Origin of the sequence: Corallococcus terminator (genome assembly GCF_049194865.1) — a bacterium.
Taxonomy (GTDB): Bacteria; Myxococcota; Myxococcia; order Myxococcales; family Myxococcaceae; genus Myxococcus; species Myxococcus terminator_A.
Genome location: NZ_JBLZWL010000001.1, coordinates 114232 through 171902 on the forward strand (window position 1 = coordinate 114232; position 57671 = coordinate 171902).

Annotated in this window: 34 protein-coding genes (2 of these 34 only partly in view); 11 read left to right on the forward strand and 23 right to left on the reverse strand. The window is 69.3% G+C overall.

Features of this window, described 5'->3' with window-relative positions:
- Positions 1–1060 carry the 3' portion of a serine/threonine protein kinase gene (locus ACN469_RS00480; protein WP_498763043.1) on the forward strand. 578 nt of this gene lie to the left of the window's left edge, so 1060 of the gene's 1638 nt are visible here — the last part of the coding sequence; its start codon lies beyond the left edge, outside the window; it ends in the stop codon at positions 1058–1060.
- Between the two features lie 24 nt (positions 1061–1084).
- Here the strand turns inward: ACN469_RS00480 and ACN469_RS00485 are convergent, their stop codons facing one another.
- The 7 genes from ACN469_RS00485 to ACN469_RS00515 form a co-directional block, all read right to left on the reverse strand.
- Complete coding sequence (locus tag ACN469_RS00485; protein ID WP_498763044.1) at positions 1085–2668, reverse strand: carboxylesterase/lipase family protein; 1584 nt, start codon at positions 2666–2668, stop codon at positions 1085–1087.
- A 326-nt stretch (positions 2669–2994) separates the two neighbouring features.
- A complete protein-coding gene (locus tag ACN469_RS00490; RefSeq protein WP_498763045.1) occupies positions 2995–3531 on the reverse strand; it encodes an imm11 family protein in 537 nt (178 codons plus the stop codon).
- A gap of 58 nt (positions 3532–3589) precedes the next feature.
- Positions 3590–4924 carry an AHH domain-containing protein gene (locus tag ACN469_RS00495; RefSeq protein ID WP_498763046.1) on the reverse strand — a complete coding sequence of 445 codons (1335 nt, stop codon included), beginning with the start codon at positions 4922–4924 and terminating at the stop codon, positions 3590–3592.
- Between the two features lie 104 nt (positions 4925–5028).
- Positions 5029–6459 carry a M20 family metallopeptidase gene (locus tag ACN469_RS00500; RefSeq protein ID WP_498763592.1) on the reverse strand — a complete coding sequence of 477 codons (1431 nt, stop codon included), beginning with the start codon at positions 6457–6459 and terminating at the stop codon, positions 5029–5031.
- A 198-nt stretch (positions 6460–6657) separates the two neighbouring features.
- Entirely contained in the window at positions 6658–7893 is a 1236-nt protein-coding gene (locus ACN469_RS00505) for a discoidin domain-containing protein (protein WP_498763047.1), read from the reverse strand.
- 309 nt (positions 7894–8202) lie between these two features.
- Complete coding sequence (gene treZ / locus ACN469_RS00510) at positions 8203–10068, reverse strand: malto-oligosyltrehalose trehalohydrolase (protein WP_498763048.1); 1866 nt, start codon at positions 10066–10068, stop codon at positions 8203–8205.
- A 129-nt stretch (positions 10069–10197) separates the two neighbouring features.
- Complete coding sequence (locus ACN469_RS00515; protein WP_498763049.1) at positions 10198–10689, reverse strand: hypothetical protein; 492 nt, start codon at positions 10687–10689, stop codon at positions 10198–10200.
- A gap of 215 nt (positions 10690–10904) precedes the next feature.
- Here ACN469_RS00515 and ACN469_RS00520 point away from each other — a divergent pair, with 215 nt between their 5' ends.
- Both ACN469_RS00520 and ACN469_RS00525 read left to right on the forward strand, forming a co-directional pair.
- Positions 10905–12050, forward strand: coding sequence for an AAA family ATPase (locus ACN469_RS00520; RefSeq protein ID WP_498763050.1), 1146 nt, complete (start codon positions 10905–10907; stop codon positions 12048–12050).
- 153 nt (positions 12051–12203) lie between these two features.
- A complete protein-coding gene (locus ACN469_RS00525) occupies positions 12204–12587 on the forward strand; it encodes a DUF5335 family protein (protein ID WP_498763051.1) in 384 nt (127 codons plus the stop codon).
- A gap of 135 nt (positions 12588–12722) precedes the next feature.
- Here the strand turns inward: ACN469_RS00525 and ACN469_RS00530 are convergent, their stop codons facing one another.
- Positions 12723–13547, reverse strand: a complete 825-nt coding sequence (locus ACN469_RS00530; RefSeq protein ID WP_498763052.1) for a matrixin family metalloprotease — start codon at positions 13545–13547, stop codon at positions 12723–12725.
- 491 nt (positions 13548–14038) lie between these two features.
- Here ACN469_RS00530 and cls point away from each other — a divergent pair, with 491 nt between their 5' ends.
- On the forward strand, positions 14039–15493 hold the full coding sequence (gene cls / locus ACN469_RS00535; RefSeq protein WP_498763594.1) for a cardiolipin synthase: 1455 nt from the start codon (positions 14039–14041) through the stop codon (positions 15491–15493).
- A gap of 13 nt (positions 15494–15506) precedes the next feature.
- Here the strand turns inward: cls and ACN469_RS00540 are convergent, their stop codons facing one another.
- From ACN469_RS00540 to ACN469_RS00550, 3 genes are all read right to left on the reverse strand, one after another.
- On the reverse strand, positions 15507–16901 hold the full coding sequence (locus ACN469_RS00540; protein WP_498763053.1) for an MBL fold metallo-hydrolase: 1395 nt from the start codon (positions 16899–16901) through the stop codon (positions 15507–15509).
- Between the two features lie 461 nt (positions 16902–17362).
- Positions 17363–22339 carry a DNA topoisomerase 3 gene (locus tag ACN469_RS00545; RefSeq protein ID WP_498763054.1) on the reverse strand — a complete coding sequence of 1659 codons (4977 nt, stop codon included), beginning with the start codon at positions 22337–22339 and terminating at the stop codon, positions 17363–17365.
- Positions 22340–23443: 1104 nt separating this feature from the next.
- Complete coding sequence (locus ACN469_RS00550) at positions 23444–24928, reverse strand: hypothetical protein (RefSeq protein WP_498763055.1); 1485 nt, start codon at positions 24926–24928, stop codon at positions 23444–23446.
- Between the two features lie 205 nt (positions 24929–25133).
- Here ACN469_RS00550 and ACN469_RS00555 point away from each other — a divergent pair, with 205 nt between their 5' ends.
- Positions 25134–25661 (forward strand): SHOCT domain-containing protein, encoded by a 528-nt coding sequence (locus ACN469_RS00555; protein ID WP_498763057.1) that lies wholly within the window; start codon positions 25134–25136, stop codon positions 25659–25661.
- Positions 25662–25739: 78 nt separating this feature from the next.
- On the opposite strand, the gene ACN469_RS00560 is transcribed toward ACN469_RS00555, so the two are convergent.
- The 3 genes from ACN469_RS00560 to ACN469_RS00570 form a co-directional block, all read right to left on the reverse strand.
- Positions 25740–26927: an NAD-dependent epimerase/dehydratase family protein gene (locus tag ACN469_RS00560; protein ID WP_498763059.1), complete on the reverse strand. Its 1188-nt coding sequence runs from the start codon at positions 26925–26927 to the stop codon at positions 25740–25742.
- A gap of 93 nt (positions 26928–27020) precedes the next feature.
- Entirely contained in the window at positions 27021–28316 is a 1296-nt protein-coding gene (locus ACN469_RS00565; RefSeq protein ID WP_498763060.1) for an NTP/NDP exchange transporter, read from the reverse strand.
- A 101-nt stretch (positions 28317–28417) separates the two neighbouring features.
- A complete protein-coding gene (locus tag ACN469_RS00570; RefSeq protein ID WP_498763062.1) occupies positions 28418–29716 on the reverse strand; it encodes a pyridoxal phosphate-dependent aminotransferase in 1299 nt (432 codons plus the stop codon).
- Between the two features lie 374 nt (positions 29717–30090).
- Here ACN469_RS00570 and ACN469_RS00575 point away from each other — a divergent pair, with 374 nt between their 5' ends.
- Together ACN469_RS00575 and ACN469_RS00580 are read left to right on the forward strand one after the other, a co-directional pair.
- Complete coding sequence (locus tag ACN469_RS00575; protein ID WP_498763064.1) at positions 30091–31098, forward strand: DUF1028 domain-containing protein; 1008 nt, start codon at positions 30091–30093, stop codon at positions 31096–31098.
- Between the two features lie 152 nt (positions 31099–31250).
- The gene (locus tag ACN469_RS00580) at positions 31251–32063 is read left to right on the forward strand and encodes an AMIN-like domain-containing (lipo)protein (protein WP_498763066.1); all 813 of its coding nucleotides are present in this window, start codon (positions 31251–31253) and stop codon (positions 32061–32063) included.
- 108 nt (positions 32064–32171) lie between these two features.
- On the opposite strand, the gene ACN469_RS00585 is transcribed toward ACN469_RS00580, so the two are convergent.
- The 8 genes from ACN469_RS00585 to ACN469_RS00620 form a co-directional block, all read right to left on the reverse strand.
- A complete protein-coding gene (locus tag ACN469_RS00585) occupies positions 32172–34136 on the reverse strand; it encodes a 4-alpha-glucanotransferase (RefSeq protein WP_498763067.1) in 1965 nt (654 codons plus the stop codon).
- Between the two features lie 126 nt (positions 34137–34262).
- Positions 34263–37451: an efflux RND transporter permease subunit gene (locus tag ACN469_RS00590; protein ID WP_498763069.1), complete on the reverse strand. Its 3189-nt coding sequence runs from the start codon at positions 37449–37451 to the stop codon at positions 34263–34265.
- Positions 37452–37490: 39 nt separating this feature from the next.
- Positions 37491–38732, reverse strand: a complete 1242-nt coding sequence (locus tag ACN469_RS00595; protein WP_498763071.1) for an efflux RND transporter periplasmic adaptor subunit — start codon at positions 38730–38732, stop codon at positions 37491–37493.
- Positions 38733–38929: 197 nt separating this feature from the next.
- Positions 38930–39916, reverse strand: a complete 987-nt coding sequence (locus ACN469_RS00600) for an ADYC domain-containing protein (protein WP_498763073.1) — start codon at positions 39914–39916, stop codon at positions 38930–38932.
- Positions 39917–40110: 194 nt separating this feature from the next.
- Positions 40111–43923, reverse strand: coding sequence for an nSTAND1 domain-containing NTPase (locus ACN469_RS00605; protein ID WP_498763074.1), 3813 nt, complete (start codon positions 43921–43923; stop codon positions 40111–40113).
- A gap of 117 nt (positions 43924–44040) precedes the next feature.
- A complete protein-coding gene (locus ACN469_RS00610; protein WP_498763075.1) occupies positions 44041–44511 on the reverse strand; it encodes a response regulator in 471 nt (156 codons plus the stop codon).
- A 163-nt stretch (positions 44512–44674) separates the two neighbouring features.
- The gene (locus tag ACN469_RS00615) at positions 44675–46453 is read right to left on the reverse strand and encodes an Ig-like domain-containing protein (protein WP_498763077.1); all 1779 of its coding nucleotides are present in this window, start codon (positions 46451–46453) and stop codon (positions 44675–44677) included.
- A gap of 309 nt (positions 46454–46762) precedes the next feature.
- Positions 46763–48439, reverse strand: a complete 1677-nt coding sequence (locus ACN469_RS00620; protein ID WP_498763078.1) for a carboxypeptidase-like regulatory domain-containing protein — start codon at positions 48437–48439, stop codon at positions 46763–46765.
- Positions 48440–48709: 270 nt separating this feature from the next.
- Between ACN469_RS00620 and ACN469_RS00625 the strand changes: the two genes are divergently transcribed.
- Positions 48710–49153 (forward strand): HIT family protein, encoded by a 444-nt coding sequence (locus tag ACN469_RS00625; protein WP_498763596.1) that lies wholly within the window; start codon positions 48710–48712, stop codon positions 49151–49153.
- Between the two features lie 60 nt (positions 49154–49213).
- Positions 49214–53668: an AAA domain-containing protein gene (locus ACN469_RS00630; RefSeq protein ID WP_498763080.1), complete on the forward strand. Its 4455-nt coding sequence runs from the start codon at positions 49214–49216 to the stop codon at positions 53666–53668.
- Between the two features lie 3 nt (positions 53669–53671).
- On the opposite strand, the gene ACN469_RS00635 is transcribed toward ACN469_RS00630, so the two are convergent.
- Positions 53672–54253, reverse strand: a complete 582-nt coding sequence (locus ACN469_RS00635; protein WP_498763082.1) for a Uma2 family endonuclease — start codon at positions 54251–54253, stop codon at positions 53672–53674.
- A 181-nt stretch (positions 54254–54434) separates the two neighbouring features.
- On the opposite strand from ACN469_RS00635, the gene ACN469_RS00640 reads away from it, so the two are divergent.
- Positions 54435–57284, forward strand: coding sequence for a TonB-dependent receptor domain-containing protein (locus ACN469_RS00640; protein ID WP_498763084.1), 2850 nt, complete (start codon positions 54435–54437; stop codon positions 57282–57284).
- A gap of 3 nt (positions 57285–57287) precedes the next feature.
- A protein-coding gene (locus tag ACN469_RS00645; RefSeq protein WP_498763086.1) for a GNAT family N-acetyltransferase crosses the window boundary here: on the forward strand, positions 57288–57671 show its 5' portion. It continues 66 nt past the right edge of the window; the window shows 384 of its 450 coding nt (coding positions 1–384); the start codon lies at positions 57288–57290; its stop codon lies beyond the right edge, outside the window.

The following is a 57671-nucleotide window of genomic DNA, read 5'->3' on the forward strand; positions in this document are numbered from 1 at the left end:
GAGCGGCCTGGCCATCGACGCGCGCAGCGACTTGTTCGCGCTGGGCGTCGTCATGTGGGAGATGCTGACGGGCAAGCGGCTCTTCAAGGGCGACTCCGACTTGATGACGCTGCGGCTGGTGAAGGACTGCCAGGTGCCGCGCCCCTCGCAGCTCAACCCCAAGCTGCCGCCGGGGCTGGACGAGGTGGTGCTCAAGGCGCTGGCGCCCACGCCGGACGAGCGCTACCCGGACTGCGGCGCCTTCCGGCTCGCGCTGGAGGACTACACGCTCAACCTGCGGCTGCCCTCGAGCAGCGCGCACCTGTCGGCGTACCTGCGGGAGCTGTACGCGGACCGCATCTCCACGGAGACGGACCCGGCGAAGCTGGACCAGCTCGCCGAGGACGCGGACCTGGACTCGCGCTCCAACTCGTCGCTCAGCGGCGTGGGGGGCCCGGCCGGGCGCACGTCCGCGTCGCGGCAGAACCCTCGCAACATCACCCCGGGGACGCGCTCGCGGCAGCAGGCGGTGGCTCCCGTCGGGGCCGTGGTGCAGGACCGCACGCGCGGCACCTCGCCCATGGACCGCGCGCCCTCGGAGGAGGTGCGCCGCATTCCGTGGATGCCCGTCGTCGTGGCGAGCGTGGGACTGCTGCTGGCGGGCGCGGCCGTCATCTTCCTGCGCGGGCCCGCGGGCGCGACGACGCTGCCCGTGACGACGACGACGCAGCCGGTCCACGTGGAGCGCGAGCAACCCCCGCCTCCACCCAAGCCCACGCCGGAGCCGGTGAAGATGACGGAGGTGCTCGTCACCACCGAGCCCGCTGGCGCGACGGTGAGCATCGCCGGCGAGGCGCGTGGCCAGACGCCCACGACGCTGTCGCTGGAGCAGGGCGCGCCCATCGTGGCGGTGACGCTGACGCTCGCTGGCTACGAGCCGGTGACGCGCGAGGTCTCCGCCGCCGACAACGAGCTGCACCTGGAGCTGCGGCGCCAGGGCAAGTCCCCTGGCACCACCAGCACCAAGCGCCCCGGGGGTCCCCAGCAGGGTGGGAACCTGGGCATCAAGACGGGCCGCTGAGGCGGCCCGGCTCCGCGGGCCTCTCTACGGAGTGGCCTGCGGTCTCGGCTTGCCCTTCGCGGCCGACGCCGACGTCGACGAGGACGAGGACGCCTTCGGCAGCGCGGGCGGAGGCGGCTTGGCGAAGGAGTCGATGAGCGGCATGACCAGCTGGGCCAGGTCCAGGATGGGCCCGTCGAAGTTGTCCACCATCTGGACGGTGGGCCCCAACCTCAACAGCTTGTCGCTCTCCGCGGTGTGCTCGCTCCAGGCGACGCCGCCCACGGGCCCTGGCGTGCCGGTGCGCAGGAATTGGACGAGGGACTCCACCAGGTGGCTGGTGAACTTCCGGTCCTCGTCATTGAAGAGGTCTCCCGTCGGCGGGACGTGGTCGGCCGTCTCCAGGAAGTAGGGGATGTCTCCGCCGTGGGGCACGCCCAGGGGCTGCCGGGGCGCGAGCAGCTTCGCGCGGTACTCGAAGTAGTAGCGCCAGGCGTGGGCGCCATGGTGGGCGTGGAAGGAGCCCAGGTGGCGCGGCGTCACGGAGAAGACGAAGTCGCGGCACATCCGCCGGCCAATCTCCCGGTCGTCACTCACGTCGGGGTAGAGCTTGCGAATCATGTCACCGAGGGAGCCCAGCTTCTCGATGATGGTGGCCGGGTCGATGCCGAACGAGGACACCACGCTGGAGTCGTCGCTGGTGCTGCCGAGGATGAGCGGCAGCTTGAGCTGCGAGCCCTTCTCGAAGCTCTCGCGAATCGTCTGGGGGAGCACCGAGTCCCCGTAGATGGGGCTGGGCGCATTGACGCTGTCCGAGGGGAGCGCCCAGAACTTCTCCGGGTCCAGCTTGCGCAGCTTCTCCATGGTGGCCTGCTGCCAGGGGATGCCCTGATGGTGGGCGAAGGCGACGCCCGCCAGCTTCGCGTCCGCGACGGACTTCTCCTGGATGACGTACGAGCTCATGGCCACGCCGCGGCGGAAGGGGTTCTTCTCGCGGATGAGCGGGGAGGCGAAGAACGCCAGCACGCTCTTGGCGCCAGCGGACTGGCCCATGATGGTGATGTTGCTGGGGTCTCCTCCGAACTGGGCGATGTTGTTCCTCACCCACTCCAGCGCGAGCATCTGGTCCAGGATGCCGAAGTTGGCCGGGCCGCCCGGGTTCTCCTTCTCCAGCTCCGGGTGCGTGAAGAAGCCCAGGTGTCCCAGGCGGTAGTTGAAGGTGACGAGCACCACGTCACGGGCGGCGATTTGCGTGCCGTCGTAGGGGGGCACGCGGCCCGAGCCGATGACGAAGGCGCCGCCGTGAATCCAGAACAGCACGGGCAGCTTCGCGCCCGGGTCCGTCTTGGGCGTCCAGACGTTGAGGTAGAGGCAGTCCTCGGCCATCTTGCCGGGGTCTCCACCGCCGCCCGCGATGCAGGCTTCGCGCGACTGGAGTGCGGAGGGACCGAACTCGAGCGCCTCACGAGGGGCGGTCCACGCGGGGATGCGCTGGGGCTCGCGCCAGCGGAGGTCGCCCACGGGAGGCTTCGCGTAGGGGATGCCCTTGAAGACGGAGACCTTCCCTTCCACCTTGCCGAGCAGCTGGCCTTCCTTGGTGGTGACCGGGGGTGTCTTGATGACATTCATTGTCTGGCTCCGTTGGGGTGAATGGGGACGTGTCCACGTGCGTGGGCACACGGTCGGAGCCGGGAGAAGGACTACCTGTCGAGGAGCTACGCGAGCGAATCGCCTGACCACCGTCCGGGTGGGGTGCGTGACATAGAATTTCGGCGCAATGCCTCGCAACCTCCGTGTCGAAGGGTTCATGACAAGCGCGGGCTATGAAACAGAGGACGTGTGACACACCTCCCCGGGGGCCATGGCGACTGTCGACCGGAGCGCGGAGAGGATGCCCCGTGGGGTCCGTGGGTCGTTCGTAGGTGACACTTCCCGTGGGGCACGGACCCGCGCGCTCAGACTTCCTCGAACTTCGCCCCTGTGACCTTGGCGCGCTCCAGGGCCACCTTGAGGTCCTCGGAGACGATGAGGGCGACGGACCAACCCCAGGTGCGGAAGACCTTCGCGCCGCCGACCTTCGTGCGGTCGATTCGCATCCCGTAGACGCTTCGGTACATACCGAGCTTGTCCGGCCGCTCATCCTCGGGCTGCCAATACAGTGCCTCTTCCGAGGCCTCGTCATCGATGCACCGGATCAGCCTGGGGGCCACGAGTATTTGATACCCATCCGGGCAGCCTTTGATGTCGACGGGTATCAATTGCACATCATCGCCAGCCAACTCCGCGAAGAGGGTGGCCACCCGGATGTTGACAACGGGCGTCATGCCAGCGCCTGCCGTGCTGTAATCCAACCGCTTTCCGGGCTCGTCGATGGTGAGCGTCAGGCTGCCCTCTATGTGAGCTGGCCGCCCCGACGTGAACTCCCGGATGTCCTCCACCTCGTTGCCCGCTGCGTCCAGCGGCTCTCCTAAAGACCACTTCCCGCGCCGCATGTCAGGCCTGAGTCTGAAGTATCGAGATGGATTCGGCATGATGGACTTCCTAGATTTCTCACGGGTCCTGAGTCAAAATTCCGTGGACTCTAGTTCCTGGGGTCTGCGCTTCTTTGGCGAGGCGGCGCAACACACTCCTGAGTGCCTCCCGGCACTCTACCACCTTCCGGCACGGCCCCAGCGCCTCCAGCAGTCGGTCATGGACATACTCATGATACTGCTGCGGATGCGGCCCCTTGTGCCCCACGACTTCGACGATGTTCTCGCGGTCTTTCAGGTCCATCCCAGCCCTTTTGAAGATCTTTCGGAACTCCGGCGTCCAGGGCCCGCCGCGCGCGGCGGAGACATCGTTCTTGTTCGTGGCGATGTGATGATTCTCACTGCGCCCTTTCCGGCTCGCCATGGCCACGGCGTTCGGGGCGAGCGCGATGGTGAACCCCTCCGCCGTCAAGGCGACCGCACTCACGCTGCCCACGGCCGCGTACTGGAAGCCGGCTTGGGACTCCACCGCCAGGGCCGCCTGGGCGGAGCCCGGCAGTCCCACTGACTTCGACGCCAGCCCCGCCGTGTTCCCGATGGCTACCGTGGCCAGCATGACGAAGACGCGCGCCGCGTTCTCCCCGAGCACCTCTCCGTAAGCCTCACCCGCCGCCTGGAGCTGCTCGAAGCTCGTCGCCCGGTCCACCTGGCGCACCAGCGTCAGCCACCCGTCCAGCATGCTCCACACCGTGTCCACGCCCAGGTAGGCGATGAGGCAGGCCGTCAGCGTGGCCGCCACGCCTTTACTCACGGGCTCCGGCAGTGACCACAAGAGCAGGTACATCGTCGCGGAGGCGGCGATGCCAGCCACGACGGCCTGGGGGTCCGTCATCCCCTCCAGAGCTTCGGCGGTCTCCTCCCACACCGAGTCCATGGCGATGGCCAGGGCCCAGGTGTACTTGCCATCGCTGGCCAGCAGCGGTCCCTCGTCCAGCAGACGCAAGCAGTCCCCGGGTCGGTCCTTCCGCTTGCACCACTGTCCGTAGGCGCGTGTCAGCGCCTCGTCCGCGTAGTCCTCCAGCAACCGAGGACCGTCCACATCCCCACCACGCTGGGGGATGAGTCGCGAGGAGCCACGCTCATACCCATACACCCCACTCCGGGACGGAATGCCGAAGCGCTCCCGGGCTACCTGCATGGGATTGCGAGAAGGAGGAACATCTCGCCCCAGCTCAGCGATGGCCTCCTTGAATTCGTCATCTTCGAGTTCGGCGGCGCTCACTTCCGCGTCAGGCTCCTCGTGAGGAGTGACGAGGAAGGAGTCCTCCCCGGTCTCCAGTCGCACGACTCGACTTGTCGCGCAGCCGGTGACGGCCATCAACAGGAGCAGCGACACCACCCAGCGAAGCGTCATGGTAGGCCCCGGCAAGAGGCCCGCGGTGAGGCGGGCAACCCCAGGCAATACCAGACGACGCTGACAGGCGGCCCAAGGCATACCCCGGGCCACCTGGGTTCACGTCAGCGCTTGAAGTGGTCCGCGATGACGTTGGCCACGCAGCACGTCAGCTTCTTGCCGGTGGGGACATGCAGGAACTCGTTGGGGCCGTGCGCGTTGCTGCCCGGGCCCAAGAGGCCGGTGATGAGGAATTGAGCCTCCGGGAAGCGCTCGCCCAGCATGCCCATGAAGGGGATGGTGCCGCCCTCACCCATGGCCATGGCCGGCCGGCCGAAGTACGTGCCGGACGCGGACTCCACCGCGCGCGACAGCCAGCCCGCCAGCGGCGGCGCATCCCAGCCGATGCTCGCCTTGTCACCCTCGAAGCTCACCTTCGCGCCGTACGGCGGGTCCTTCTCCAGCGCTTCCTTCAGCGCCTTCTGCGCCGCCTTCGGCTCCAGCCTCGGAGGGATGCGCATGGACAGCTTCACCGTGGTGAAGGGCCGCAGTACGTTGCCCGCGCTCTGGAGCGGCGGCAGACCATCCACGCCCGTCACGGACAGCGCCGGCCGCCATGTGCGGTTGAGCACCAGCTCCGCGCCGTCGTCCGACATCGGCTGCATCCCAGACACCCACGGGAACTTGCCGAAGACCTCCTCGCCCAGCACCTTCGCCGCCGAGCGCGCCTGCTCTTGCCGCTCCTTCGGAATCTCCACATGCAGGCCCTGCACCGTCACGCGGCCCGTGCCCTCGTCCTCCACCCGCGACAATACCTGGCGCAGCACACGGAACGACGACGCCACGATTCCGCTCGCGTCACCGGAGTGCACACCCTCCGTGAGCACGTCCACGCGCAGGTTGCCGGCCACCATGCCGCGCAGCGATGTCGTCATCCAGAGCTGGTCGTAGTTCGCGCAGCCCGAGTCCAGGCACACCACCAGCGACGGCTTGCCGATGCGCGGCGCCAGCGCCTCGATGTACGCCGGCAAGTCGTAGCTGCCGCTCTCCTCACACGCCTCGATGAGCACCACGCAGCGCGCGTGCGGCACGCCCTGCTCGCGCAGCAGGCGCAGCGCCGTCAACGACGCGAAGGCGGAGTAACCATCATCCGCGCCACCCCGGCCGTAGAGCTTGTCGCCCTCGCGCACGGGGGTCCACGGCGTCAGGCCCTCGCGCCAGCCCGTCATCTCCGGCTGCTTGTCCAGGTGGCCGTACATCAGCACGGTGTCGTCGCCGCGCGTGCCGGGCACTTCCATGTAGATGACCGGAGTGCGGTCCTTCCCCTGCTCGTCCTTGAGGCGGATGACCTCCAGCGTGAGGCCCGGCAGGTGCGGCGCCTGCGCGCGGCACCACTCCGCGATGAGCTGCACCGCGGCTTCCATGTGCCCGGCCTTCACCCAGTCCGGGTCGAACGCAGGCGACTTGTTGGGGATGCGGATGTAGCGCTCGAGCGCCGGGAGGATTTCCTTCTCCCAGATGCGGTCGGAGGACTCGGTGGCGGTCTGGACATTCATGGCCGCGATGCTGAGCACGGGACGCCGCCTCTGTCGACACCGACAAACCACGGGTGAAGCCAGTGGAGCCCCGCCCCACCGGCCTCCCCTCCTCCCGGCCTGATGGCCTCCATCGGTGGACCTGTCATGGCCCGCCCGCTTCCAGGGGGCACGAGGAACCACCGTGCCCCCTGGAAGCACCGCGTCAGCGCCCGTGCGTCACGGCTGGATTTCGCGGACCGTCAACCACTTGAAGTCCACGTCCGTGGCGTTGTCCCAGCGGAACGTCGCGATGGGACCACCCCATGTAATCGGCATGGCCCCGGTGGCGCCGCCGCAGTGCTGCGCGTCACCGCCCCAGGTGCCCGAGTCGACCATGTCGTAGACCTTCTTCCACGTCACCTTGTCGGCGTTCTCGTTGACGTACATCTCCAGCCGCACGGCCTCCTTGCCGCTGACGGTGGTGTTGCGCATCACCGCCTTGAAGCCCACCCAGCGGCCCTTCAGCGCGGACGTGGCCGCCTTGTAGGACGCCTGCTCGTAGGACACGTGCCACGTCTCCTTCTGCCAGCGGACGCGGCCGTCATAGTGCAGGCCCGCCTTGTAGCTGCTGCCCTCGCAGCCGGAGTGGTCGTCGTTGTGTTTGCCGCCGCGCGCGTACCAGTCGAAGTTGTCCTTCACGTCAGACGTGGCGTTGAGCTTCACGAAGCCCGTCATCTCCACGTTTCGCCAGTCATTGGCCGCCTGCATGTAGCCCCGGCTCGCCAGCACGTCCCGGTCATACGTGGGAATCTTCCGGTCGTCGTAACCCGTGGAGGTGTAGACGAGCAGCCGCACCGCGCTGTTCTTCATCTTCCACGAGCCATCCGAGTTGCGGGTGATGGTCTTCTGCGGATTGAAGCGCGCATCCGACGTCGCGTTGTCCGCCAGCGACCACGCCTCCCCCCCGCTCTTGGACGGGTAGAGCATCGTCACGCCGAACTTGTCCTTGCCCGTGGGCGATGGCGTGCCCACGTCGGTGGTGATGGCCGCAAGCTCGGAGATGCTCGCCCAGGTGTTCATCGTGCTGCCATTGACGGTGATGCGCACGTAGCGCGCGTTCACCGGGGAGAAGGACACGCGCTCGAAGGTCGTGCTCTTCCCAGACGATTTGCCCGAGGACATCTGCGTCCACGCGCTGCCATCCGTGGAGGTGGAGACGACGAAACTGCTGGAGCGCTCATTGCCTCGGAACCAGGCGATGTCCACCGCGCTCACGGACTTCACCGCGCCCAGGTCACCGCGCAGCCACTGTCCCACGCCGTCGCTGGACCAGCGCGTGTTGACGTCTCCATCGATGGCATTGGCGGGCACGTTGCCGTCGTTCCCGCTGGCGGTGACGGCGACGAAGCCGCCCGCGGCCAGCACGGGCGTGGAGAGCGCGAAGGCCGTCACCGCGAGCGCGCGACACGACATGCGCCAGCGAGCTCCCAGCCGGGATGAGGTCCTGTGGTGTGGATTCAAGTTGCTACCTCGAGTGAGGCCACCGAGGGCCACGACCCACCGGACGGACAGCACCGCCCCGGCACGCCGCGTTCCCCCCGCGGCGCGTTGGCTTTCCTCCGTCGACACGCGCCAGGGAGCCCGAAGTCTCCTCACGACACGCCGCCCACGGTGTTGATGACTCAACGTTCGGACTGCGGCGCCAATACCCGAGGGGGTGATAGGTAATTCCCAACACCCACCCCCTCGGGCGAGCCCGCGCTCGTCCGGACGCCAGGGCCCCTACCGCTGACTCGGGAAACGCAACACGACGGCGGACGGGCCTTCCAGGCGCACGACTCCGTCCCGGAGTGGCGACGTCCGGGTGTCGCCACCGAAGCGCGGCGACTCGCTCCACAGTACGACCTCGGCTTCAGGAGGGACGCGGTGCTCCACCGTCCCGCGCAGGCCGAGCAGCACCTGGAGCACCTGCCCGCCTCCTCGCCGCTCCAGCACCAGCGCCTCCGGCACCACGGCCCGCGCGTCGTATGCGCCACGCCGTGCGTCCTTCATCGCGGGCTCCGTCGCGCGCAGGCGGAGCAGCTCGCGGTAGAGCGCGCGGATGCCCGAGTGCCCCGGCTTCTGGGCCTCGCTCCAGTCCAGCCGGGAGCGCGCGAAGGTGTCCTCCGCTTGCGGGTCCGGCACCTGCTCGCCCGCGAAGCGCGTGAAGCCCGCGAACTCCTTGCGTCGGCCCTCGGTGACGAGCCGTCCCAGCTCCTCGTTGTGGTCCGTGAAGTAGAGGAACGGCGTGCTCGCGTTCCACTCCTGGCCCATGAAGAGCAGCGGGGTGTACGGCGACAACAGCAGTAGCGCGCTCATCGCGCGGAAGGCGGCGGGGGACACGTCATGTCCCAGTCGCTCGCCCAGCGCGCGGTTGCCCACCTGGTCATGGTTCTGGAGGCAGTACACGAAGGCCGAGGGCTCCACGCCCTCCGCGCGCGTGCCCCGCGCATGCCCCTGGTTCTTCGACACCTGGCCCTCGTAGAACCAGCCCTGGCGCAGCGTGCGCGCCAGGTCCTCCGCGCTGCCCGTGTAGTCCTGGAAGTAGCTCTCGCTGTCGCCCGCGAAGGCGCGCCGCATCTGGTGGTGGAAGTCATCCGCCCAGACCCCGTCCAGCCCGTGGCCACCCTCGGACGCGGGCGACATGAGGCGACGCTCGTTGCGCTCGTCCTCGGCGATGACGATGACCCGGCGTCCCGGCGCGCTGGCCCGGGCGCGCTCGGCGATTTCGGTGAGCAGGTGCGGATGCGTCTCGTCGACGATGGCGTGCGCCGCGTCCAGGCGCAGGCCGTCCAGGTGGTAGTCGCGAATCCACATCTCCACGTTGGAGAGCACCATCTCCCGCACGGGCCGGCTGTCCTTGCCGTCGTAGTTCACCGCGTCGCCCCACGGCGTGTGGTGGCGTCCGGTGAAGTAGTGCGGCGAGTACGCGCGCAGGTAGTTCCCGTCCGGCCCGAAGTGGTTGTAGACGGCGTCCAGCAACACGCCCAAGCCCTGCGCGTGCGCGGCGTCCACCAGCCGGCGCAGTCCCACCGGCCCGCCGTACACCTGCGCGGGCGCGAAGAGGTCCACGCCGTCGTAACCCCAGTTGCGAGTGCCCGGGAAGCTGGCCACCGGCAGCAACTCCAACGCGGTGATGCCCAGCTCCTTCAGCGAGGGTAGCTTCGAGATGAGCGCCTCGAAGGTCCCCTCGGGCGTGGCGGTGCCCACGTGCACCTCGTAGAGGACAAGCGCCTGGGGCTCCACGCCCTTCCAGCCCGCGTCCGTCCACGCGAAGTCCGGCACCACCACTTCCGACGGGCCGTGCACCCCCTGCGGCTGCGCGCGAGACCACGGGTCCGGAAAGGGCCCCTCGCCATCCACGCGCAGCTTGTAGCGCACGCCCGCGCCCTGTCCCTCCAGCACCGCGCTGAAGTAGCCATCGCGCTCCGCCGTCATCGGCAGCACGCGCCCCGGCTCACCGCGCGCGTCGTGCAACACCACCTCGACACGCTGGTGGCCCGGAGCCCAGACCCGCCACCGCACCCTCGGGCCCGCTTCCACCCACGCACCCAGCGAGGGGACCTGCGCCTGCTTCGCGTCGACCTTCTTCTCCGCCAGAGCACCCATTGAGTGTTCTGTAATGCGCCCGCGCGTCGCACGGGAGCACTTGCGCGCGGACGAAGCCCACTCTCCCATCAGAGATGTTCACGGGTGGGCGTTCACACGGAGCAGGCCCCCCTCGGGTCGGCCGCTCGCTCAGGTGGGCTCACGATGGAGCAGGAACGGGAACGTGAGGCGGCGCAGCACCGGCAGCTCCAGGTGGGTCATCGCCAGCAGGGTCCGCCCCTCCAACCAGCGCAGCTCGTCCACCCAGGGACGCCACTGTCTCCCCACCTCCGGCGTGTACTCCACCTGGAGCGAGGTGCGCCCGTCCACCCGTGACGTCCCCTCGCGAACCACCAACGGCACGGACCGCCACACGCCGCCCACGCGGCTCACGAGGTTCGCCCCCTCGCGTCCTCCTGGGGCGATGTCCTTGCCCCACCAGCCTCGCATCCCCAGCACGCCCAGCAGTCGCTGCGCGAAGCCCTGGAACCAGGCGGGCCCCAACAGCTCCGCCCGGTAGCGTCCCGGCAGCGCTTCCCGGGTGGGCGTGGGAAGGCGGGTGAACAGCAAGCGCCACTCGCTCAGCGTGCGGTGCTCCGGCGCGAGCGCGAGGGGGGGTGCGACTGGTGTCGAGAGGCTCATGCCCGGACGCTAAGCAGCGTGTCCTGGCGCGCGCAGCCAGCCGCGCCCGCTCGCCCCTCCTCTGAGGGGGCTCTTCGTGACCCGCCTCTCCGGCTGGCTTCAGGGGCGAGAAAGGCACCAGGTCGTCGGCCTGCTTGTGGACGCCCCGGGGCGCCAGGATGATGCGGCCCCGGCCCGGAAGCCTTCCGGTCCGCCCTCCCCTGGAGCTGCCTGGAATGACTGTCGCCCGCCATGGCCTGGAGTCACGGCCTGTCCCTCGCGATGAGGATGTCCGCGAGCGTGTCGCGGCCATCGAGGTCCTCTCCCCTCGCGAAATCGACGCGCGGCTCACGGACCTGGGCTACCGCGGGCAAGAAGAGGCGCGTCGCGCGGCCTCCGTGCTGGCCTACCGCCACCTGCGCCGCATCCGCCGCCTGCACCTGGAGGGCCTCGCGCCCGAGCCCGGCATGCGCGAGAACTGCATGTTCCTGGGGCCCACCGGCTCCGGCAAGACGTTCCTCGTGGAGCTCCTGTTCCGCGAAATCCTCGCCGTGCCCACGGTGCTGGCGGACGCCACCCAGTTCTCCGAGACGGGCTACGTGGGCGACGACGTCAACACGCTCCTGTCGCGCCTGTATGAAGTCGCGGGCAAGGACGCGGAATGGGCCGCGTGCGGCGTCATCTGCATGGACGAGTTCGACAAGCTCGCCACCAGCCGCTCCGACAGCCGCTTCGCGGGGCAACAGACCACCAAGGACGTCAGCGGCTTCGGCGTGCAGCGCAGCCTCCTGCATCTGCTGTCCGCCGCCAGCGCGGACTTCCCTCCGGACTTCGGCTTCACCAGCCGGCTCCAGCCGGACACGATGGAGCTGTCCTGCCTCACGTTCATCGCCTGCGGCGCCTTCAGCGGCCTGCGCTCCACGGCGGAGGGTATGACGCGCACGGAGCGCCTGGGCTTCGGCCGCGAGCCCCAGCACACGCGCGAGGAGTCCATCGCCGTGGCCGTCACCCAGGAGCAGCTGGAGCAGACGACGGCCTTCGCGCGCTACGGCTTCATCCCGGAGCTCATCGGCCGCTTCAACCGGCTGGTCTCCTTCACGCCGCTGGACGCGGCCACGCTGGGCGACATCCTCCAGAACCACGTGCTGCGCTCCTACGAGCGCGAGTTCGAGCAGGAGGGCCTGCGCCTCCAGGTGGAGCCCGCCGTGCGCGAGCACATCGTGACGCGCGCGCTCAAGCGCGAGACGGGCGCGCGCGGCCTGCGCACCACCTTGGGGCCCCTGCTGGAGCAGACCGCCTACGAGCACTTCGGCCGGCAGGGCTCGGCTTCCACCGTGCGGCTGGTGCTGGAAGGCGACGCGGTGCGCACCCTCGCGGAGTAGCGCGGCCCCAGGCCACCGGGCCGCCGGGAGCCCGTCGGCGGCTCGGGCGGCGAGCAGGGAGGCAGGCCCGTCCCTCATCTGGCCCGCATGCGTCTTACGGTTCTACCGAGCACGTGAGAACGCGGGAACGCCAACACCAGAGGGCCACACATCATGGCGCACACGGACCACACGCGAGAGATTCCCCGGGAGGGCTGGGCGGACTATCTGGCCCTGCTCTCCAGCATGGAGAAGGAGCACCCGGTTCGCATCGAGGTGGAGGGCCTGGACCTGGGAGCGCAGTCGGCCGTCAAGGGCGGAGCGCTCCTGGAGATCAGCCTCGAGGAGAAGGGCAGCGACAAGGGCGTCGTCGAAATCATCATCGGCAACCCGGACGGCAACGACACCCACCGCATCCTGAAGCCTGAACACATCTACGCGGACGAGAGCGAGAGCGGCGAACTGGAGTGCCTCGACATCGAGAGCAGCGAGGACAACACCAAGACGCTCATCTACTTCGGCGAGGCAGCCACCGCCGGCGCGCGCACCATGGACTGAGGCCTGTCCTCGGACGCACAGAAAGACCGGAAGGCACCCCCCTCCGCGGGAGAAGGAACCTTCCGGCCTGGGGCCTTGGCCCCCTTCGCCACTCACGTGACGAGGGGAGCCTTGGCCGGGTGAGTCGAACTCAAATCACGGGTACAGAGCGCGAGCGCCCGTCTTGTCCAGGCTGGTCAGGACGAGGTCGCCCGTCTGGCCGCCGTTGCACTGGGGGTAGTGCATGACGGAGGAGCGGTCATACGCCGTCAGCGCGCGCCACTGCGCGTCCTCGTAGCAGCCCGTGCTGGACAGGCGGGTGTGCTCGTGGCGGAAGCCGAGCACGTGGCCCAGCTCGTGGCGCAGGATGCCCGCCAGCGTCCAGGGCGCGATGCTGCCGAACGCCGTGTTGTCGACGAGGACGTTGCGGCCCGAGCGAGCCGAGCCCGGGAAGAACGCGCGCGCCAGGTACTGGCCACCGGAGTTCACCGGACGCACGTCGAACAGCACGCCCGCCTGCGACGCCGTGCAGCTCGCGTCGTACGTGGTGCTGTGGGTGAAGTTGACGCTCGCGGTGGCCTCCCAGGCCGCCGTCGCGCTGTTCATCGCCGTGACGACCTTCGCCTTGTTCGTCGTGCCGAAGGTGCTGCTGACGCAGTAGGTCAGCGCGCCCTTCTGCGTGGCGCTCCACTTGCGGTCACCCGCGGCGGTGCCACCGCTGTTGTACACGGCCAGACCCTCGTGGGCCTTGCCCTCGTCCGTGACGACGTTGTTGTCGAAGTAGGCGCGCAGCTCCTCCTCGCTGTCCACGGCCTGGTCCATGTCGAAGATCCACTTGCCTTCGGGATCCTGCACGGCACTCGCGCGGAACTCCTCCCACGTCATCTTCGGCGCCTGCGTCTCGGAGGCCTCGGGGCCACCACACGCCGTACCCAGGAGAGCGACACCAGCCAGCAACGCCATGGAGCGGAACTTGAGCATTCGAATTTCCTTGGACCAGCTACAGCGGGGGATGCGCCCTCCACCTGGTTCCTCCACCAGCCGCGGCACGGCGCGCCCTGCCCATGAGCAACTGTCGGGCCAAGGACGGCCCACAGTGGCAAAAACCGCGATAAAGGATTAACCTGGAGTATCCGCACTCCAGGTTCCAAGGCCGATTTGTAAATGGACCTGACAGACGGTTCCGCAACCTGCTGGAGAGATTGGAGTTTCTTCTCACAGGGAGGACTGTTCGAGAACCGGACAGTGCTGTCCGCGAATCAGTCAACCGCCCCCGGGGTCGCAGGAAACCTGGACAGGGCCCCTGGCGCTCGCATTGGGAGCGGAAAGGGTCAACCACCATGCACCCGCCGTCAGGATGCGTCAAGCGAGCCCGACGCGGCGCGGCCTGACGGAGGTGGGCCGCACCGCGCTGCGCCGTGACGGGCGCCCGTGTATAGCCGGAGCGGTCCGTGTCCCCTCTCCCGTTCGACATGTCCGCGGTGCTCACCTGGCTGGAGGCGGCGTGGCCGCATGTCGCGGCGGTGCTGACGGTGCTGGTGAGCGTGCTGACCAGCACGCACGTGGTGCTGCGCAAGCGGGACGTGCGCGCGGCGGTGGGCTGGGTGGGGTTGGTGTGGCTGGTGCCGGTGCTGGGCGCGGTGCTCTATCTGTTGTTGGGCATCAACCGCATCCGCCGGAGGGCGCGCGCGCTGACGCCCCGCCGGGAGCACGGGCTGTTCCCGCCCATCCGCGGCGTGGAGGCGGTGGTGGCGGAGGGCGTGTCGCGGGTGAAGCCGGAGGTCGCCCACCTGGCGCCGCTGGCGCGCCTGGGAGACGCGGTGCTGCACCGGCCGCTCCTGCCCGGCAATCGAATCACGGTGCTGGAGTCCCGGACGGACGCGTACCCGGCCATGCTGGAGGCGATTGAGGGCGCGCGCACGTCCATCTCGCTGTGCAGCTACATCTTCGACAACGATGTGGCGGGCCGGCACTTCGCGGGCGCGCTGGGCGCGGCGGTGCGGCGCGGGGTGCAGACGCGGGTGCTGGTGGACGCGGTGGGCGCGCGCTACACGTGGCCGACGATTCTAGGCCGCCTCAAGCGCGAGGGCGTGGAGGCCGCGCGCTTCCTGCCCTCGCTGATGCCCTACCGGCTGCCCTTCATGAACCTGCGCAACCACCGCAAGGTGCTGGTGGTGGATGGGCGCGTGGGCTTCACGGGTGGGATGAACATCCGGAAGCACTTCTGGCCGGGAGAGCTCGCCGCGCGCGACCTGCACTTCCGCCTGGAGGGCCCGGTGGTGGCGCAGCTCCAGGAGACCTTCGCCGAGGACTGGGTCTTCACCACGCGGGAGAAGCTGACCGGGGACGCGTGGTTTCCGGAGCACTCGCCGGTGGGCGCGGTGCTGGCGCGGGGGATTCCGGACGGGCCGGACGAGGACTTCGAGAAGCTGCGCACGGTGCTCCTGGGGGCGCTGTCCACGGCGCGGGCGTCGGTGCGCATCGTCACGCCGTACTTCCTGCCGGACGCGGCGCTCATCACCGCGCTCAACGTAGCGGCGCTGCGCGGGGTGCGCGTGGACGTGGTGTTGCCTCGCAAGGGCAACCTGCCCGTGGTGCAGTGGGCCAGCACCGCGCAGCTCTGGCAGGTGCTGGCGGCGGGGTGCCGGGTGTTCCTCACAGAGCCCCCCTTCGACCACACCAAGTTGATGGTGGTGGACGGAGAGTGGGGCCTCATCGGCTCGGCGAACTGGGACCCGCGCTCGCTGCGGCTCAACTTCGAGCTGAACGTGGAGTGCTACGACGCGGAGCTGGCGGGGCGGCTGGAGGCGGTGGTGGAGGAGCGGCTGTCTCGCTCGCGTCCTCTCACCCGGGAGCAGGTGGATGCCCGGCCCCTGCCCATCCGGTTGAGGGATGGGCTGGCCCGGCTCCTGTCTCCGTACCTCTAGCGGACGCGGCGGTTCACAGGAGCGCGCGGCGCACCTTCCAGAAGGTCTCCTTGGCGGTACGGAACGCCGTGGAGTCCGACGGCAGCAGCGTGCGCAAGAGCTCCGCCGACTGCGTCTGGAGCGGCCTCACGCAGTGCGCCTCCACCTGGCCGCGCAGGAAGCCCACCGGGTCCCTGCGGCGGTACTCGGAGAAGTACGTCTTCAGCTCGTTGCGCGTGCGGGCCTTGCCGTTGTCCGCGTACTTGGCCACGTAGGGGCTGAAGTCCGGGTACAGCCGTCCCTCGCCGAAGTCGCCGTGCAGCGTCGTCTTCATGAAGTTGCCGATGAGCAGGTCATCGAAGACGCGGTAGCGCACGGCCGTCATCAGCGAGTTGCGCGGGGCCTCGAAGGTGATGCCCCGGCGGAAGCGGCGGGTGTGGAACTCGATGACGTGGTCCTGGCCACCCACGCGGAAGCGGAGGAAGTCGAGCACGGAGCCCAGGTGCTCAATCCCGCCGAAGTACTCGCGCAGCGTCCGGGCCTCGTCGGCCTCCAGCATCTCGCTCCAGTCGTCGCCGAACTCCTTCGGGTCCACCGGCAGGAGCGAGCGCTCCGGGGGGCGGATGAGCTGCTTGTCGTCCTTGGAGAAGTCGCAGCGGACGAAGGCGGGCAGGAGCGTGCACGTCTCGGACTCGAAGCCCCGGCTGTAGTCCTCGAGCGCCGTCGTGTATTCAGAGGCCCACATGGAGTCGGCGCGCTGGTACTTGTGCATGGAGCTGAAGGGCACGAAGTAGCGCGCGCCGTAGAACTCCGCCTGCCGGGCGATGGTGCGCCCCACTGGCGTCTTCGCCGCGGCGTAGGGGACGATGCGCTGCCCGTCCTCGGTGAAGTAGTTGATCATGTCCGCGTCGCCGTAACCGGACAGGGCCAGCAGGTACGACTCGTCATACCGGCGCACCATGCTTCGCACGAAGCGGCCCCAGCCCCGGTCCCCCGCGTCGTTGAGGTTGACGACGAGCCGCCCGTCCACGTCGACCAGGAGCACCGCGTCCTGGTTCATGTCGGGGATGCACAGGACGCGGATGCGCGGGGACAGCTGCGTCCACACGCGGTCCACCAACACGTGCACATTGAAGCCCTGCTCACGCAGGTCATCGCGGATGCGCCCGCCGAAGTGGTTGGGCACCAGAATCGTCTGCTCGCGCAGCTTCTCCAGTGACTCCGCGCTCAGGTGGTCCGGGTGGCCATGGGACAGCCACACGTACTGGCAGCGCTGGATGGTTTCGCGCATCTCCTCGGGAATCTCATGGGACAGCGTCCAGCTCCCGAAGTATGCGGCGCCATGAGTCCAGGGGTCGGTGACCAGCACCGGTCCGTTGTCGTGGCAGATGAGTGTGGCGTTTCCGATCGTCTCGAATCCGAGTTCCATCTTCCGCTCCCCCCTCGTGCTGCTGCTGCGGTTGCTCGCCATCGTGGTAGCTGGGCCGAAAGGTGAAGCAGGGGCCCGGGGCGACACAGTGCCCTCGCGGGCAGGGAAAAAGACTTCGCGTCCGGCAGGTTGCTCCGAGGAGGAAGCGAGAGAAGAGGTCTTCCACGAGCGCGCCGTCACCGGCGCCCACGTGAGGCAAGGACGCGGACTCGGGGACGCCGAGGCACGACCTGACAGGGCGAGCTGAAGCCGCCGGAGCGCTCCGCTTTACCCATCCAGGGTGAGAAAACGTGGGGCTGCTCGGCCGCCCTCGCGCGTGGGGAGACGGGCGAGTGAGCCCGTGGCCCGTCCTCCCTTGCGTCGGGTGAGGACAGGCCTGGGCGCCCAGGGTGCCAGAGGCCCGCGTCCGCGCAGCCTCCGTGCCTGCCCTCCACGAGCGTCTCGCTCGGGGGGCCAGGCGCTCAGCGCTTGCGAGCGACGAGCGAGAGAATCTGCGAGCCGTAGCGCTCGGTGAGGGCCGGCCCGACACCGTGGATGGCCATCAGCGCCGCGCCGTTCTCCGGTCGCGCGGCGGCGATGGCGCCCAGGACCCGGTCCGTGAGGATGCGGAACGCGGGCACCTTGCGCTTGCGCGCCTCCTCGAGCCGCCAGGCCTTCAGCGAATCCACCAGCCCCGGAGGCGCCTCCACCTGCTCCGCCCCTCGACGCCCACGGCTCCGCGTCCCTCGGGCCTCCGTCTCCGCGGGCGCGGCGTCCTCCAGCTCCACGCGGCGCCCCCGAGTCGCGCCCCAGGGGGCCTGGGTCCCCGACGCGGGAGCACGACTCTCGGCTGAGGCGCTCCACGCTCCGGAGTCGGCCCGCTCCGTGGCGCCTCCTCGGGATGCGTTCCAGGACGACCGTTGGTCGAAATCCCCGGAGGAAGACGACGCGCGCCATTGTCGCGCACCGCTCTCTTCACCCGCGCCCTTGCTCGCGCCGCGCCCCTTGGCGCTTGTCCGAGGCGAGCGCCTGGCCGCCTTTCCGCTCGCCGCCTGGGTCTTCCCGCGCTTGCGCTTGGTGGCCTTCTCCAGCGCGAGCGGCAGGACGACGTGCCGGGGGTCCACCGCGCGGGTGCGCCGTCCCTCGTCTGTCAGCGACACGCGCTGGAAGGAGATGACCTGTCCGTCCTTGTCGAACGAGTCGACCTCCAGCCGCGTCAGCCCGGCGCGCACCAGTCCTCCGACGAGCCGCTCGAAGTCGCGACGCGGGAGCGCGTCCCCGAACAGCTCCCGGTGGAGTCGACCCGTGGCCTGTCCATCACGCTCCTGGAGCGACTCCAGGATGCGCTCCAGCCAGTGGCGCTCCGCCGCCGAGGGCTCCGCGAAGCGCAGCGTGGCGCACGACTCCGGGGAGCACACGTCACACAGACCGCACGCCTCACCAGAGTCCTGGGTGTCACCGAAGTGCCCCACCAGTTGCTTCATGCGGCAGCCATGGGCCTCCGCATAGCGGCCCATCTGCTCCAGGTGCAGCAGCTTGCGGTCGCGCTGCGCCGTGTACGCGGCGGACCAGTTGGGGCGCCCGCGTCGCACCGTCTCGTCGGGCGTCATCACCACGCCGCCGTGAATCCACAACTGCTCCAGTGCCTTGTCGAAGACCTCCGGGTCTCCGCGCACGCGGCCCTGGAGCGCCTGCTTCGCCTCCGGCTCCGGCGCCGTGGACTGGAACAGCCGCTCCAGCACATAGGCCTCGGGATAGTCGCGCTTGTGGAAGAACTCGTGCGTGCGCCGGTCGATGTACGAGTGCAGCAGCACCGCGCGGGACGGCTTGCCATCACGGCCCGCGCGTCCCAGCTCCTGGTAGTAGCCCTCGATGCTCGCGGGCAGCGCGGCGTGGATGACGGTGCGGACATCCGGCTTGTCGATGCCCATGCCGAACGCCGTGGTGGCGACGATGACCTCCAGCGAGCCTCGGAGGAACTCGGCCTGGACCCTGTCGCGGTTCTCCGGTGGGAGCCCCGCGTGGTACGCGGCCGAGGGGAAGTCGCCCGCCAGCATCTCCGCGAGCTGCTCGGCGTGCTTGCGCGTGGCGGCGTAGACGATGGCGGGACGGTTCTCCTCGTCCTGGAGCAGCCCGTGGATGGCGTCGCCACGAGCACCGGGGTTCAGCTCGCGCACCTCGATGGCGATGTTGGTGCGGCGGAAGCCATGGATGAAGGTGCGCGCGCGGCCACCCGCGCCCAGGAGGCCGAGCTGCTGGACGATGTCGCGCTGCACGTCGGGCGTGGCGGTGGCGGTGAGGGCCACCACGGGCGCGGGGCGGAGCAGTGGAAGCCGCGAGCCGAGCAGGCGGTAGTCGGGGCGGAAGTCATGGCCCCACTGGGAGATGCAGTGCGCCTCGTCGATGGCGATGAGCGTGGGCGGACGTCGCGCCAGGAACTCCACGAAGCCCGGCACGCCGAGCCGCTCTGGAGCGATGAACAGGAAGTCGAGCTTCTCCTCCAGGTAGTCGAAGCACACCTGCCGCGAGGTGGCCCTGTCTCGGCCGGAGTGGATGCGGTCCGCCGCGAAGCCGAGCGACTGGAGCCGCAACACCTGGTCCTCCATCAGCGCGATGAGCGGGCTGACGACGATGGTCGTCCCCGCGCGGGCCAGTCCTGGGAGCTGATAGCAGAGCGACTTGCCCGCGCCCGTGGGCATGACGAGGAGCAGGTCCTCGCCCGCGGTGGCCGCGCGACAGACGGCCTCCTGATAGGGGCGGAACTCGGAGAAGCCGAAGGCTTCCTTCAGGAGCGGGCGGAGTCGGTCCGGCGCAGTGGGCGCGCGATGCACCCGGTCGGGCCGCTGGCTCGGTGGTGGCGCGAGCCCTCCGCGCGAAGACGATGTCCCCCGTGACGCACTCGCCCCCAGCGTCCCCGTGCGGCGGGGAGTCATCGCCACGCTCGCGTCCGAAAAGGACTCGTTCTGTGCGCGGCGGGAACTCGGTGCCGCGCTCGAATCCGAGAGTGACGGAGACTCCGTGCGACGCGCACCACCGCTCGCACTTGAGTCCGCGAACGACAAAGACTCCGTGCGACGCGCACCACCGCCCGTACTCGTGTCCGAGAACGACAAAGACTCCGTGCGCCGCGCACCACCGCCCGCACTCGAATCCGAGAAGGCAGCACTCCGCGCACCGCGCGGGCTCATCCCACTGAATGAGTCCGACGCTACGGGCCCATCCACGCGCTGGGCACCACGCCCCCCGCTCACATCCACACCAGCGGCCTCACCCATTCGACGCGAGCCGCCCGTGCCTCCCTCGGCGTATCCGCCACTCCCGACCCCCGACCGCTCACCAAACGCCATGGCCCCCTGCCCGCCTCCCTCGCCCCCGCGCACGTCCATTCCCCGCCCTGCTCCCGCACCAAAACCACCGCGCGCGGACGAGGCCCCGTAGGGCACGGCCTGAGCCGGCCCCGTGGGACCATGGCCCACCACCTCGGTGACGTACTTCTCGATGCCCTGGATGAACTCGTCGAGCCGACCTTCCCCGCGCTCGATGCGCTGAAGCCAGGCTTCCCACTGGCCCGTCATCGCCGGAGTCTTCACGTCCGGGTGCACCACCTGGATGAGGTGCAGCCCCTTCTCCGTGGCCTCCAATACCTTCCCCGTGCGGACGAGGTACTCGCGGTCCAGCAGCACCTCGATGATGGATGCACGCGTGGCGGGCGTCCCCAGCCCCGTCTCACGCATCGCATCCGCCAGCTCCTTCTCGTCCAGCGCCCTGCCCGCCGTCTCCATCGCCGTCAGCAGCGACGCATCCGTGAAGCGCGGTGGCGGGCGCGTGCGCTTCTTCACCGCCTTCACATCCTCCACCTTCTGCGGTTGCCCTCGCTCCAGCCCCGACGGCAACGCCTGCGGCTCGTCGTCCGGCTCCGCGTCCTCGTCGCCCTTGCGTGACTCGGCCTTCGGCTTCGGCGCCTTCTTGCCGCCACCAATGTCGAGCACCTTCCAGCCCACCCGCTCCACCTGCGTGCCCGTACTCTGGAAGCGGTCCACCACGGGCACCGCGCTCTCGCGCCCCGGAGACATCACCGCCGTCACCACCGTGGTCACCCGCCACACGTGGTCCTCGTGCCAGGCCTGGAGCAACCGCCGGCACACCAGGTCATAGATGCGCTGCTCGTCCGGAGAGAGCCGCAACCCCTGAGGAGACGTCGGGGTCGGGATGATGGCGTGGTGGTCCGTGACCTTCCCGTCATCCACATAGCGCCGGCCCAGGGGCCGCGCGCCCGTCCCTGGCGCCAGGTCCTCCTCGTACGGCCCGCGCACGGTGCTCACCACCTCCGGCAGCGTGTCCGCCACCGTCTGCGACAGGTGCCGGCTCGCGGTGCGCGGATAGCTCAGGAGCTTGTGCTTCTCATAGAGCGCCTGCGCCACCTCCAGCGTGCGCTGCGCGCTGAAGCCATACAGCCGGTTCGCGTGGCGCTGCAGCTCCGTCAAATCGTAGAGCAGCGGAGGAGCCATCTTCTTCTCCTCCGCGTCCAGCGACTCGATGGTGGCGCGCCCGCGCTTCACACGGTCGACGACGGCCTGCGCATCCACCCCATCCGCGTCCAGCCTCCGCGACTCGCGCACGCCCTCCATGCCCGGCGGCACCACGGGCTTGCCATCCGGCCCGGAGCGGAACCACGTCCCGTCATACCGGGCCCCCGCCGCCACGCCCTTCCCCTGCGGCGCGAAGGTGGCCACCACCTCCAGATAGTCGCGGGGAACGAAGGCACGGATGGCCAGCTCGCGCTCCACCACCATGGCCAGCGTGGGCGTCTGCACCCGCCCCACGCTCAACATCTCCCCCTGCCCCCCGTGCGCCAGCGTGTACAGGCGCGACAGGTTCATCCCCACCAGCCAGTCCGCGCGGCTGCGGCCCATCGCCGCCGAGGCGAGCGAGTCGTACTCCCGCCCCTCCTTGAGCTGCCGGAACCCGTCCCGGATGGCGCGCTCCGTCAGCGACGACACCCACAGCCGCCGCACCGGCTTGCGACACCCCGCCGCCTCATAGATGTAGCGGAAGATGAGCTCGCCCTCGCGGCCCGCGTCCGTGGCGCACACCACCCCGCCCACGTCCGGCGAGGTCAGCACCCGGCGCACCACGTCGAACTGCGAGCGCGTCTGCTCGGAGACCACCAGCGGCCAGCCCCCCGGCAGCATCGGCAGGAGCGAGCGACTCCACTTCTTCCAGTCCGGTCGAATCTCGTGCGGCTGCGCCAGCCCCACCAGATGGCCAATCGCCCACGTCACCACATAGCCGTTGCCGCGCAGGAAGCCGTCACCCCGCTCCTGCGCACCCAGCACCCGGGCGATGTCGCGCGCCACCGACGGCTTCTCCGCCAACACCGCCAGCAGGGACGCACGCCCCGAAGCCCGGCTTGCGCCCTCCATACCGCCTCGCCTGTCCTCGCCGGGCGATTCGCCCATCGCTTCCCACCTCATGAAACCAGTCCCCTCCCACCCACCCGCCACCACCCGGGAAGCCAGCCCCGAGCCCACGTCTCAACCCACTTCCCTACCGCGTCAGGCTGACATGGCCAGCCCCTCGCTGTCCCTACCCGTCACGCCCGTCCGCCGCCCGTCCAGCCGAGGAAAACCACCGCCCTCCACCCACCGCCGTCCCCCGCGCGCCCGACGACCTCCCGAGTCACCACACCGAGGGTGGAATCCAGCACGTTCAGCCCGCCGCCAGGTCGCTCCGCAAGCTGGCGCTTTCGCGCAAGCGTTTGGCGCTGACGCGGAAAACTCATTCTACCGACTGAGCCACTATGCCCTGGTCGACACGCGCCACGGCGCGGGTCTCACGGGGGGATGCAGTCAACGATGGTGCGAAGGGAGAGACGAATGTCGCACGTCGCGCAGCAGTCGGGCCAGCGGGTTCCGGGGGGAAACACCAGGCCAGACGGTGTGAAGCGTGGAGGTAGGGGACGGGGAGTCACGGCCCGGAAGGCGGGGACTCGCAGCAGCAGAGGGGAGCGCCTGAGCGCGCTGGAAGCACCAGAGGGGGACATCGCGGTACCAGAGCTGGCCGCCTTCGCGGGGGCGAAGCGCGGACAGCTCGCGGTGCTGACGAAGTCGAGAGCACTGGGACTGCTCCGGGGGGAGATGGAACTTGTAACGCGGGTGGCGTCCATGCGCCCGCAGACGTTTGGCTGGGCGCAGACCCTGGCGCGATTGCGAGCAGTCTCGCGTCCCGCGGAGTACTGGCCCTAAGCCGGATTCAAGAGGGGTGCGGGTGCTTGGGGCACCGCGGCATCCCAAAAAAGCAGAGCAGTCGGCATGCGCACCGGGGGGCGCGCATGTTCGTGAAATCCAAGCTTCGCGGGAGGGGTCCAAGGCCCTCCTGACACATGCAGGGCGGGTAGGAAGATGGCGCCGCGGGGGCGGTGCCATCCGTGGTGGGGGACCCGGGGGTGACGCTCTTCAGAGGGGGAGAGCGAACCTGAGCAAGGGTCATTCCGGGGGGTGCTCCGAGTTCATCGGGGCATCCCCCGTTGCTTTTTGACGGGCGACACTTCCACTTCAGCCGAGTCACTCCACGCGCAGCGTCGCGGTGCCGGTGAGGGTGCGGTTCAGGGTGAGCCACAGCGCGTCGCCCGCGTCGTCCACGGAGGCGAAGTAGTCCGCGTCGGCGGCGAGGACCTGCTCGTCCAGCAGCACGCGCGACGGCGGCGTGGACACGGTGTAGCCGCGCAGCACCACGACGGGGTGCTCCAGGGCGCCACGGCTGGAGTCGAAGCGCAGCTGCGCGCGGTCGCCGTTCACGCGCGCTTCCCACGTCGCATACACGGGGTTGTAGCCAGGCACGGCGAAGGGCACGGAGTCCGAGCGACCGACGCCGCCGGGCCCTTGCGTGGCCACGGTACCCTCGGTGGCGGTCAGGCGCACGGCCTGCCAGGACTCCACCTCCGAGGCGCGCTTCAGCACCGGGTCCTCCGAGTGCGTCCCCAGCACCATGAAGACGGAGTAGCTCTGGTGGGGGTGGCCGGAGAGCATGCCGTCATCGCCGTAGCGCGCGTACTGGCGCCAGCCGAGCGCGCCGTAGTTGCTGCCCCAGGCCATGCGATGGGAGCGAGTCGTCGTGGGGAGCTGGTACTGGTTGAGCTGGTAGGTCCAGTTCCAGTCCTCGGGCATGGGGCCATTCGCGGCGCGCTGTCCCCAGCCCTGTTGGTAGAACCAGTAGCCGCCGGCGGGTTTCTGGAGCCAGGGCTCGGTCTGCACCACGCCCATCTCCGCGTCGGGCGCGGTGGTCCACATGCGGGTGTACGGGACGACGTTGGGCTCGCGGTAGTCCCAGCCGCTGGCCATCGTCACCGGGGAGGACAGCGTCACGAAGCGGTGACGGTCTCCCCAGCCGAGGCCCGCGATTTCGGCGTTCGCGTTGCCGTCGAACAGCAGGTCGCCGTAGGGCGAGCGCACGTCCGCCTCCAGCGCGTTCGGCGGCACGCTCGAGACATCATGGGTGATGGCGTAGAGCGGATGGTCCCGGCCCGTGGCGAAGAGGTAGTGCACCGTCACCTGGACGATGTGGCCACCCAGTGGCAGGGGCCAGCGGAACTCGTGCAGCGCGTGGTGGCGGCCCTCGAAGAGCGTGCGGCCAGTGCCGGCGACGCCCTCCGTCCAGTTGCCCCAGGTGGCCCCGGCGCGCAGGTGGCACGTCACCATGCCCCAGCCGGGAACACCGTCACTGGCGCCGTCACAGGTGCGCGCGGCGCCGTTCGTCTCGTAGACGTAGCGGCGGAGGTAGCCACCGTGCCAGCCGGCGGGGTCCGCGGCGTCGTTGCGCACGAGGAAGGCCGAGCGGGGTGTGCAGTCGCCGTCGTGCCATGTGTAGCGGTCCGTGTGGAAGCCCTCCAGGTCCACGTTCCGCTCCAGGCTCAGCGGAGCGCAGGAGCGCGCCTGCCCGGAGCCCGCATCCGGAAGGACCTCCTTGCCGCCGCAAGCGCCGAGCGACACGGCAAGCAGCACGGCCGCACCGCGCCGCCCGGGCGAGAGCAGGGCCAGCTGAGGCATCATCGTGAGTCCTTTCGAGTGTGCTCCCGCGCGACAAGCCATGCCCCGCGGGTTCATCCCCGGCGGATGCGCCGTGGACCATCATCGCATGGGGTCCGCCCCGTGGGTTTCAGCTCGGGCACGGCTCGCTTAGAGTCGTGGAACACATCCCTCGTGGACGGACGGCGCACCCCAGCAGGCAAGGCTCATTCTTCAAGGTGAAGTGGTCATGATGGAGCTAGACAACACCCGTTTCGTCTTGATGGGGGGCTGGGCGGTCTTCGCCGTGGCGGGCTGCTGGTTCTTCGGGCACTGGCTTTACTCCTTCTGGAAGCACCAGCAGGTCCGCCAGCACGGGATACCCGCCGAGGCCACATTGCTGCGCCTCGAGCGGACCGCGATGCGCATCAACAAGGCGACGGTCTACAACCACCTGCTCCAGGTGAGAGTGCCAGGTCGCGCGCCCTATGAAGTGTGGTTGCGAAGCCGGGCGCACGACTGGAACGTGCGGATGATGGCGCCGGGACTGGAGCTCAAGGTCAAGGTCGCTCCGGAAGACCCGAAGCGCGTCGTGGTCATGGGCCCCCTCGTTCCGCAGGACCTGGGCAACCTCACCGCCCTCCTGGCGGGGCGTCCCGTCAGCACCGCGCCGGACCCGGTGAAGTCCCTCGCGGACCTCCAGCGGATGCTCGGCGAGGGGCTCATCACCATGGATGACTTCGAGCGGAAGAAGGCCGAAATCCTCGGCCGGCTCTGAGCGCCTGGAGCACCCGGGCCGAACAGGCCCGGACGCCCTCCGGCCGGCGCGTCACCGTCATCCGCGCCTGAGCCCACCTCAGCCCGCGTTGGCGTTGCCCTTGTCGTGCTCCTGGTGCCACGCGGCGAGCACTTCCTTCTCCCGCTCCGGCTTGATGCCCGACTTCAGCTTCGCCTGCCGCTCGGCCGGCTCCGCGTTGAACCAGGTCACCGTGTCGCGGACCGTCTCCTCCAGCGGGCGGAAGGTGAGCCCCGCCGCCAGGGCCTTGTCGATGTTCACCCGCAACAGGCCCGCGTCCTCTCCCGTGGGCGACACCCAGACCGGCATGTCACCGAAGGCCTCCACCTTGTGCTTCTCCAGGAAGGAGGGGTGCGCCCAGATGAAGCGCGCGTCGCTGTTCAGCGCCTTCTTGCTGCGCTCCAGGAAGTCGCGCATCAACAGCGGCTTCTCGGGCCCGGTCGCCGTGTACTGCCCCGCCAGCTTCTTCTCCACGCCCAGGATGATGAACGCGGCCAGATCTCGCGCGTCGATGAACTGGGTGGTGTCATGCCCCGTGCCGGGCGCGAGCACCTCGCCGCCCCGGGCCACGCGCACCGGCCAGTACGTGAAGCGGTCCGTCGGGTCATCCGGGCCGACGATGAGCCCCGGGCGCACGTTGAACACGCGGCCCGGCATCGCCGTCTCCGCGGCCTTCTCGCACAGCGCCTTCAGCGCGCCGTAGTGCTTGTCCACATCCTCCGTCGTCACGTCCGCCACCGTGGCGACAGGCGCCGTCTCCGTGAGGCCCGGCTTCGACGCGTCCTTGTAGACGGAGATGGTGGACACGAAGGTGTAGTGCCCCACGTTGGGCGCGAGCAGCTCCGCCGAGGCCTTCACGATGCGCGGCACGTAACCCGACGTGTCCACCACCGCGTCCCACTTGCGGCCCTCCAGCGCCTTGAGCCCCTCCGCCTTCGTCGGGTCCCGGTCCCCCTGGAGCTTCTCCACGTTCGGGAAGAGGCCCGGATTCGTCTTGCCCCGGTTGAACAGCGTCACCGTGTGGCCCCGCGCCTGCGCGGACTCCACCAGCGCCGGCCCCAGGAACTTCGTGCCGCCGAGGATGAGGATGCTCAAGGGCTTGTCCGCCTTCGTGGCTCCAGCCCCCTGGCCCTGGGGACTCGGCGTCTCGGACGCGCCACCCGACGCCCCCGAGGTGGCACAGCCCATGGCCCAGAGGGAGCCCACCGTCACCGCGCCTTGAATCAGGTCTCTGCGAGACAGCTTCATGTCGTGTCGTCTCCTGCTGCGACGTTCGTTTCAACCCTCGCGCCCCACCCGCGGCGACGAGGAAGCACTGCGAGGAAGACTCCGGACTCCACTTCAGCGAGCCGCGGCATTATCGGAGGCCACGGGCACCAACGCACCCTCGGACTCCCGGGACAGCCGCCGCTGCTCCCGCCCCAGGTACAGCGACACCCCGAGCCACAGCCCCGCCAGCGGCACCGCCGCCAATGACAGCCCCGTCATGCCCAGGCCCAGCGCCGTGAGGCCGCCCTGCAACCACGCGCTCACCGTGTCGCTGCCCCGGTACACCACCGTGTCGATGAAGCTCTTGGACTTGTAGCGCGCCTCCCGGTCCACCGTGGTGAAGAGGATTTCGCGCGAGGGGCGCTCCAGCGCGTAGTGGCTGGCACCTCGCAGCGCCTTGAAGGCCACCAGCACCCCGAGCACCGGCACCGCCGCCAGCCCCAAAAAGCCCAGCCCCGTCAGCACCGGCGCCACCGCCAGCGCCGCGCCCAACCCCAGCTTCGAGATGACGCGCCCCGTGACGAGCGTCTGGAGCGCCAGCGTCAGGAGCTGCACGTAGAAGTCGATATCGCCGAACAGCGCGGTGCGCGAGGCCGCGTCCTTGCCCACCTCCGCCACCATCTTCACCTCCTGGAAGTACAGGAAGGTGGACGTGGCCGCGTAGAGCAACACCTGGAGCCCGAGCGCGAGCAGGATGGGCGACGCCACCAGGAGCCGCAGCCCCGCCAGCACCCCGCCACCCACGGGCCCCTCCGCCGACGCGGGCTGGTGCTGGACGTCCCGAGCCCAGCGGCTCAGCCAGCGCACGCACTGCGCGCTCACCTCCAGCAGCACCGCGGACAGCAGGATGAGGTTCACCGGCCCCACCGGCTCCGCCAGGCGCCCCACCAGGAACGGCCCCACCAGCATGCCCGTGGTGCCACCCGCGGCGATGAAGCCGAACAGCCGCTTGCCCTGCTCGCCGGCGAAGACGTCCGTCATGAAGCTCCAGAAGATGGAGACCACGAACAGGTTGTAGACGCTCAGCCAGATGTAGAAGACCCGCGCCACCGGCTCCTTCGCCACCTCGAACTTCAGCAGCACGAAGAAGGCCAGGAGGCTGACCAGGAAGAAGCGGTAGACGCGCGGCAGCACCACCCGCCGGGGCCAGCGCGCCACCAGCGCGGAGAAGGCCGGCACCGCCAGCAACATGACGATGAACGTCGCGGTGAAGAGCCACGGCAGGCCCTTCACGCTGCCCGCCGTCCCCATCTCGTTGCGGATGGGACGCAGGATGGCGTAGCCGCACATCAGCGTGAAGAAATAGACGAAGGACCCGAGGACCGCGCGAACTTCCTCGTCACGTACATCCACGAATCGCTTGAGCATTGGCACGAAGTACCCGGCTGAACTCCAGCCCTTTCCGTGTATTCCCGAACCCCGCGCCCGTCGAGTACGTCGACGCCGCGCGGGGCCCGGCACCAGCGGCGCTACTTCGCGGCGAGCACCTCGCGCAGGGTGGCCTCGACTCGAGGCAGGGCCTGCTGGATTTCCTCCACCGACGTCGCGCCCACGGACAGGCGGAACCAGCCCGTGTCCTCGCTCAGGCCGAACGCCTGGAAGGGCACCACCGCGAGGCTGGCCTTCTCCAGGAGCAGCTTGCGGATGTCGTCATTCGTCTTCAGGCCGCCCTTGCCCACGAGGTCGAACTGGACGGACAGGTAGATGGCGCCCTGGGGTGCGATGTGCCGCACCGGCAGCCCCGCCTCGCGCATGCGCGTCAGGCCCGTGTGCAGCGCCTCCAGGCGCGCGTCCACGCGCTGGCGCATCTCCGTCAGGAAGGACTCGGTGGCGGGCACGTCTTCCAGGTAGCGCGCCACCGCGACCTGCTCCGCCTTGGGCGCCCACGCGCCGACGTGGCCGAGCACGTCCCGCATGCGAGCGATGATGGCCGGCGGGCCCACGCCCCAGCCCACGCGCACGCCCGTCGCGGCGAACGCCTTGGAGATGCCGTCCACGAACACGGTGTACGGCGCCACTTCCGGCACCAGCTCCACCGGCGTCACGTGCTTCACCGCGCCGAAGCTCAGCACCCAGTAAATCTGGTCGTACATCAGGATGAGCGGCTTGCGGCCCTGCTTCTCGCGCTCGCGGTTCTCCGCGACGACTCGCTCGCAGATGGCGCCCAGCACGTCGGACGAAATCATGGTGCCCGTGGGGTTGAGCGGGCTGCACAGGCACAGCAGGCGCGCGGTGCCCAGGTGCGGCGTGAGCTGCTCCACCGTGGGCATGAAGCCGTGCGACGGGTCCGTCGTCACGACGACGCCCTTGGCGTTCATCATGTGGACGTAGTGGTTGTTGTTCCACGACGGCACCGGGTAGACGACCGTCTCCCCGTCATCGAGCACGGCGCGGTACGTGCCGTAGATGATGGGCCGGGCGCCGCCCGCGATGACGATGCCCTCCAGCGGGTACTTCAGGCCCAGGGCGCGCTCGTAGAAGCGCTGCACCGCCTGGCGTAGGTCCAGCACGCCATCGGAGGGCGGATAGTTCGTCTCGCCCGCCTGGAGCGCGGTGGCGATGCCCTGGCGCAGGCCTTCGGGGATGGGGAACTCGCGCGGGCTGAAGTCGCCCACGGTGAGGTTGCACACCTTGCGCCCCTTGGCGACGAGCTCACGGACCTCCGCGGCGATGCGGAGAATCTCGCTGCCTACGAGGCCCCGCGCCATCGTGCCAATGGAGGCGTCGTCCCGCGAGGGACGTGGGAGGGAGGTGAGGTCGAGAGCCATGGGGAATCTGTCTCCGGTTCGTGCGCGTGAGGGGGAGGACGCGGGCTGCGGCCGGGCGCGGACCATACCCGCCACCCGGGCCCTTGTGGGGCGCGTCTGAAACTTCTGGGGGAGTGCCACGGCTACAATTTTCCCGGAAGCGGGATGCGTGGGGCAGCCGGGCCGGCCGGCCCTCCTCGGGCCGTCGGTCCTCCCCCTGAATCCGGTGCTTGACGGCGCGCAAGGGCCTCCGAGGCTTTCCGATATGTCTCGGAGGGGCGTGGCGTTCATGGAGCCAGCAACACACACACTCCATTCCCAGACATGCGAGGCCGCCCTTCGTGTCGAGCGACGCTTGCTCGGCCCCGGCGGAGCCTTGTGTCCCGAGGTACGTCATGAAGCCGTTCAAGCGTGGCCTGCTGCTCGCCGCGTCCGTGTTGCTGGGCTCCACCCAGGCGTCCGCGGCGGACCGTCCCTTCAATCCGAGCCTCTTCGGCACGCGCGCCGTCGTGGCCTGTGACGCGGCGGAGCAGTCCTGCGGAATGGCCGTCATCTCCTTCCCCAGCGGCGTGAGTGGACTGGTGCCGTACGGACGCTCGGACGTGGCGGTGGCCACCATGGCGCTGCCCTCGGTGGATGACGCGCAGGCGGTCATCGCGCGCATCGACTCGGGTGAGGAACCCCAGGCAGCCATCGACGGCGTGCTCGCATCGGACCCCTATGCACCCATCCGACAGCTCGCCGCGGTGAAGCTCCACCCGGATGGCCGCGTGACGGTGGGCCAGCGCTCGGGCTCGGAGAACAGCGCGCACACCTGCTCCGTCCTCGGCGACACCTTCGTGGTGCAGGCCAACAACATGACCACGCCCGACATGTGTCGAGCCATGGCGGACGGCTTTCGTCAGGCACGAGGCAGCCTGCCGCAGCGGCTGTATGCGTCTCTCAAGGCCGGCGCGCGCGTGGGCGGTGACCGCAATGGCGAGCGCTCGGGGGTCATCCGCGTCTGGAACACCTCCAGCGAGACGGCCTTCTATACGCATGTCCTCGCGGAGGCGGTCGTCCACGGCAGCACCCGGGCGTTGCAGGAGCTGGGCGTGGAGCTGAACCGCTACCAGGGCACGCTCGCGGATGTGTATGCCGCGGACCGGGTGACGCTGGATTCCGACACGGCGCGCGACGTGAAGCACGTGCTGCGCAAGCTCGGCTACTACCACGGCCGCATGGACGGGAGCTGGTCCGACGCCGCCGAGCAGGCCCTGTATGACTTCAACTGGAACAATCTCTTCTTCCTGAAACCCACCGTGGTGGAGAACGGCAAGCGGAAGATTGACGGGGTGCTGGTCAACTTCCTGCGCGACGCGGACCTGGGCGCCTTCGTGCGCGCGACGTCCTCGGCCGACTGAAGTCCCTCGGGTAGGGCGGGCCCTTCGCCGTGCTCGGGCGGAGGGTCTGTCGTCTTCTCGTCATCGTGTCCTCGGCGGGAGGCTGGCACCGCGAGCGCTGTCGTGAGAGAGGGAGTTCCTCACGGCCTCTGTGGGCCGACAGGGGAGGAACGATGAAGCGTGCCGGACGCTGGCTGTCGTCGCTGTGGCTCGCCGGGTGCCTCGTGGCCACCGGATGCTCGAAGAAAGAGGAAGCGCCGCCCCACCCCGCGGCCGAGCTGCCTCCTCCCGATGACACGCCCGCGCAACCTTCGACTCCGCCCCTGGGAGCGATTCCGCGCGAGGGCGAGGCCGCCGCGAAGCCTCCCGTGCACGTGGTGACGGGGGGGAGCCCGAGCGTGCCTGTCGGCGGTGGCGCGCAGGACGACGAGGCACTCCCCGCTCCGACGGAGGCTCCCGAGGGCGCGCAGCCCAAGCCGTCCACCGGCACGGGAGCGGGGACTCCGTCACCGTCCAGCGGTAGTGGGTACACGCCCGAGGACCCGAAGAACCGCGAGTGGACCTCGAGTGCGGTGGACATGAAGCGCCAGGATGCGCCGAGGGCCACGCTGAGTTCGGTGCGCGCGGGGGCCCATCCGGACTACGACCGCGTGGTGTTCGAGTTCGAGGGGGCGCAGCTCCCCGGCTACCACGTGGGTTATGCGAAGGAGCCGGTGGTGCAGTGTGGCTCGGGAGACCCGGCGTCGCTCGCGGGCAAGGGCCAGCTCCAGGTGACCTTCACTCCCGCGCGGGCCCACACCGACCAGGGACAGCCCACCGTGGCCACGCGCGAGCTGAAGCCCGCGCTGCCCGTCCTTCTCGAACTGGAGCGCACCTGTGACTTCGAGGGCGAGGTGACGTGGGTGCTCGGGAACAAGAGCGTTCAGCCGTTCCGCGTCCTGGAGCTGCGCGAGCCCACGCGCCTCGTGGTGGACGTGAAGCACTGAGCGCGCCACGGGGCGGCGGACCTGATGCGAGAGTGGAGACTCACCTCGCTTCGCGGTCCGCCTGCTTCCCTCGTGCGACGCCCATTCCGGCGCGAGAAGCGGGAGAGGCTATGGGCCTTCCCTCAGTGACTCCGCGAGCTGGTCGAGTCCCGCGAGCAACTCGCGATGTTTCTCCCGCGCTGGCGCGCCACCGGCTCGCAACGCCATCGCCAGCACGCCGGGGAGGTTCATCGCGGCGTCGCCTCGAAGCCGCTCGCGATACTCGCGCATCCAGTCCGTGGGCGCGCGCAGCGACCAGTTGCGCTCGTCCACCGTGCCGGGCTCGTTGTACGTCTCCGGTATCCCCAGCAGGTCCGTGAAGAACACCATGACGTTGCGCGCGCGACTGGCGAACAGGTCCGCCAGCTTCGCCTGCGCGAGCTTCCCCGGGTCCGTCGCCAACCCTCGCGCGAAGGCCTCACGCTGCTCGGGCTCGGGACACAGCCGCGTTGACAGGTAGTCGGCCTGCGCTCGCAGCGTGCCACGCCACTGCCAGTCGCCCACCAGTCGCCACAGCGACTTCGTGTCGTGGTTGCCCACCATCATCCAGTCCTCGGGCGCCACGTTCTCACTGCGATACACATCCGCCGGGTTGCCCAGGTCCGCCTTCTGCGTGACGCGGAAGCGCCCCAACCCGTAGCGCGCCATCACCCGCCCCAGCGGAAACGGCAGCGTGCTCAGCACCTCGCCCAGCAGGTCGCCCAGGTCCCTACCGTTGCGCCGCGCCGCCGCGACCACCGTGTCGAAGAGGACGCTGAAGCGCTGCACCTGCTCGGGCGTGAGCGACTTCACCTCGCCATCCGCGTACCTCGGCAGCGAGCGGTCCAGTTGTTCGGGGCCCACCAGCGCGTAGCGCGCCAGCTCCGGATGGCCCTCCAGGTCCGGCGAGGAGAAGAGCCGCGCCCCGTGCTGCACTGCCCCCAGCGCATCCCACTGCCCCGCGCGGTACACCCACGGGCACACCAGTCCATGGGGATGGTCCAGCCGCAGCCCGTCATACTCGGCGAACATCTTGTCCACGCGCGCGTCCATGAAGCGCAGCACCGCGCCGGGCCGGAAGCCCGATGAAGGCCCCTCTCCGCCCTCCGCGAAGTACTGCTCCGGGTCCAACACCGGGTAGTTCCACGGCTGGCCCTCGGGATTGGTGCGACTCGGCGGCGCCCCCATCTGGTACGTGCGCAGGAACAAGCCCTGCCACGCCCACGCATCACGCGGCGAGAAGCCAATCTGCAGGTCGCCATAGAGCTTCAGTCGCAGCGCCGCCGTGTGCGCGCGCAGGCCCTCATGCTGCGCATGCACCAGGAACTGGAAGAAGGCATAGCGCTCCAGTGCTTCCGCGTACTGCGTCTCCAGTGCCTGCACCCGCGCGGCGGCGACACCCTCGGCTCCCTGACGAGGACTCCACAGCCGTCCATCCAGCGAGTCGGCCCACGGCCTCCAATCCAACACGCCCTTCTCCGCGCACAGCACCTCGAAGAGCGCGTCACGCAGCAGCCACGCCCGGTGACGCTGACGAAAGGTGTTGAAGCGCGATGACACCTCACGCAAGGCGGCCGAAGCCCCCGGACTCTCGCGCTGGAGACGAAACGACGTCCACGCATCATCGAGCGCCGCGAGCTGCGCGCGGAAGGCCCATCGGTAACGCTCCCCGGGACTGGACGAACGCGAGCGCCCTTCCACGAGCGCGGACACGCGGCCCTTCGGGAGCAGCGCGCCCCAGGCCTCGTCCTCCAGCGCCGCGAGCGCCACATTGAGCACGTTGCGCGAGAAGAGCGTGCCGTCATACGGCGAGGCGTTCGACTCCGACGTCTGGCCCTGGGGGCCCAACTGGATGCCCGTGAAGCCCAGCGAGTGCGCGGCGTCCAGGAAGCGGGCCGCGCCCTCTGAATAGGGCGAGCCCCGCCCCGTGTCCTCGTGAGGAAGACTGGGGAAGCTGGGGTCGTGGATGCTCAGGACCAGGTTGCGGACATCGAGTGAGGCCAGGGCTTGGGTGACGAGTCGACGATGGTCTTCAGGCAGCAAGGCTCGGGACATGGCGGATGGCGACCGACCCTAGGTTCCCCCGAGCGACACGCCAACCCGCTTCTCGGGCCGACGTTCAACATCCGTCCGAGGACGACACTCCGCGCGGCTTCACGGACACTGCGCGCGGGCCAGGTATCACTTCTGTCGGGACTGGGGCGCGGGCCGGGGCTCGCCGCCTCCGCCCGTGGAGTGCGGGCCTTGGGGCGCGCGGAGGTGGAAGACCTTGCGCAGCTTGCGGCCCATCCACGTCCGCCCATCCACCAGGATTTCGTACACCGTCGGAATCACCAGCAGCGTCAGCAGCGTGGACGTAATCGTGCCGCCAATCACCGCGCGGCCCAGCGGTGCGCGGAAGTCGCCACCCTCACCCGCGCCGATGGCCACCGGAATCATGCCCGCTACCAGCGCGAAGGTCGTCATGATGATGGGGCGCAAGCGGATGCGGCCCGCCTCGATGAGCGCCTCGCGCAAGGGCATGCCCTTCTCGTGAGACCACTTCGCGAAGTCGATGAGCAGGATGGCGTTCTTCGCGACGATGCCCATCAGCAGGATGACGCCGATGAGGCTCATGATGTTGAGCGTGTCCCCGGTGATGAGCAGCGCCAGCACCACGCCGATGAGGGACAGCGGCAGCGAGAGGAGGATGGCCAGCGGGTCCAGGAACGAGCCGAACTGGATGACCAGGATGAGGTACATCAGCAGCACCGCGACGCCCAGCGCGAGGAACACTCGCGAGAACACCTCCTCCTGGTCCGCGGACTCGCCGCCCGTCGTCAGCGTGTAGCCCGCGGGGAGCTGCACCGCGTCCACCCGCTTCTGGATGTCTCGCATCACCTCCGTCAACGAGCGGTCCTGCACGTTCGCCTGCACGTTGATGACGCGCTCGCGGTTGAGGTGCGTGATTTGCGCGGGGCCGAGCGCCTGACGGATGTCCGCCACCTGTCCGAGCGGCACGAGCTGCGGTGCGCCGCCTGGCGCCGCGCCCACCATGAGAGGAATCCGCGCCAGGTCGTCCGGGTTGTCGCGCGCCTCGGGCGCCAGCCGCACCATGACGTCGCGCGTCTCTCCAATCGGGTCCACCCAGTCCCCCACGTCCAGACCCGCGAAGGCCGGCCGCAGCACCTGGGCCACCTGCCCCACCGTCACCCCGAGCTGACCCGCGAGCCCCCGGTTCAGGTCCACCTCCAGCTCGGGCTTCTGGCCTCGCGTGGAGAGCCCCACGTCCACCGCGCCGGGCACCTGCTCCATTTCTCGCTGCACCTGCTGCGCGAGCTCGGTGAGCTTCTTCTGGTCGGGCCCACGCAGCTCCAGCTGAATCTGCTTCATGGCTCCGCCAAAGCCCGACGTGAAGACAGACACCTTCGCGCCGCCCACGCTCGCCAGCTCCTTGCGCAGCCTGCTGCCCAGCGCGTCCTGGCTCACGTCGCGGTCCGCCTTGGGCGTCAGCCGCACGTACACCAGCGCCTGGTCCACACCGGGCGCGCTCATCGGCAACGGCACGCCGATGGTGCTGTACGTGTAGGCCACCTCCGGGTGGGCTCGGGCGACACGGGTGACCTCCTCCACCTTGCGGCGCGTGTACTCCAGGCTGGAGCCCGGTGGCGTCTCCACCAGCAACTCCACCTCCGAGCGGTCACTCACGGGGACGAAGCCCGCGCCACCCACCGTGCCCTGGAGCACCAGCGCGCCCACGAGCGAGCCCACCGCCACCAGCACCATGGCGAGCCGGTGGTCCAGCGCCCAGGCGATGACGCCCTTGTAGCGGTCCGCCTGCCGGTCGAACCACGTGTTGAAGCGGGTGAGGACGCGGGAGATGAAGCCCTGCCGCGCGCCCTTCTCTACCTGCGGGTCCGCCCAGTACGCGCTCAGCATCGGGTCCAGCGAGAAGGACACGAACAATGACACCAGCACCGCGCAGGCGATGGTGAGGGCGAAGGGCTTGAACCACTGGCCGGCCACGCCGGACATGAAGGCCACCGGCACGAAGACGGCGACGATGGAGAACGTGGTCGCGGACACCGCGAGGCCAATCTCCGACGTGCCGTCCTTCGACGCCGTGTAGTGATCCTTCCCCATCTCGATGTGGCGCACGATGTTCTCGCGCACCACGATGGCGTCGTCGATGAGGATACCGATGGCCAGCGTCAGGCCGAGCAACGACATCGTGTTGAGCGTGAAGCCGAAGGCCCAGACGCTGATGAACGCCGCCAGCGCGCTCACCGGCAGCGCGAGGCCGGTGATGACGGTGGAGCGCCACGAGTTGAGGAAGAGGAACACCACCAGCACGGTGAGCAGCGCGCCCTCCACCAGCGCCGACTGCACGTTCTCCACCGCGCTCTCCACGCGAACGCCCGCGTCACGGACGATGGCCAGCTTCACGTCAGCCGGCAGTTTCTTCTGGAGCGCCGCCACGCGCTCGCGCACGGCATCCGCCACCTCGGTGGTGCTGTAGCCCTTCGTCTTCAGCACGTCGATGCCCACCGCCTGCTTACCGTCATAGAGCGCCAGCGTGCGAGGCTCCTCGGAGCCCACGAAGACGTCCGCCAACTGCCCCAGCCGGATGACCTGGCCGTTGCGAGTGGTGACCACCATGTCTCGAAACGCCTCGGGGCTCTCCAGGCGCCCCTTGAGGCGGATGGACTCCTCTCCGAGCTTCGAGTTGATGCGCCCCACCGGCGCGGCCAGGTTCTGCGCCTGGAGCGCCGTGACGACCTCCGCCAGGGAGATGCGCGCGGCCTGGAGCGCCTCCGGCTTGAGCTGCACCGTCATCTCCCGCTCGACACCACCGACGACGTCCGCCTGCGCGACGCCGGGCACCGAGCGGAGCTCACCCACCACCAACGGGTCCGCCACGCGGGACAGCGCGGCCACGTCGAGCCGCTCCGAGGTCAGCGTCAATGAGACGATGGGCGCGTCCGCCGGGTCGAACCGCGTGAGGACGGGCTCCTCCATCTCCCGAGGCAGGTCGGCCCGCTTGCTGGAGATGGCGTCGCGGATGTCCTGCGAGGCCTCCTGGATGTCCTTCTCGAACTCGAAGAACACCGTGAAGGTGGCCAGGCCGTCGGTGGCGGTGGCCGTCGTCTCCTGCGGATCCACGCCGCTGATGGCGAAGATGGCGTCTTCAATCGGCTCGACGATTTCGCGCTCCACCGTGTCGGGTGCCGCGCCTGGGTAGACGATGCTGACAGCGATGACCGGCGCCTGGACGTCCGGGAACTCGTCCGTCTCCAGTTGCCACAAGGCGACGATGCCGAAGATGACCAGCGTCACCATCGCGGTGATGGTCACGATGGGGCGCTTGATGGCGAAGTCGGAGATGAACACGAGGGCTCTCCCGGAAGGAGTCGAAGGGACGCGGCGAACTCAGGGCGCCGGCTGCGGCGCGCCCTCCGAGGCTTCGCTCGGTGAAGGTGTGGGACGTGACGGCGCGGACGTGCCTCGCGTCCCAGGGACCTCGGAACCTCCACCGCCGACTCCAGGCCCCTCGTCTCGTGTCCGCTGTTCTCCCGGACGCGGCGGGTCCACCTTCACGCGCGCGCCATCAGTGACTTCGTCGCGCGCGGAGCCGAGCAGCACCACGTCGCCCTCCTGGAGTCCCTGGCGCACCTCCACGCGCTGCTCGACGTCGTCTCGCAGCCCCAGCGTGACGGGCACGCGCTCCACGCGCTCGTCTCGCACGCGCATCACCCCGGGCTTGCCCTCGGTGTCATCCACCGCGCCCAGCGGGATGGACAGCGCTCGCACGGCCTTCGCGGACACGCGCCCTTCCGCGAACAGCCCCGCGAGGAGCTGGAGGTCCGTGTTCGGAATCGCCACGTAGAGGCGCACCTGCCCCGTGTTCGGGTCCACCACCGGGTTGATGCGCTCCACCTGCCCGGTGAAGGCGTTGTCACCGTAGCCGGTGACCTTGAACTCCACCGGCGTCTGGACCTTCACCTGGTCCAGGTTCGCGGCCGGCACCGACGCCTCCAGGCGCAGCGTGCGCGGGTCCACCACCGTGAACAACGGGGAGCCGGGTTGCACGACGTCGCCCACGTTCGCCTGTCGCTCGCTCACCACGCCCTCGAAGGGCGCCACCACCCGCGTGCGTCCGAGCTGCTGCTGGGCCAGCGCCTGCCGGGAGCGCGCCTCCGCGAGCTGCCCCTTCGCCTGCGCCACCGACAACTGCGCCCGCTCGAAGTCGCGCTGGGTGATGACCCCCGCCTTGGCCAGCTTCGCGCTGCGCTCCTGTTCGGCCTCGGCCACTTGCAAGGCACTGCGCGCCGTCGAGACGGCCGTGCGCGTGGCGATGAGCTGGTCCCTCAACGTCGCATCGTCGATGCGCGCGAGTTCCTGCCCCTTCTTCACCACCTGCCCCTGCTGGGCCTTGATGTCGAGGACCGTGCCGCCCACCTGCGCGCGGACCGCCGCCGCTGTGCGGGCTTGAAGCGTGCCGGAGATGCCGGGGCCGGAGCGCAGCTCGCTTGGCTCCGCGAGCGCTACGTTCTCCTGCCCCAGCGTCAGAATGGGCTCCGCGGGCGGTGCCGGCTCTCCCGAGCCCTTCTTGCACCCGGCCACCACGCAAGCCGCCGCCAGCAGCAGGCCCCACGTCCCGCCAGCCGCCATCCGTCTCGTCCGTTGGGCTCGTCTCACCGCGCGTCTCCGTCCTCCGCCGGTCCCTCCCCTGCCCCCGGCGGGCCGGCTAAACGTGGTGTCGGCCCCTTGCCGCCGGAAGTCGCACGCCTCCGCTCCTCGCCCCAGGAGACAGAGGCAGGCCGCCCGCTCACGCCCTGAATGGGCAGCCAGGCCCACCAGGCGCTCGACTACAGGGGCCCTTGCGTCACCGCGGGCGGGACTTCGCTCATCAGCAGCGTGCCGAGCAGGAAGTTCTCCTGCTGGCCACACGTCGGGAGCGCCGTGCGAGAGGGGCACGTGACTTCCTGCTGCGCACGAGTCGTCGGCGTACGGCAGCGGGCGCCCTCGGCGTCCCACTCCGCCTCCACGGCCCAGCCCTCGGAGTCGTGCTGCACGCCCGAGGCGTCGTACAGGTTCACCCAGTTCCCATCCACCGTGTACGAGGTGCCGTCACCACAGAAGTCCGCGCGCACCATGCGGGTGCAGGCCTGGTGCAGCGGCGCCATGCTGCTCCCCGTCGACGTGGTGGCCCAGGGGCGGTAGCCGAAGCGCACGCACTTGGCGATGGCCGCGCCCTCACACGCGAAGGTGAAGGTCTGCGTGTCCTCGATTTTCGCGCCGCCACCGGCGACGCCCTGGCGGTAGTCCCAGCGCCCCACCATCGGAATGGCACCGAGCGCGGAGCCATCCGCGTCCTGACACGCGGGCTTCCACGTGTTGTCCGCCAGCGAGTAATACGAGACGCGGTAGGACCAGACGTCCTCGCTCTGGCCCCCGCGAGGCTGGATGCCGTCCACGCGCAGCGCGACGGTGTCGCCACTGCCCAGCTCTCCGACGAAGCGCGCGCCGAGGAAGTCCATCCCGGACAGCACCGAGCCGTCCTGCGCGTCGGCGCGGAACACGCTGCCATCCAGCCACGTCCGCGTCAGAGAGGATGCGCCCGTCTCCGCGCGCTCGGCGCCCGCGAAGCGCACCGCCACCAGCATCTGCCCCAGCTCGGCGCTGTTGAGATTGCGCCCGTTGAGATTGCGCCCATTCAGGTTGCGCCCGTTGGGCGAGGACAGCTCGGCCACCTGGGTTCCCAGCGTGTCGTGCGCTCCTTCATCCATCGAGTTCCCACACCCCACCAGCCCGCAGGCGACAACCATCGCCCCCACCATCCGCCACGCCGCCATGCCCCGTACCTCCCCGACCCCGCCCGACTGCTGGACTCAAGGTTCGCAGGAGCCTGCCCGCTCGCAAGCCGGAGTGATGACCACGCGACACGCGCATCGCCCGCCAGGCGGGTGCATGCAGGCACGGCAGGACAGTCAGGCGGTTCCATCGTCCGGTAGCCGGGGTGCTCCCTCAGCGGGCGAGCGAGCACCTCTCAGGGTGCGGGCGAAGCAAGGTCCGCGCACACCCGCAGGCCCATCGTCACGTCGCGCAGCGAGGGCTCCGGAAGCTCCCGGTTCGTCGCGCGCGCCGAGGTCGCCGCGAAGGAGAAGCTCCCACCGCGGGCTACCGCCCGCCCCGGCTCCAGCCACGAGCGCGTCCACTCCCAGACATTGCCGGCCATGTCGTCCACGCCGAAGGGACTGCGCGACGCGGGATGACTGCCCACCTCGTCCGGACCGAAGCCTCCCGGCTGCTTGCCGTACGTGGCGTCGATGTTGGCGTCGTCCGGGCCCAGCCTGTCGCCATGCGGGAACTCGCGCCCGTCCACTCCGCGCGCCGCGCGCTCCCACTCCAGCTCCGAGCACAGCCTCGCGCCCGGCACCCGGCCGCTGAACGACAGCCACGACACGTACTTCTCCGCATCCGCGAAGGAGATGCCGCTCACGGGGAAGCGGCGCCAGTCCTGCTCGCCCCGTCGCGTGCGATTCGCATAGCGCACGGGCTCCCCCGCGCGCGCTTCGTACGGCACATTGCCGGGCTGGAAGCGCAGCCGCCAGACGTCGTCCACCTGGTCGAGCGAGAGGTGTCCCGAGTACCCACCCGTGCCCACGTGGGGCAGGTGCGAAGCGCGCAGCTCGGGAGACATCGACTCGAGGAAGGCGAGCCAGTCTGCATACGTCACCTCGTGGCGCGCGATGAGGAAGCCCGGCACCTGCACCGCGTGCTGAGGCACCGCGTTGAAGAACTCACGGACGCTCGCATCGGCGGCGCTGCCGAAGCGCACCTCACCTGGCGGAACGAAGACGAAGCCCGCGGGAATCGCTCCCACGCGCGGCAGCCGCAACTCCAACCGCCGAGCCTCCCCGCGCCGCAGCAACAGCGGCTGCGTCACCGCCTCGTGGTTCGGCGCGCGCAGCGTGAGCTGGTAGGGCCCGGGCGGGACGGAGACGTCCATCCACGGCTCCGACTCCAGCGGCAGCGCCGCGCCCGGCTGCTCGTTGCCGAGCGCATCGTGCATCAACGGACGCAGCTCCACCTCGACGTCGTGCGCGGCGACATCCAGGATGAGGCGCGCGGGCGCGGTCCACCGCGTCCAGCGCTCACCCCGCATGTCATAGAGCCGCAGGCGTTGCAGGAGCGTGGGCAGCGCCGCGGTCTCACCGTCCTGTTCGGCCCACAGGGCACGCTCGAAGAGGAAGTCCGCGAGCGCGTCGCGCACGTCCGGCCGCTCCGGTGCCAGGGCCAGGGCCCGCTCCAGCCGCCCCGAGACTCCGTCGAAGCGGTGTCGCAGTTGCGCGGCCCGGGCCACGCTCTTGCTCCACAGCCGGTCCGCGTCCGGCTTCTGGCCGCTGCCATAGAGACGGAAGGCCTCGGCGCGCTCGGAGTGGAGCAGGTCCTTTGTCTCCACCACCGTGTCCAGGGAGAGCCGCGCCTCGTCCAGCTCCGCGCGCACCTGACGCTCCAGGCTCCAGCGCTCGCGCAGCTTCAGCCCGCCGTACACCAGGCCCAGCGACAGGATGAACCCCGCGGCCAGCGCATGACGCACGCCCCGGCTGCGCACGAGCGTTCGACGCGAGGCGCGCAGGAAGTCCTGCTCGCGGCGCGTCAGCTCGCCCGAGTCCAGCACCGCCGCCTCGGCGAGCTGGCGCGGTCCCCACAGCAGCTCGCGCGAGTGGTTCAGCTTCTCCCAGTGCGCGGCGGCGGTCTCCAGCAGGGCCTGAATCTCGCGGCGCTCGGCGGCCTCCGCGAGCCAGCGCGCCAGGGAGTTCCAACCCGACAGCAGCACCTCGTGGGCCAGCTCGTAGGACGTTCCTTCCGGGGCCTCGCGCGCCACCAGCAGGCGGGCCCGGACGAGCGCCTCCAGTGCCGCGCGGTAGCGAACGTCCTCTCCCGCCAGCTCCCGGTCCGTCTTGCGTGCGCGCGTGCCGTCGGCGGTGACGAGCCGCAGCAGCACGCCACGCGCCGCCGCGCGCTGGTCCGGCAAGAGCCGCTCCACCGCCGCGTCCGCGTGTTTCGCCAGCGCGCCCGCCACGCCGCCCAGCGAGTCCAGCGCGGCCTGGGTAATCACCTGCGCCTTCACGTCGCGGGCCTCCCACAACTCCGCGAGCGCGAACTGGAGCAACGGGAGCCCGCCCTCGGCCGCGGCCGTGACGAGCGAGTCCACCAGCGCCTCCGACTCGAAGCGCACGCCCTTCACGCGCGCGGGGCCGGTGACGGCCTCCCGGGTCTCCTCGGCGGTGAGCGCGCGCAGCAGGTACAGCGCGCGCGGGACTTCCGCGCCCAGGCCGGGCACGGAGGTGAGCCGGGTGAGGAAGTCGCTGCGACTGGAGGCCAGCAGGCGCACGCCACTGGCACCCTCCGCGAGCCCGCCCAGGGCCTGTCCCGCCAGGGCCGCCTCGAGCGGCTCGGCCAGTGTGGCCAGCTCCTCGAGTTGATCCACGTAGACGAGCAGTCCCTCGCGGGCGCCCAGGCGAGCCCGGAGCTTGCGCACCAGGCACGAGGGCTCCGAGCGGAGTGCCTCGGCCAAGGGCTCCTCCTCCACCGACAGGAGGGGTGCGAGCGCCGCGGCCAGGGCCACAACGGGCTTGCGGCCCGGCACCAGTCGGACGGAGTGCCAGCGGCGTCCATCCTCCAGTCCGCCCTCTGTCACCGAGGGGAGGATGCCGGCCAGACACAGGGAGGACTTGCCCACGCCGGAGTCGCCGGTGATGAGCAGGAAGGACTCGGAACGCAGCCGCTCCAGCACGGAGCGGCACTCGCGGCGACGGCCGAAGAAGAGGGCGCGGTGCTCGGCCTCGAAGGCGCGCAGGCCCCGATAGGGATTTCCCTCGGGCACCTGGGTCGGGACGTCCTCGCGCGACAGGGCCTCGAGCGCCTCCAGCAGCAGCGCGGCGGAGCCGAAGCGCTCGGAGGGCTCTCGGCGGAGGCACCGGTCGATGACCCCCGCGAAGGCGGTGTCGACATGGGGCGCGACGGTCGCCAGGGGGAGCGAGTCCTGGGTGCGGACCACATGGGGCAGCTCGCGCCAGACGACGTCGCGGAAGGGCCCACGGCCGACACACAGCTCGTAGAGGACGATGCCCAGCGAGTACACGTCGCTGCGCGCCGTCAGGTCCTCGCCCGCCCAGGCCTCGGGGGACATGTAGTAGGGCGTGCCCACCAGCGCGCCCTGGGGCAGCGAGGGCAGGAAGACACCGTCCAACGAGCGCGCGGAGAAGTGCGGGTTGGCCTCCGGGTCCAGGTCCGCCGGCAGCTCCGGCGGGGGGGCGTTCCGGGGAGGCGCGGCGTCATCCGGGCCCGCGGCGCTGTCCAGGAGCTTGGCGAGCCCGAAGTCGAGCAGCTTCACGGCGCCGCTCTCCGTGAGCACGGCGTTGCCGGGCTTGATGTCGCGGTGGAGCACGCCTCGACGGTGGGCGGCGCTCAGGCCCCGGGCCAGGTCCTTGCCGATGGTGAGCACGCGCTCCCAGCGCAGGGGCTTCACCAGCCGGTCCAGGCTCATGCCCCGGATGAACTCGGAGATGAGGTAGGGCTGCTCGTCGAGCTGTCCCACCCGGTAGAGCGTGACGACGTTGGGGTGTTGGATGCGCGCGGCGGCGCGGGCCTCCACGAGGAAGCGGGCCAGGGCATTGGGGCCCAGCGCGGGGATGAACTTCACCGCGACAGGGCGTTCGAGGAGCGTGTCCTGGGCGAGGTACACGCGGCCAGTCCGCCCTCGACCGATGGGCCGCACGATTCGGTACTCGTCGAACTCCAGGGGCGGAGCCCACGCGTCTGGCGGGGGCGAGGCTGCAGGGATTCCCACCATGAGGGCGTATGCATCCCCTATTGGAACAGCAACCCTCCCCAGCGTGGAACGCGGCACGGCGCGGTGGAGGGGAGCGCGGAAGTGTCGAGTGGTGGGCACTCACCCTTCGCGACCGACTCAGCCCTCCTGGCCTTCCCGCTTACGAGCCTTGCTCGGCTTGAGCATGTTTCGGATCTTGTTTTCCAGGTCCTGAGGCAGGCACGGCTTGGCGACGAACTCGTCGGCGCCGGCTTCGCGCGCATGCTCCGCGTTGCCGGCGAGGACGTGGCCCGTCAGGGCCATCACCGGGATGTCGCGAGTGCGCAGGTCCTGCTTGATGCGCCGGGTGGCCTCCCAGCCGTCCATGACGGGCAGGGACAGGTCCATGAGGATGATGTCCGGCTCGTTCGACTGGGCCTTCTCCACCGCCTCCATGCCATCGCGAGCGGTGTCCACCTCGAAGCCGACGAACTCCAGATACTCCGCATACATCTCGCGGGCATCGTCGAAGTCGTCGACGACCAGGACCCGCCTGCGGCCCACATGGGGCGCATCCGGGCTTGTGCCCGGCACCAGCTCTTCGGAAGTGGGGGTGGCCGTGCGCGTCATGGAGCAGGCGCCTCGCGTGTAGGGGAACAGCGGTGGACAATCTATGCACGCATCCCCCTTGGCGCCCACCCCACCACGCCTCGTGAGCCCCCTGCCCACCGTTCAATGGAGAACGGTGGGGATGGGACGGACACGTCACCGCCGAGCGGGCACGCCGATCAGCTCACTCGTTGGAGATGTAGACCCGGATGGGACGCACGTTTGGCGTGCCTTCGGAATACTCCCCACGGGCCACGAGGAACCGGCCCGTAGGAGCTATCGCGAACGCAGGGTACGTCGAGGGGCTCTGGTCTGGCTGAAGGCGAAGCAATCCTCCCACCCGCTCCCAGTTTCCCTCGCGCAGTCGACGGGCATAGAGCGCCTCAGGTTGTCCGGAACTCTCGGGCTCACGCAGCAATGCCACCAGAGCCCCCGTGGGGTCCGAGGCGAATCCACCCAACTCCGCGTGCGGTGCTCCCGGGAAGAGTTCATCCATCGGCGTCCCGACTTTGCCCCACGCCGTGTCATCCCAGCCCCAGACCCACACCCCACTTCCCTGAGGAAACGCGCAGAGCAGCCGTCCCTTCGCATCCGAGCCCCAGATCCCATCCAAGGTCGAGAACGAGTGAGAGAGGGGTACCCAATTCCCGGAGCTCCATCGACGCATGTGCACCGTGGTGGCTCCCCCGGAGGTCCGCTCACTCCACATCGCGAGGGGATTTCCGGTGCCATCGAATCCCATGAATCCCCCCGTCAGGCTCGCGTTCGTATCAACCTTGAGAGCGGCTCCCAACTGAACCCAGTGGTCCTCTTCCCATTCCCAGATCAGGAACCGAGAGCCGGCATTATTTCCCGCCATGAAGCTCAGGAACCACTTTCCAGAACCATCTGTCCTCAAGGAAAGGCCCCAAACATTGAGCGGACTTGGAACGGCCGCCCCCATCTCTTCCCAGGTCGCTCCATTCCAGCGGCGAACAAAAACAAAGTGCTCGGCAGGTTCGACCCAGGCAACAACCGGCTGGTCGTTTTCGTCGAGCCGCAAAGCAGTCAACCCGGGAGCAGCATCTGCCGAACCAGACTTCAATGGAGGCCCCAGAAGTTCCCAGGTTTCTCCAGTCCAGCGGCGGACGAACACCGCGAAGCGCGAAGAGTCAGCCCATGCCACGACAGGCTGTCCCGCCTTCCCTATTTGCAGCTCCACCCGGTAGGGCAACATGCTTGTTGGTACATCGGTGAGCAGGGGCGCACCCAATGGGAGGTAGCCGGGTACGGTCCAACTCCACTCCTGCTCTCCAGGCGAAATCGAGTTTCCCGCCAGATCCGTCACCGAGTCAGTGAATGTCACCTTCACAGGCACATCGAGCGGGAGAGACGAAAGCGGACTCACTGCCACTGCCGTCCCATCGGTGGAGAGAGAGACAGTCGCTGTGATGGCTTCCGCACCCGCGAACATCCGAACGGAATTCGAATGGACCGTCGTCGGATCAAGCGACTCCGAGAACAAGGCCTGTGCCACCTGCCCTACGGCAACGAAGCGAGAACCCGTTGAAGGACTGCGGGTGAGCCACGTTGGAAGAGTCCGATCCACCGTGAGCTGATGGGGCACGCTCAGAAACACCCTTGAGCCAAGAGTTGCTCGCGCATGCAGCTCGTGTTGGCCCTCGGCGAGGACCTGAGTATTCCACTGCGTCCTGTATGGTGGGAGCATCGTCGCGACGCGCTCCCCGTCGACCAGCAACTCCACCAACTCTGGAACGGGTCCAGTCAATTCGATCCGCACATCGACCGAACCGTTCGTGACCCTTCTCGAAGTGACGAGCCCCACCTGCAAGGAGTGGCCACCCGCATCAGGCGTCGAGGCATCTCCTGGCTCGACATATCCTGCGTCCGCATCTTCGACGACATGCTGGATTTCTGGGATGTCGATACAAGCCCCCATCAGGAGCCCAAGAAGAACAATCACGACACGATGTGGGTGTGGATGCATGATTTGAGGCGAAGGCAATCTTTAGTCCAATGCGAGGCAACCACTGCTCGTCCCTGGAACACAGGAGCAGGGACCGTTCCTTGGGCAAGACCGAGCAATAACAGGTATCTCGTTAAGCGGACTTACGTCCACTCCACGAGATTCAGGGCTTGCCGCTCAGCATCGCTCTCGAATCTCCACGCTCGCTCTTCGTGCGAGTCCCCCAGAAACACCAACGCCCCCGTGGGGCATCCCCACGGAGGCGCGGTCATCCTTCAACAAAGCAGTTTCTGCGCAGTCGAGATACTACGGAGGAGTAACAGGCGCGGGCTGGATCGCAAGCCCACTCACCGTCATGTCCGTGATGATGGGCTGTCCCCAAATGCTCTCGTAGTTACCGGTGAGGCCTCTGCTCCCCAGCGATGAAAACACGACCACGAGCCTCACGGCACTAGGCAAGAACGCCGGGTATGCAGGCGGAACACCATTCGCCGTGTAGACGAATGAGTAACGCGTGCTGTACCCCGAACCACTGATGCCGAAGACAGGCAATTCAGGCCGATCCGTGCGCGTCGCGTAGGGTCCGAAGGGCTCATGCCTGATCAGAGGGAATCCCTTGGGGAAACCCATCTCGCCCACCGCGCTGCCATCCTTCCCATCGGCATTCAGGTCCAGGCCGGTGGCGAAGAAGACCTCGGCGCGCTCAAGCCCGCTTTCGAAGGGGGACCAGACCGGGGAGCTGAAGTTGATGTAGACCCGCTCGCCCTCGTTGAGTTGCTGGAGGTTAGGAGGAGCCAGACTCTCCTGGTAACGCGCCTCCGCGATGGTCACCGGCGCCACGGAGCCAGGCTCGCCACCGAAGAAATAACCCGTGCGCGAGTACAGCTCACCGGTCTCCGCGGAGACGGCACGCAGGTCGATGTTGTACTCCTTGCCCGTCTGCACGACCCCGTTGCCGGGGGTGATGGTGGCGCTGTAGCCACCATTGCCCAGGGCCACCGTGACGGGCAGCGCCTCCTTGGCGTACTCGTCCGTCAGGCGCGCCAGCAGGGAGCTCTGCTGCACGGGCTGGTTGAAGTACAGGTAGATGGGCTCGCCCGGGCGCACCAGGTTGCGCAGCGAGTGCGTGCTGGACGCACCCCGCAACATCGCCACGTTGCTGCCCTCGACGGTCAGCGCACCCAGCGTCGTATCCCGCGAGTAGGGCAGGTTGATGAGCCGCGTGGTGCCTGAAGCCACCACAGTGGCGGCCGTGTAGGCACTCACGTAGCCGTTGGTCTCCGGCACGCCGTCGCTGTTGGAGTCCACCGCGGACACCCACAGCCGGTACTGGCCCTGAGTCATGCGCGCCAGTTCCTGCGCGGTCGGGACACCCTGGAACACCAGCACGCCCTGGTCATCGGACGTCGCCTCCACGACCACCGTGCTCACCACTCGCGTGGTGGAGTCGCTGTTCGACAGGACGATGGTGCCCGCGGGCGAGGCCTCGAGCGTCGCGCGTACGTTCGCCGCGGGACGGCCCTGCGGCGTCACCAGCAGGAAGCGCAGCGAGCCGTCCAGCCGCGTCAGCGTCACGGGACCAAAGCTCACGTTGGCGTTGTTGATGGGCACGTTGCCGGCCGACGAGGGAATCGTCGAGGTCGCACGCAGCGTGGCATAGCCCGCCTTGGTGAAGGTCAGCAGCACCTGGGAGCCGGCCGGGACGTCCTTGAACTCGAAGTTGCCCTTGGCGTCGGTCGTCCCAGCGAGCGGCTCCGCCGAGCTGCCGATGGTGATTTCCACCGCGGCCTCGGACAGCGGCTTCAGGTCCGTGCTCAACACCTGGCCCGACACCGTCCCCTTCGGCGTCGCGGGAGTCACCACCGTCACGCTGTCCGGCTCACGAATGCCGTCGGCGATGCCGTCCCCGTTCTCATCCTTGAAATCATCACCGCACCCCAGCGCCAGGAACGGCACCACGGCCATGACCAGATGCTTCTTCATCATCCCCACCTTGAAAAGATTTGCTTGAGCTCTCACGCCCCCAACCATGAAAGAGCGTGGGGCGGACACTCTCCGACCCGGCCCCTTCACGTCAAGCAGGCGACAGTCGTACTCGCTCCTCGTCCCGCACCGCGAACACCGCGCCCTGGGGCGATCACAACACACCCTTCCCATCCTCTCAGTTTCCAGAGGGTCTCATGAGACCCTCCCTTGCGCGATGCGTCTTCCGGCGCCCCCGCCGTGGCTGAAAACGACTGCTACGGTGACCCCATGGTGGATGTGAATGACCCATGTCTGGGCTGTGCCATCACGCGCGGTGAGCATCGCCCCGTGGGCGGCATCCTGGCCCGGGCTCCAGGGCTGGTGCTGCATGGCGTCGCGGGCCCCAGCGCCGTTCCTGGCTGGGTCGTCATCTCCAGCGAGCAACATGCACGGGCCTGGTACGAGCTGGAGGACGCCACGGCGCGGGAGCTGGGTGCGTTCGCCGCGCGGGTGATGCGCGCCCAACGCGAGGTGCTGGGTGCCGAGCACGCCTATGCCTTCGCCATCGGCGACGTGCTGCGCCACTGCCACCTGCACCTGGTGCCGCGCTTCCGAGAGACGCCGCAGCGACTGTGGGGCCGCGCGGTGTTCGACGCCGCCCCGGCGGATCATCTCCCAGCCGAGGCGTTGGAGGCCGCCGCTCGCTCGCTCGCCGCCGCACTGGCGGACTGAGGTCACCCTCCAAACCCCATGGTAGACAGCGACCTCCCTCCCCTGGAGAGAGGTACCGCCGTGTCGTCCGAGTCCCGCAACCGCGTCCTCGAGAAGATGCTCGAGCGGCTCTATGCCGCGCTCTCGTCCGGGCCGAGCCTCAACTGCCGCCCCCACCACAGCCGCCAGCGCCTGGACCTCTCCGTACTGAGCCGACTGGACGGCACCCCGCCTCACGCGGTGCTGACCGCGCTGCTCGGCGACAAGGCCTCGGCCCGGCTCACGGTGAAGCCGCCCCCCAAGTCGGGCACACCCGGACTCAAGACGTCACGCGAGGGCACTCCATCCGACGAGGGTGACTCGCTCACTGCTCCTCGTGCGGAGCCCGGGGTCTCCGAGGATGAAACAGTCCCGGCGCTGACCCGGGCCGAGGAGGAACAGCAGGCCCTGCTACGCAAGCTCGCGGCCATCGTCGAGGACGCCCGCATCTTCGAGCAGGACACCGGCGCGCATGTCCTCCACGTCGGCTTCCCCTTGCTGCACCTGCCCCCGAGCACCAAGGACAAGCGCGGCTTCGGCACCCGCCGCATCCTCGCGCCCATCGCCTTCGTCCCCGTGCGCATCACCGTGAAGAAGGGACGCGCCACAGCAGTCGAGCTGGAAGGCGCCGAAGAGGGCGTGGACCGCGTCGCACCCAACACCGCGTTGCTCGCGTGGCTCGAACAACAGACAGGGGAGCGCTTCGGCGAGCTCTTCGCCGATGAGGAGGGCGTGGACCCCTGGCGTGAGGTCAACGAGCTGGCTGCCCTCGTCTCCAAGGCCCTGGAGCTGCCTGCTCCCGCGACCTTCTCGCCCGAGACCCTCCTGGCACCCGTGCCTCGCTCGGACGAGGAAGGCGCCGCGGCCTCCATCCTCCCCAGCGCCGTGCTCGGCCTGTATCCGTTGTCCAATCAGAGCCTCGTGGACGACATGCGTGCGCTCGTGGATGGTGAGCCCATCTCCGGTCCGCTGGAGAGCTTCCTGCGCGTGGATGTGTCGCTCGGGCAGGCCGCGCACTCGGGCGGCGGAGAGCGGAACCTGGAGGGGCTCAAGCTCGCCGCCGAGGAACGGCTCGTCACCATCGCGGACCCCTGTCAGGCCCGCGCGGTGCGACTGGCGCGCAGCCGCAGGGGGCTCGTCATCCATGGGCCTCCTGGCACCGGCAAGTCGCAGACCATCGCCAATGCCATCGGCGACCACCTGGCCCGAGGCGAACGGGTGCTGTTCGTCTGCGATAAGCGCACCGCACTCGACGTCGTGAAGCACCGCCTGGACCACCTGGGCCTGGGCAACCTGTGCGCCGTCGTGCACGACGCTCAGCGGGACCAGCGAGACCTCTACCTGGGCATCCGCGAACAGCTCGACACCCTGCCCGAAGCACGGACGAACGCCGCCGTGACGAAGGAGCTGTCCCGAGTGGACGAGGAGCTCCAGACCCTCCACGACGAGCTCAGCGCCGCCGAGCGCGCCCTCTCCGAGCGCCCCGCCGGTGGCACCGCGCCCTCCTTCCACGAGCTGGTGGGCCAGTGGTTTTCCCTGGAGACTCCCGCCGCGCTCACTCCCGCCACGACATCGCTCGCCTCCGCGCGGCTCGGTGATGTCACCTCGCGAGAGAGGGAGACACGCGAAGTCCTCGAACGCGCGCTCAAGGAAGGCTACCCGGACAATCCCTGGCGAGAGACCTTGGGCGTTGACCTGGCCACGTATCTCGCCACGCCGCTGGCCGCGTGGCGCGAGCGACTGAGCACCACCATCGACGCGGCCCGCGACGCCGACTCCCTCTCCTCCCCGCACATCCCTTCCTTTGGCGCGGAGCCAGAAGCCGAGGGCATCCCACGCGCCCACTTCGCCGAGCAGCTTGCTCCGCTGCTGGAGACCGCGAGCCCTGAAGCTCTCGCGCGCTGGAGCGTCGCTTCCACGGACGCCGTGCGGACCGCGAAGGCCCAGCTCGATGGGCTCGCGCCTCAAGTGAAGGTGCTCTCGGAGGGACCGCTCGACACGGAGCTCTCGCTGATTCACCGCGAGCAACCCCAGTCCCTGGGAGCGCTGTCCACGGCGCTCGCCACGCTGGGCACGTATCTGGGCATCGCCAGCAAGTGGTACGCCTTCTTCTGCTTTGCTCGGAAGGCCGGCGCTCGCAAGGTGCTCCAGCAGTTTGGCATCACGCTGGGCGCCGCCGCTGCCGAGCGCGTCAGTCGATTCCTCATCGGCGCCCGCGCCCGCGCGTTGCTGAGCGAGTTCCACCGCTCCACCCTCGCTCCGGGCTCCGTTGCCGCGAGCCTTCCCGATGAACTGCTGTCTCGGGACCTGCGCGCGCACAGCGCCCTCTTCGACGTGCTGGGCACACTGGACAACACGCCCTTGCTCGCCTCGTGCCGAGACGCCGTGCGCCGGGCACTGACAGGAGACACCGCCGCACGTGCCTCGCTGCTCACGGGCCTCCGTCAATCTCCCGCGCGAGGCGCGGCGGTGGTGAAGCTGGAGAAGCGACTCGCGGAGACAGGACTCCTCTCCTCGGCGTGGCTCACCACCCGCTCGCGAGAGCTGCGCGCCGGTGCCCAACTGCTCCCCATCGCCTCCGCGTTCCAGGCACGTCTGTCCACCGTGGAGGGAATGCTGCGCTTGCGCTCGCTGCTGTCCGGCATGCCTCCCTCACTGGAGACAGCGGTGGAATCCCTGGCACGCCAGGGCGTGGACGCGGACACAGGCTGGACGGCCGTGCTCAAGGCCACGCTCGCGGCCGAAGTCTCCTCACGCCTGCGCGAAGACCCCGCCCTCCAGCACGTCGACGCCGAGCGCGCGCAGGCCACCCAGTCCCGCTACCGCGTGCTCGAAGAGAAGAAGCGCGGGCTCGTTCGCGACGCCATCCTCCACCGATGGACGCAACGTCAACGCGAGCGCCTGCTCGCCGGCACCGGAGGAAGACTCAACAGCCAGGGCGCGGAGCTGCGCCGTCGCCTCATGCTCCGAGGCGAGCGCGCCATGCGCGTGCGGCAGGTCATCGCCACCGGCCTGGAACTCGAAGGCGGAGACCCGCTCTTCGACGCCCGCCCCGTGTGGATGGCCAGCCCGCAGACGGTGGCGCAAATCTTCCCGCGACGCCCCATCTTCGATGTCGTCATCTTCGACGAGTCCTCCCAGTGCCGACTCGAGGAAGCCCTGCCCGTCCTCACCCGTGCAAAGCGCGTCGTCATCGCCGGAGACCCGAAGCAGCTCCCGCCCACGCGCTTCTTCGAGTCCGCCGTGGTGCAGAGCCAGGACACCGAGGCGGAAACAGAGCAGGGCCTCTTCGAGGACCAGCAGTCCGAGGTGGAAGACCTGCTCTCCGCCGCGCTCAATCTGGACATCGACCAGTGCTACCTGGACGTCCACTACCGCTCGCAGGACGCGGACCTCATCGCCTTCAGCAACGAGCACTTCTACGACAAGCGGCTCCAGGCCATCCCCGCGCATCCCTCGCACCGCGCACCCCACGCGCCTTTGCGCCTGCTCCCCGTGGGAGGCACCTACGAGAAGCGCGTGAACCACACCGAGGCCCGCGCCGTCGGCCAGCTCGTGAAGGAGCTGCTCGCACGCGCCGAGCCTCCTTCCATCGGCATCGCCTGCTTCAACCTCTCACAGCGTGACGCCATCACCGACGTCCTCGACGAGCTGGCCGCGGAGGACGCCCCCTTCGCCGCCCGGCTCGCCACCGCGCGCACCCGTCGTGGCGCCGGCTCCTTCGAGGGCCTCTTCGTCAAGAACCTCGAGAACGTCCAGGGCGACGAGCGGGACCACCTCATCATCAGCACCACCTACGGGCCCGACCGGCAGGGGCGCTTCTACCGACGCTTCGGTCCGCTCGGCAGCGCGGGCGGAGGACGGCGCCTCAACGTGCTCGTCACCCGCGCCCGCCAGCAGGTGCACCTGGTCACCTCCATTCCTCGCGACGCGTACACCTCCCTGCCGCCCGTCGAGTCCGGCCGCCAGCCCAACGGAGGCTGGCTCCTCTTCGCCTACCTCCAGTTCGCGGAACGCATCGCCCTCGCCCACGCGGAGGCCCTCCGCGACGACGCGCTCCCCACCTCCCAGCCCTCCGCACCGCGAGAGCTCATCGTGCGCGAGCGAGCGACGGAGGCGGGCTCCACATTCGCCCACGCGCTGGCGTCACATCTCGCGCGACGCCACCACGTGTCCTCCGATGTGAACTGGGGCAATGACGGCTTCTGCGTGGACGTGGCCCTGCATCACCCCACCATCCCAGGCGACGTCACCGTGGGCCTGCTCTGCGACGGCACGCGCTACCCCAAGGCCGCCGACCGCGTGGAGTGGGACCTCTTCCGCACCGCCGTGCTGGAAGGCCAGGGCTGGAAGCTCGTCCGACTCTGGACGCCCCACTTCTTCAGGGACCCGGAGGGCGCCACCACCCACGTGCTCCAAACGGTGGGCGACCTCCTCATGCGCCAGTCCGCGACCACACAGGCCACGGACACCTCCAGCAAGCGCGCCCTGCACTGAGCCTCAGGGCGTCTTCGGCGTCGATTCCAGAAGCCACAAGATGCCCAGCTCCAACTCCAATACCTCGAAGGGCTCGGCACGAACGAGTTCGTCCCCTCCGTACGTGCCCAGCTCCACCCAGCGGCCGCCCTCCAGACGTAACACCTCCAGCGTCCGCTCCGTCGGGTCCAGCAGCCAGAGATGGCCCACGCCTTCTCGGGCGTAGATGCGTTTCTTCTTCACCCGGTCCAGCGACGCCGTGGACGGAGAGAGCACCTCGCAGACCCAGTCTGGCGCCAGGGTGAAGTACGGCGCGTTCGGAACCTCCGGCATCCGCTCCCGACGCCAGCCCGCCAGGTCTGGCACCAGCACGTCCTGGCCGAAGTGCAGCTCTGGCTCCACCAGCGACCACCACCCTCCAGGCCCTCCTCGGCCCCGCTGGAAGGGTCCATAAAGCTCGCCCTGCAGCGAGGAACTGGCCTTCGCATGCGGGTTCGCCGGCCGGGGCATCGCGATGAGCTCCCCGTCGATTATCTGCCCGACCATGTTCTCCGGCAGTGCGAGCAGGTCCTCGTACGTGGCCGGCCGCTTCGGTCCCTCACCCATTCCCTCGCTCCTCTCCCCTCTGACTTCCCACCCCTCCAACATCCCCGCCACCTCCCAGAAGTGGAACCCCACCCCATACCGCGTGTCCACTCCTTCCTACTCAGCGGGTCTGACATTCGGCGGCCCACCCAAAGGCCCCCATGGACCTGACATTCCATAGGAGGAAGAATGTCACCGCCCCATGCTTCCTTCTCGCTCTGGCCTTCTCGTCTTGTCACTCCTGCTCTTGTCCGTGCCCGCGTACGCGGACAACAACGCCGACGAGGCGGACATCGCCTTCGAGCTGGGCAACGACGCCTACGCCAAGGGCCAGTACACCGAAGCCCTGCGCTCCTACTTCACCAGCTACCGGCTGGTGCCCAACCGCAACGTGCTCTTCAACATCGCCCGCTGCTTCGAGGCGCTGGGCAAGTTCAACGAGGCGTACCGCTACTACAACGACCTGCTCACCGAGGACCTGCCCACGGAGGACGCCTCGGAGGTGTCACGCTCGTTGGACCGACTGCGCCCCAAGGTGGCGCTCGTCAAGGTCACCACCGTCCCCAAGGGCGCGGACGTCTACGTGGACCGCATGGACCTGGGCAGCCGGGGCCGCTCGCCGCAGACGCTCGCGCTGTCGCCGGGCCGCCACAAAATCATGGTGAAGAAGGACGGCTACCGTCCCACCGAGGCCACCGTCACCGTGGCGCGCGGCCGTGAGACGGAGCAGACCTTCGACCTGTTCCTCATCACCGGCGGCGTGGAGCTGAGCGGTACCCCCGAGGGCGCCGAGGTGCGCGACGCCCCCAACGGCCCCGTCATCACCAAGCTGCCCGGCCGCGCCCGCCTGCCTCCCGGCCAGCGCATCCTCTACGTGCGCGCCCCCGGCTACTCCCCCGGCCAGTACGTGGTGGACGTGCCCGCCGACGGCAGCGTCCCACTCTCCGTCGCGCTGCGCGTGCAGGACCGTCCCTCCGGAAGGCTCGTCGTCACCGCCAACCGCGACGGCGCCACCGTGCGCGTGGACGGCAAGCCCACGGGCTTCACGCCCACCATCGTCACCCTCCCCGAGGGCGAGCACTCGCTGGAGGTGGAGAGCCGCGAGGTGCGTCCGCTGCGCCAGAAGGTGACCGTCGTCGCCGACCAGGAGGTGAAGGTCCACGCGGAGCTGCGCTACGCGCCCCCGCCCGTGCGCGCCGCGTCCAAGAGCCTGGTCGCCGTGGACGACGCGCCCGCCTCCACCACCGTGCTCACCCAGGAGGAGCTTCGCGCGTTCGGCTGGCGCACCCTCGCGGAGGCGCTCTCCGGCGTGCGCGGCTTCTACCTCACCGACGACCGGACCTATACGTACCTGGGCGTGCGCGGCTTCTCGCCTCCGGGCGACCTCAACACCCGCGTCCTCATCCTCTGGGACGGCCACGCCATGAACGACGTGTGGGCCGGCCAGGGCTACGCCGCCCACGACCTCAACGTGGACCTGATGGAGGTCGAGCGCATCGAAGTCGTGCGCGGCCCGGGCAGCGCCCTGTACGGCACCGGCGCCTTCTTCGCCGTCATCAACGTGGTGCCCCGCGAGTCGCTGGGCCCGGACAACCACCTGGAAGTCACCGGCGCGGTGGGCGCACTCAACACCACGCGCGGACACGCCACCGCATCCTGGGAGGACGGCAATCGCTCCATTCTCGTGAGCGCCGCGGCGATGACGGCCTCCGGCGCGGACACCACGCTCTTGCGACGCGCGGACCCCGCGCTGGGTGACCTGCTCGTCACCGGCCTGGACGCGGAGCGGGCCGCCACCGCCTCCGTACGCGCCCGGCTGGGAGACTTCTCCTTCCAGGGCCAGCTCAACGTCCGCTCGAAGGAGCTGCCCACCGCCCCTTACGGCACCGTGCCCGGCGCCGATGGCAACACCGTGGAGGACCTGCGCGCCTTCGTCGAGGCGCGCTACGAGCGTGAGTTCACCGAGCGCTTCAGCCTGTCCGGGCGCGCCGCGTTCGACCTCAGTCGCTACGAGGGCATCTACATCTACCCGGAGAGCGCGGGCGGCTCCAACAAGGAGGGAGGCGCGGCGGACTGGGTCAGCGCGGAGTTGCGCGCGCGCGTGGGCATCTTCGAGGGCAACCGCCTCACGCTCGGCGTGGAGGCGCAAGGGCAGCTCAGCGTGCGTCAGACGGCGAGCGACATCCGCCTGGATACGAAGGCGCGCACGCTCTTGTCCGCCTACCTGCTCGACGAGTGGCGGCTGCACCCTCGCCTGAGCCTCTCCGCGGGCCTGCGCCTGGACAAGTACCTGGACCTGGACACCACGCCCATCACCCCGCGCCTGGCCATCATCGCGCGGCCCTACGACGCGGGCCTCACCAAGCTGGTCGCCGGACGGGCCTTCCGTGCCCCCAACGTCTACGAGCTCTCCTACACGGACTTCATCACCCAGGCCCCTCCCGCGTCACTGCTACCGGAGACCATCACCACCTTCGAGCTGGAGCACTCGCACGACCTGACGGACGAGCTGCGCCTGTCGGTGGCCGGCTACCACAATCGCATCTCCAGCCTGGTGCAGCTGCGCACGGACGACACCCCCTCGACCGATTGCGGCGGCTCTCCGTGTCTGCGCTTCGCCAATGACAGCGGCACCACGCTGGCGTGGGGCGCGGAGGCCGGTGTGCACTGGCAGCCGGGACGCTACCTGCTGGTGGACGTGAGCTACTCGTACGTGACACTGCGCAACGCCTCGGAAGAGGTGTCCGCCGCGTCTCCCGCGCACCTGGTCTCCGGACGCCTGTTGATGCCGGTGGGCAACGGCGACATGCGGCTGGCCACCCAGGCCACCTACCAGAGCGCGCGTCCCACGGGCGCGGGCGGCGCGGACAGCGGCGAGGTCCTCCTCGTCGGCTTCGGCCTCTCCGGTGACTACGGCCCGCTGCGCTACTTCGCGGGCGTCCACAACCTGCTCGACTCCGACTACCAGATTCCCGTGTCGGACGAGAATTCCATCGCCCCCGTGCCGCAGTACGGACGCACCTTCACCCTCCAGCTCACGGGGACCTTCTGATTCATGAGCGAGGCCGAGCTCGAGTTCACCTTCATCCAGCCCGGGCACGCGCTCTACGAGGCGGAGTTGGAGCTGCGCTTCCGCGTGCTGCGCGAGCCGCTGGGCCACACGCGGGACGCGGTGAAGTTTCCGTTCGAGGCACAGAGCCTCCACCTGGTCGCCCACCGGGGTGACAGCGTGCTCGGCTGCGTCCTCTTCAACCCCGAAGACGTGCACGGGGGACGCCTGTTCCAGATGGCGGTGACACCCCACCTGCAGGGTCAGCGCCTGGGTGCCCGGTTGGTCCAGATACTGGAGGCGGAGCTGGTGCGACGCGGCATCACCCACGTCCACCTCCACGCTCGGCAGCCCGTCGTGCCGTTCTACGAACGCCTGGGCTATTCCGTG

Bases quoted from the DNA above. Each gene is read 5' to 3' on its own strand.
- ACN469_RS00525 (WP_498763051.1), top strand. From the start codon at position 12,204: ATGGCGCACACGGACCACACGCGAGAGATTCCCCGGGAGGGCTGGGCG.
- ACN469_RS00505 (WP_498763047.1), bottom strand. From the start codon at position 7,893: ATGTCGTGTCGCGCGCTCGCGGTGACGGCCTTCGCGCTCTCCACGCCC.
- ACN469_RS00640 (WP_498763084.1), top strand. From the start codon at position 54,435: ATGCTTCCTTCTCGCTCTGGCCTTCTCGTCTTGTCACTCCTGCTCTTG.
- ACN469_RS00495 (WP_498763046.1), bottom strand. From the start codon at position 4,924: ATGACGCTTCGCTGGGTGGTGTCGCTGCTCCTGTTGATGGCCGTCACC.
- ACN469_RS00600 (WP_498763073.1), bottom strand. From the start codon at position 39,916: ATGGCGGCGTGGCGGATGGTGGGGGCGATGGTTGTCGCCTGCGGGCTG.
- ACN469_RS00570 (WP_498763062.1), bottom strand. From the start codon at position 29,716: ATGGCTCTCGACCTCACCTCCCTCCCACGTCCCTCGCGGGACGACGCC.
- ACN469_RS00515 (WP_498763049.1), bottom strand. From the start codon at position 10,689: ATGAGCCTCTCGACACCAGTCGCACCCCCCCTCGCGCTCGCGCCGGAG.
- ACN469_RS00555 (WP_498763057.1), top strand. From the start codon at position 25,134: ATGATGGAGCTAGACAACACCCGTTTCGTCTTGATGGGGGGCTGGGCG.
- treZ (WP_498763048.1), bottom strand. From the start codon at position 10,068: ATGGGTGCTCTGGCGGAGAAGAAGGTCGACGCGAAGCAGGCGCAGGTC.
- ACN469_RS00620 (WP_498763078.1), bottom strand. From the start codon at position 48,439: ATGAAGAAGCATCTGGTCATGGCCGTGGTGCCGTTCCTGGCGCTGGGG.
- ACN469_RS00485 (WP_498763044.1), bottom strand. From the start codon at position 2,668: ATGAATGTCATCAAGACACCCCCGGTCACCACCAAGGAAGGCCAGCTG.
- ACN469_RS00565 (WP_498763060.1), bottom strand. From the start codon at position 28,316: ATGCTCAAGCGATTCGTGGATGTACGTGACGAGGAAGTTCGCGCGGTC.
- ACN469_RS00490 (WP_498763045.1), bottom strand. From the start codon at position 3,531: ATGCGGCGCGGGAAGTGGTCTTTAGGAGAGCCGCTGGACGCAGCGGGC.
- ACN469_RS00625 (WP_498763596.1), top strand. From the start codon at position 48,710: ATGGTGGATGTGAATGACCCATGTCTGGGCTGTGCCATCACGCGCGGT.
- ACN469_RS00580 (WP_498763066.1), top strand. From the start codon at position 31,251: ATGAAGCGTGCCGGACGCTGGCTGTCGTCGCTGTGGCTCGCCGGGTGC.
- ACN469_RS00575 (WP_498763064.1), top strand. From the start codon at position 30,091: ATGAAGCCGTTCAAGCGTGGCCTGCTGCTCGCCGCGTCCGTGTTGCTG.
- ACN469_RS00530 (WP_498763052.1), bottom strand. From the start codon at position 13,547: ATGCTCAAGTTCCGCTCCATGGCGTTGCTGGCTGGTGTCGCTCTCCTG.
- ACN469_RS00605 (WP_498763074.1), bottom strand. From the start codon at position 43,923: ATGGTGGGAATCCCTGCAGCCTCGCCCCCGCCAGACGCGTGGGCTCCG.
- ACN469_RS00635 (WP_498763082.1), bottom strand. From the start codon at position 54,253: ATGGGTGAGGGACCGAAGCGGCCGGCCACGTACGAGGACCTGCTCGCA.
- ACN469_RS00595 (WP_498763071.1), bottom strand. From the start codon at position 38,732: ATGGCGGCTGGCGGGACGTGGGGCCTGCTGCTGGCGGCGGCTTGCGTG.
- ACN469_RS00560 (WP_498763059.1), bottom strand. From the start codon at position 26,927: ATGAAGCTGTCTCGCAGAGACCTGATTCAAGGCGCGGTGACGGTGGGC.
- ACN469_RS00545 (WP_498763054.1), bottom strand. From the start codon at position 22,339: ATGGGCGAATCGCCCGGCGAGGACAGGCGAGGCGGTATGGAGGGCGCA.
- cls (WP_498763594.1), top strand. From the start codon at position 14,039: ATGTCCGCGGTGCTCACCTGGCTGGAGGCGGCGTGGCCGCATGTCGCG.
- ACN469_RS00585 (WP_498763067.1), bottom strand. From the start codon at position 34,136: ATGTCCCGAGCCTTGCTGCCTGAAGACCATCGTCGACTCGTCACCCAA.
- ACN469_RS00610 (WP_498763075.1), bottom strand. From the start codon at position 44,511: ATGACGCGCACGGCCACCCCCACTTCCGAAGAGCTGGTGCCGGGCACA.
- ACN469_RS00500 (WP_498763592.1), bottom strand. From the start codon at position 6,459: ATGAATGTCCAGACCGCCACCGAGTCCTCCGACCGCATCTGGGAGAAG.
- ACN469_RS00520 (WP_498763050.1), top strand. From the start codon at position 10,905: ATGACTGTCGCCCGCCATGGCCTGGAGTCACGGCCTGTCCCTCGCGAT.
- ACN469_RS00540 (WP_498763053.1), bottom strand. From the start codon at position 16,901: ATGGAACTCGGATTCGAGACGATCGGAAACGCCACACTCATCTGCCAC.
- ACN469_RS00550 (WP_498763055.1), bottom strand. From the start codon at position 24,928: ATGATGCCTCAGCTGGCCCTGCTCTCGCCCGGGCGGCGCGGTGCGGCC.